This is a genomic window from Pseudomonas sp. 13B_3.2_Bac1 (assembly GCF_025466205.1).
GTDB classification, from domain to species: Bacteria; Pseudomonadota; Gammaproteobacteria; order Pseudomonadales; family Pseudomonadaceae; genus Aquipseudomonas; species Aquipseudomonas fluorescens_H.
The window spans coordinates 1-57,671 of record NZ_JANLOG010000123.1 but is presented as its reverse complement, the minus strand read 5'-3'; the positions used below and the strand labels follow the sequence as shown (position 1 = coordinate 57,671).

Sequence of the window (57,671 nt, the reverse complement as noted above, 5' to 3'; positions counted from 1 at the left end):
CATCCACATGCTCATTGCCCTGCAATACTTTCTCGATCAGGTAGTCGTCAATAGGAGGTTCGCTCGGGCTCAGCTTTCTGCGCGACCAGGTAAAGAGCAACTTCATACCTTGCTCAAGCGAACCGCCGGCAGGACGAACTCGGATAATTCCAGCCAACCCAATGAACGGAATATCTCGAAGCGAAGTGCAATTCAGATACGTGATTTTCCCCGGATTGACATAAAGATTCTGAATGACCGGATCAGGCAAGGTCACCGGATAGATATAGACTTTAACTTCGGTAGGCGGGGATGGGTTTTCATTTTCACCGTTGGCCGGGTTGGTAATCACATAACGTGCTTTTTTCTTCCCGTTTTTGGTTTTCTCAAATACCTCTGATGGCAGTGTTAAGGGAACTTTGAAGTCAGGGGGTTCCGTTCCCTCCACTTCATACACACCCTCTGGCGCCGCAACTTTTTCGCCTTGCCACACCAGGGTGATAAGGTCGCCTGGCTTGACACCCGCCGGGAGATCCAGATCTATGGCGATATCATTGCCTTTGTCAGCTTCCACCAACTCGTTATCTTTGGTTGAGCCCTTGACGACCAGTTCGTCCAGATTAGGATTACCCACTTCCGGATCGGGTTCAGGATTGACGGGGCCGGCGATAGTCAAATCGATCGAGACTGTCGCCCCTGTTGCTTCCGGAAATTCCTTGCCATTTCGATCGATGACGTAAGTGACCCGTGCATCCCGAGGCCCGTCGCCACCGGCCGCCACATCTGCATAAGGAACATCGACGATCACTTCACTGGTGCCGTCGGTCGGTACGCCGGGTTGCTCTTTTCCATCGAACGTGACCACGGCCTTGTCATTTGGCGAGCCATTGGAAAATGTTGGAATAACCACTGCCAGAGAAGGAAAGGAGTCCTTCCGGTCGATCACACCATCATCGTTCGCCGGTGCCTCTGGTGGTTTCAAGTCGGTGGGGGTTGGTGTCAGTTGCACATCAAATGTAAACGGGTCTCCCGCCGGCCCGATATTCCCCACTCGATCGTTATACCTGCAATAAAAATCACGCTTCCCTTCACCCACACCCTTAATTGTAGCGGTAGGAATTTTTATCACGATAGGAACAGTCAAATCCTCGCCCATCATGAAGGGCTGCGTAGGAACACCTGCATAATAACCAGCGTAACTATCACCCGTCGCGGCATCATTGGGCGTATCAATACTCATGGTTACTTCAATGTTTTTGTCCAGATATTCACGCGTCAACACTCCACCAATCACTTCGGCAGGCGGCACCGGAGCCTCCCCCGGGTTATTATGATTAGGCGGCGTATTGTCGATATAAAACCGCGACACTTCAGATGAAGTATCAACACCACCGTAATTAATTACGTACGTCAAGTCAAACAGGCCAGGAGTGCCGGTGTAAAGCCCTGACAATTCCAATATAAAATCATCACTCGATGCAGGTACTTCCGTCCAATCCTCTGAAACGAGCTGCGCTCCTTTAAACAAGGCGATCCATAATTCCCCTGGCCCAGAACCTTCAGGCCTTTCCACATCGAGGACTTGTACATCGCAATTTTTCCCCTGACGATCTGATTGCAACTTCTTGATGTTTTGATCGCCTGGAAGTGCCGGTAATAAGTCTACAACCTCCGGCGCTATGCCCGCCCGAGTCTTCAGCGACTGACGCAACACATACAGTTTTCTACGGGCAGCCTCTGCCTTGGATAACACTTTCAAATTATTCATTATCTGCTCTCCTGATCAAATGGATGCGCCAGGCCATCTGTTCCCACTACGAACTTCCAGACAGATACCGGGCATGTACTGCACTTTCACGTAGCGAAAACCCGTCAGTTTTCTTTACATAAATCATTGGTGGGTGAACATATTTCACCGCTGGGCATGGTGCGATTGATGATCACGTAATCATCATCCGAATTACCTCGGCCGCCATTGCGTTTTTTCAACCGGTAATAAACCAATGCGGAACCCTCATTGACCATGGGCGCAATCAGGGTGTCGTAGTCGTCAACGACAAAGTCGATATCCTCACCCGGCTGCAGCGTCGTCAGCTCCCTGGTTATTTCTGCGTAAGTACCGTCGATCGGCTCGGTGCCGTTGAGCCCGGCACAGCCTTGCCAGACCAACGTGATGATGTCGCCGTTTTCGATGCGGGCATCAGCCGGGATTCTGACTCTGACGCCTTCCCAGAGCCTGGGTCTGGAACAACAATGAAGCGCCCCCTCTATTCCAGCATCCGGAAACAGCGGCTCTTTCAATCCTGTTATCAGAACGATGGCCACCCTGACCGGAGTCGGCAGCGACCGCTGCTGATTCACGCCATTGCTGGTGGTGTAATAAACCGGGAGTGCCGGGTTCTGCTTGTCGGTGTCGATGACGCTCCAGGGCACTGAAAGCTTGACTGTTTTGCCAGCAACATCTGAAGCCTCGACCTCATAACGGGCGACGAACCCGGGGTAACTTCCCCAGTACAGCTCAATGACCTGCCCCGCCTGTGGCGCGTCGTACAGCTTCAGACTCACCGTGGCCGGATACCCGTAGTCGGCGGTGAGCAAGGTATTGAGGGTGGCGGTTTTTTCGCCGTAAACCTCAACCTGTGCAAGGTTTGCGTTGATCAACGCCGGTGCGTTGGCATGATCCTGCCCCGCCAGCGTCAGGTTGACGGGAACGGCCGTCGGCGGAGAAGGAGGTCCATAGCTCGAACCCTGGCGAATCCGGTAATAGACTTTGGCCTGCCGTGGCCCGTCGCCCTTGTCATGCAGGTTCTTCCATGGCACTGGAGCAATCGCTGGAAAGTCCGACGGATCAATTGGAATTTCATCGACGAGGATGTCATCCCAGAAAATGGCGGCCCAGTGGCTGGCGTCTGCATAGTCGTACTCAGGGACTTCAACAACGACACCTTCACGAGCCTGTTGCCGATCAATCAGCCCTCGGTCAGACAACGGCACCTTGGGCGGCTGCAGCGCACCCGGCGCGGGCGAAAGGTCAACCTCGATCCACGAGAGAATGGAGCGGGGCCCTTCGTTACCGGCCCGGTCCCTCAAAAAGTAATAGAGGGCGCGTCGACCTGCCGCCCCGGCACGAATCTCGTCGGCGTACACGGTGATACGCAACTGTCTGGCGGCGATATCTTCCGCGCTGAATTCTTGCTCGCGTATCGCAATCTCTGAGTCAGGCGGATTCGGGTTAGCGGTCCAGTAATACCTCGCGCGATCCCCGGCCTTTACATCGTCATAGAAAGGTGCCAGAACACTGACCTCACCCTCGCGGATAAGATAGGTTTCGTTGATGACGCCGCCCAGCGCGGCCGGGAATTCCACCGGGCCCGGTGAGTTGCCGTAGTTGGGTTTGGTTTTATCGATGGTCAGGGTTTTGCGGTCACCTTCAACCGGATTGCTGCCGTACCTGGAAATCCGGATCGCCACCTCGAAAGCACCTTCATTTTGGAGCAGATAACTCGGTACTTTCAGGGTTTGCGGAAAGTCGATGGGGTCTTCGGTCGGATACCACTTAAAATCGACCATTCGAAAAGTCGCATTCTTTTCCATGAAGCCCAGCTCGACCAGATCTTCTTCGCCCGGCAAAGGAAAACCCTGTTCAAAATCCATGAACTCGACGCTCAGATCCTCATTCAGCGCCGACAATGGCAACAACCCCCAGGGGTCATCGGGATCAAGCACGGCAGGCACTGTCGGCGCATCGATCTGCATCGCCTCCACAGGTGCATTCTCGATGTGTGACCGTTCGCCAGGTTCTTTGGGCTTCGCCATTTCCGGCCTTCCTTTTCGACAGTGACGGGCAGCGCGGTTTGAGCTGCTTGAGTGATGGCTTCATTTAATGCCCGGCAAGAAGCCCTGCCTACTGTCAGAAATTACAGGTATGGCTACCGTCCATCGGAAACCACCGAGGTGCGCAGCGCAAAATTCGGTGCAGATAATGACCTCTTCGCGAGCAGTCTCGATCCCAACCTGGATAGGGATTCGGCGGCGTTGCCATGATGTGCGCGGGCGCGAGGTAGTGGTCGAGAATGCGTTCCGCGGCTTCGTGGAGTTTTCTGGAGTGGAGTGATTCGTAGGGTGATACCGGATCTGTGGCCGGCAGATTGGGTTTGGTGTCAGGCCTTGATCTCACCGTGTTCACCTTCAACGAATGATCATTGAGCATGCCGCTGATCTGTCGGTGCCGGGGGTGCAGTCGATGTTCACGTCGTGGTCGTTACCACTCGTCGCAAATACGCCCCCACCTGTAATTTCTGACAGTAGCCAACCCGCCTCACCTGAGCCTTAAATCCCTGTGCCGCCCCTATTCCAACCGGAGTTGCCAGCATGCTCATTCAACCGTCCAGAGAAATTCCCAAGGCCCTGCGTGAACCGGAGATCCCCGGCCGCACGGAACCGCAACTGCCCTCCGGCAGCAGTGACCAACGCAGATCCACTGTGGGAGCGGGCTTGCTCGCGAAGAGGCCAGATCTGCCAGCGCCTATTCCTTAGACCCAACATTATCCAGCGCCTGATTCACCGCCAACTCCCCCAGCATCACTACTTGCGCAATGCCCAGCGCGGTATTGCGGCTCGGCCCTTCCAGTGTCCCGGCGAAGTCACCGAGCATCACCGTGGCCGAAGCCAGGGATTCGCAGGCGTTGGCCAGCAGGGATTCAGTGTCGGTTTGCGGGTTGACCAGGAACATGCTGCTGGGGGTGTAAGGCGTTGCCATGATGTGCGCGGGCGCGAGGTAGTGGTCGAGGGCGCGTTCGGCGGCTTCGTGGAGTTTTCTGGAGTTGAGGGATTCGTAGGGTGACACCGGGTCTGTGGCCGGCGGATTGGGTGGGGTTTCGGACATCAGCTGGAACTCCGATCGAGGCACTTTGAATGAATGACGACCTGTAGGAGCTGCCGCAGGTTCGGGCCGCGTTCGGACGATCTTTTGATCTTGTTTTTTAAAGCAACGTCAAAAGATCGCAGCCTGCGGCAGCTCCTACAGGGGACCGGGCAGTTAGTTCGGCACGCGGCGGCCGTCCAGCACTCGGTTGACCATCAGTTCACTGAGCATGATCACCTGATGCAGCATCAGCATGGCCCGGCGCTGTGGGTTCTCGACGGTGTCGCCGATGTCGCGAGCCATGTCACTGGCGGCGGCTAATGATTCGCAGGCTTCGACGAGCAAGGTTTCTTCGTCCACGGTGGGGTCGATGAGGAAGATTCTGCTTGATTTGCCTGACGGTACTGAGGGGATGGAGATCTTCAGTGCGCCGGGGTTGAGGTAGAAGTTGATGGCGCGGTCGGTTGCCGCTTTTATCTTCTGCGGGTCGAGGGCCGGGTCGTATGGGATTGGATCGACGTCCGGGGGTTGGGTGTGGCTTTGAACATGGATGAAACTCCGTATCGAGAAATAGGAGCCATCACCCTCGCTACCAAACGATGGGTGGCGGCCATGCGCGGGTTGGTAGACCGGTCGATACGGAACCCGGCGCTCACGAGTGAGCCCCACGCATGTCCACCATATAAAGCTGAGCCGCAAAAGAGAGGCTGCATAAGGTGATGCCATACGACCGTACCGAAATGGGCTACCAAACCCGATCACTGATTTTCAGTGACAGGGAAACGATATAGCCCGGCCCATAGCCGTGTAAGCCGGCGGATTCTGGCGTACGCGTAGGTAACGGCGCAAGGCGTTGTAGCCGTTATGGCGTAACGGTTCGTGTACTTTAAACGTGGTTGCGAGGGTGCGTTTATGTGCGGAGTCTGCTCTGTTGTTTTGATGTTGTCTGGCTGGTCGCATTCGCGAGCAAGCCCGCTCCCACAGTTGGAATGAGTGCATTCAGTTGGGGATTGGTCGGCTCGTAGGCCGCCATCGCTGGCAAGCCAGCTCCCACAATTTGACCGAAAGCATTCAGCCAGGGATTGGTCGGCTCGTAGGCTGGCTCCCACAATTGGATTGGGTGCATTCAGTTAGATATTGATCGGCCGTCAGGCCGCCATCGCTGGCAAGCCAGCTCCCACCATGTGACCGAGTGCATTCAGTTAGGGATTGGTCGACTGGTAGGCCTGCTCGCGAAGGCTGGCTCACTGGCAACACCGTTCTCCAGACAGAAAAAACCCGTCGTCCCGACTGATCGGAACGGCGGGTTTTGTCGTTTCAGGCCTCGATCACACCGTGTCCACTTTCAGCGAATGATCATTGAGCATGCCGCTGATGATCGTCGCCGTGTCGTGTCCGCTGGCGATCACCCCGCCCGCCCCCGGCGTTACACCGTAGTGGCTGGCGAGGTTGACGCCGGCCAGGTCGATGGTCTGGTTCGGCGTCGCGCCGGCGATGGCACTGACATTGATGCTGGTCAGCACCGACGCGCCGCTGCCGGTGACGGTGAAGTGCAGGTAGTCGTCGAGCGATGCGGTGGTGCCGTTTTCACCTTGCAGCAGTTGCGACAGGTCGAGCTTGTCGGTGCCGGGTGTGAAGTCGGTGATGGTGTCGTGGCCACTGTTGCCCTTGAGGTACTGGAAGGTGTCGGCTCCCGGCCCGCCGGTCAGGGTGTTGTTGCCCATACCGCCGATCAGCAGGTCATCGCCACCGCCACCGTTGAGGATGTCGTTGCCCAGACCGCCGTTGATCATGTTGTTATTGTTGTCACCGGTGAGGGTGTCATTGAAGTTCGAACCGATGAGATTTTCGACGTTGGTAATGGTGTCGATGCCAGCGCCGATGGTGTTTTGCGGCACGAGCAGGCTCAGGTTGACCGTGACCCCGGCCGTCGCATGCGCATAGCTCACGGTGTCGATGCCGGTACCGCCATCGAGGATGTCGTTGCCCGGGCCGCTGTAGAGCAAGTCGTTGCCGGCGCCGCCGTGCATTTCGTTGTTGCCTGAACCGCCGCTGAGCACATCATTGCCGTCGCCACCGTTAAGGATGTTGTTGCCGGTGCCGGCCACCAGAATGTCATCCCCCGACGTACCGGTGAGCGTATGACCGTCCTGATAAGTGATGCTGACGTTGGCCGTGTCGCTGCCGCCATGGTTGTCGTTGGCGGTGTAGGTGCCGTTGAAGTCTGGCGTCACGTCGTGGGCGCCGGCGTAGTTGACCGTCATGGTCAGTTGGTAATTTTCCGCCGCCGTCGGGTTGCTGCCGCTGGTGTTGCTGATGTTGGTGACGTGAATCTGGTAGGTGCCGTCGGCGCTGGCGGTGATGGTGCCGCCATCGGCGATGCTGACGAACGCGCCGCCATTCACCGAGTACTCCATGGTGATGTGCCCGGCCGCCAGGTTGTGATCCAGGTTGAGGGTTTCGCCCTGTTTCAGTTTGACGGTGATCAGGTCTTCATCGTTGGCGTTGGCGGTGGTCACCGCGCCGAGGTAGCCGCTGACCACCAGCACTGCGGTCATCGCCGTGGCATTGGCGGTGAAGGCGCTGCGCACGTCGGCCAGGTTCTGGTTGGCGGCGGTGTTGCCGGTGCCGGCGAAGTTGATCGCGCCGGTGCCGGTGAAGTCCGCACCCTTGGCCGCCCAACCGGTGTTGAAGGTGGTTGGCGAAGCAGTCAGCGGATCGCCGTCCGGGTCGCTGTCGTTGGCCAGCAACAACTCGCCCGGCACCGTGACCGTGCTCGACAGCACGTTGGTGATGACATGGTCGTCGACCGCCACGGGTGGCAAGTTGGGGATCACTTTCACGGTCAGCGTCGAGCTGGCGAGGTCGCCGTCGTTGTCGCTGAGGGTGAAACCGATGTTCTCGGTGATCACGGTGGTCGTGGTTTTCTGTGAGATGTAGGTGTAATCGCCAGTGTCGAGGTTGATCTGCAGCGTGCCGCTGTTGTTGGTGGCGACGCTCAGGGTGTTGGTCGTGGTGTCGAAGGTGCCGTGGTTGGTGCCACCGCTCGCGACCAACGAACCTTGGCCGCCGTTGGCTTTCGGGTCATAGGTGTACGTGGTGCCATCGACCACAATGGATTTGATGAAACCTCCATCGGCGCCGAAGGTGCCCGTGTCACCCAGCAGAGAGCCGGTGACCGGCGCGCCAACCACGGTGCCCGACAACACCGAGTTGAGCTGATTGAGGTCGGTGACCACCACCGCATTGGTGTCGGTGTGGCTGATGCCGTCATAGGCCAATGGATCGAGGTTGGCGTTGCTCACGCCGCTGCCCAGGCCGATGGCGTAGTTCTTGATGTTGTTGGCATCAAGGAAGGCTTTGAGTGCGGTCTCGTCGGCGCTGCCGATTTCCTGGCCGGCGGTGGGTTTACCGTCGGAGAAGAAGTAACCGATGTTCTGCGCACCGTCCTGTTTGCCGGCGGTGTTGAACGCGGTCTGCATCGCCGCCACGGCGGCGTCGTAGTTGGTGCCGCCGCCGGCGGTGAGGCCGGCCAGCAGGGTTTTGGCGGTGGCCACATCGACCCACACCGAGGTGCGGTCAGTGGCGCTGCTGCTGAAGGTCACCAGTTGCACTTTCACATCGCCGAGGTCGTCATATTTGTCGAGCAAGGCGCTGATCGCCTGTTTGGCCAACGCCAGGCGCGACAGGCCCGGCACGCCGGACGCGTCGGCCATGCTGCCGGAAATGTCGAGGACGATGAGGATGTTGGAGTCGATCTCTACCGCCGCCACCGAGCGATCCGACGGCACCGCTTTGGGCACGTCATCGACGATGTTGACCACGATGGTGCTGGTGGTGCTGTTGCCCAAGGCATCGGTGGCTTTGTAGGTGAAACTTTCGCTGAGGGTGTTGGCCCCATCGTTGGCGCTTGGCGTGGTTTTCGGCGCCGAGGTCAGGGTGTAGGTGTAAGTGCCGTCGGCGTTGAGCTGGATCTGCCCGTACTGGCCAGTCGAACTGCCGACCAGCGTGTACGTGATCGCGCCACTGCCACCGGTGACCGCACCAACCAATGTGCCGGTGGCGGTTTCGCCGGTGCTGCTCGGATCGCTGCCGGTGACCGTGCCGGGGGCCAGGTCCTGGCCATCCTTGGTCAGGTCGAGGGCTTTTTCGTAGACCGTCACGTCCTGATCCACCGAGGCCACGAGTTTGCTGTCGGCAACGTTGATGGTGATGGTGGTGGTGCTTTCGTCACCGTCGCCATCGCGGATGGTGTAGGTGAACGTATCGGTGGCGCCCGGCGGGCTCACCGAGTTCGGGTTGCTGTGGTAAACGGCGTTGCCCGCCGCGTCCAGGGTCAGGTAGCCGTAGGTGCCATTGATGTTGCTGTTGAGGCCACCGATCGCCGAGCTCGCGGTGTTGCTGCCGGCACGCACGCCCACCACTGCCCCACCCGCCGCTGCGCCATCGGCGCCGGTGACGTCGTTACCGAGCACGCTGATGTTGACCGTGCCGCCCTCCGTCACCGAGCCGGTGTCGGCTTTGGCGGTCGGCAAGTCGTCGATGATGTTGACGTTGATCTGCCCGGACGCCGTGCTGCCGTCGCCATCGGTGGCGACCACGTTGAAATTCTCGGTGAGGCTGTTGGCGCCGTTGCCGGTCGGGTGTGCGTCGTTATGCACCAGGGTATAGCTGTAGGTCACGACACCCGTGGTCGGGTTATAGCCGGAGATGGTCAGTGTACTGCCCAGCGGCGTGGTGATCGATTGCGGGAAACCTGCGGCCACACCATTGGTGACCACGGCAATACCGCCGACAGTCAGGGTTTGCAGACCGTCGAGCGCAGTCACGGTGAAAGTGCCGCTTTGGGTCAGTGCCGTGGCGTCCGGCGCACTGCCGTTACCAAGGTTTTTTTCGTAGACAGTGAGTTCGCCGCCGTTGACGTCGAGACCGTTGAGGATCACCGGATCGTCGTTGTTGTGGATCTGCAGGACGAGGTTTGCGGTGCTGGTATCGCCGTCCGAATCGGTGATGGTGTAGGTGAAGGTTTCGGTGCCATTGCCGCCGCCGTGCAGGTTTTTGAAGTCGGCATCGGTTGGGTTGAGCGTGTAGGTGTAAGTGCCGTCTGTGTGCAGTTCCAGGGTGCCGTAGGTTCCGGTGAAAGTACCGGCAGTCACTGGGCCGGTCGGAACACGGTCAGCACCCTGCACGTCATTGGTAAGGACGTTGCCGGTCAGCGTCAGGTTGGTTTCCGAAGCAGTGCCGGTGTTGCTGTCGTTCACTGCTTTTGGCAGGTCGTCGATGATATTCACATCGAGGGTGGCGTTGGCAGTGGTGCCGTTGTCGTCGACGACGGTGACGGCGAATTGCTCGGGCAGGTTGTTCGCACCGTTGCCGGTTGGATGGGCATCGTTGTGATCCAACGTGTAGCTGTAGCTGACCACGCCGGTCGTTGCGTTGAAACCGGTGATGGTCAGTGTGCTGCCCAGTGGCGTGGTAACCGATTGCGGGAAGCCTGCGGCCACGCCGTTGGTGACCACGGCGATACCGCCGACGGTCAGCGTCGTCACGCCATCGAGTGCGGTGATGGTGAACGTGCCGCTCTGGGTCAGCGCGTTGGCATCGGGCGCGCTACCGGTGCTGAGGTTTTTTTCGTAAACCGTCAGCTCGCCGCCGTTCACATCCAGGCCGCTGATGACCACCGGATCGTCGTTGTTGTGGATCTGCAGGACGAGGTTCGCGGTGCTGGTATCGCCGTCCGAGTCAGTGATGGTGTAGGTGAAATTCTCGGTGCCATTGCCGCCGCCGTGCAGGTTTTTGAAGTCGGCGTCGGTTGGGTTGAGCGTGTAGGTATAAGTGCCGTCGGTGTGCAGTTCGAGAGTGCCGTAAGTGCCGGTGAAAGTCCCGGCAGTCACTGGGCCGGTGGGTACGCGGTCAGCGCCTTGTACATCATTGGTAAGAACGTTGCCGGTCAGGGTCAGGTTGGTTTCTGACGCAGTGTTGGCATTGCTGTCGTTGACGGCTTTGGGCACGTCGTCGATCACGTTGACGTCGAGGGTCGCGTTGGCGGTGGTGTCGTTGTCGTCGACCACGGTGACGGCGAACTGCTCGGGCAGGTTGTTCGCACCGTTGCCGGTTGGGTGCGCGTCGTTGTGGTCGAGGGTGTAGCTGTAGCTGACCACGCCGGTCGTTGCGTTGAAACCGGTGATGGTGAGCGTGCTGCCCAATGGCGTGGTGACTGATTGCGGGAAGCCTGCGGCCACGCCGTTGGTGACCACGGCGATACCACCGACGGTCAGCGTGGTGACGCCGTCCAGAGCGGTAATGGTGAAGGTGCCGCTTTGGGTCAGCGCGTTGGCGTCAGGAGCGCTGCCGGTGCTGAGGTTTTTTTCGTAAACGGTGAGTTCGCCGCCGTTTACGTCGAGGCCGGTGATAACCACGGGATCGTCGTTGTTGTGGATCTGCAGGACGAGGTTTGCGGTGCTGGTATCGCCATCGGAGTCGGTGATGGTGTAGGTGAACGTTTCAGTACCATTGCCGCCGCCGTGCAGGTTTTTGAAGTCGGCGTCGGTCGGGTTGAGCGTGTAGGTGTAGGTGCCGTCAGTGTGCAGTTCCAGGGTGCCGTAAGTGCCGTTGAAAGTCCCGGCAGTCACGGGGCCGGTGGGTACGCGGTCGGCGCCCTGCACGTCGTTAGTCAGCACATTGCCGGTCAGCGTGAGGTTGGTTTCCGAGGCGGTGCCGGTATTGCTGTCGTTCACCGCTTTCGGCAGGTCGTCGATGATGTTGACGTCGAGGGTTGCGTTGGCGGTGGTGCCGTTGTCATCGACCACGGTGACGGCGAACTGCTCGGGCAGGTTGTTCGCGCCGTTGGCGGTTGGGTGCGCGTCGTTGTGGTCGAGGGTGTAGCTGTAGCTGACAACACCGGTGGCCGCGTTGAAACCGGTGATGGTCAGCGTGCTGCCCAGCGGTGTGGTGACGGATTGCGGGAAGCCTGCGGCTACGCCATTGGTGACCACGGCAATGCCGCCGACGGTGAGCGTTGTCACGCCGTCCAAAGCGGTGATGGTGAAGGTGCCGCTTTGGGTCAGCGCGTTGGCATCAGGAGCACTACCGGTGCTTAGGTTTTTTTCGTAAACCGTCAGCTCGCCGCCGTTTACGTCGAGGCCGCTGATGACCACCGGATCGTCGTTGTTGTGGATCTGCAGGACGAGGTTTGCGGTGCTGGTATCGCCGTCGGAATCGGTGATGGTGTAGGTGAAGGTTTCGGTGCCATTGCCTCCGCCGTGCAGGTTTTTGAAGTCGGCGTCGGTGGGATTGAGCGTGTAGGTGTAGGTGCCGTCAGTGTGCAGTTCCAGGGTGCCGTAAGTGCCGTTGAAAGTACCGGCAGTCACTGGGCCGGTCGGAACACGGTCAGCACCCTGCACGTCGTTGGTCAGGACATTTCCGGTCAGGGTCAGATTGGTTTCCGAAGCGGTGCCGGTGTTGGCATCGTTCACCGCTTTGGGCACGTCGTCGATCACGTTGACGTCGAGGGTGGCGTTGGCGGTGGTGCCGTTGTCGTCCACCACCGTGACGGCGAACTGTTCCGGCAGGTTGTTTGCGCCATTGCCGGTTGGATGGGCGTCGTTGTGGTCGAGGGTGTAGCTGTAGCTGACAACACCGGTGGCCGCGTTGAAACCAGTGATGGTCAGCGTGCTGCCCAATGGCGTGGTGACCGATTGCGGGAAGCCTGCGGCCACACCGTTGGTGACCACCGCGATGCCGCCGACAGTGAGCGTTGTCACGCCGTCCAAAGCGGTGATCGTGAAGGTGCCGCTTTGGGTCAGTGCATTAGCGTCAGGAGCGCTACCGGTACTTAGGTTTTTTTCGTAAACGGTGAGTTCGCCGCCGTTCACATCCAGGCCGCTGATGACCACCGGATCGTCGTTGTTGTGGATCTGCAGGACGAGGTTCGCAGTGCTGGTATCACCGTCCGAATCGGTGATGGTGTAGGTGAACGTTTCAGTACCATTGCCGCCGCCATGCAGGTTTTTGAAATCGGCATCGGTCGGGTTCAGCGTGTAGGTGTAAGTGCCATCGGAGTGCAGTTCAAGCGAGCCGTAAGTGCCAGTGAAGGTGCCAGCAGTGACGGGGCCGGTGGGTACACGGTCAGCACCCTGCACGTCGTTGGTCAGCACGTTGCCGGTCAGGGTCAGATTGGTTTCCGAGGCAGTACCAGTGTTGCTGTCATCGACGGCTTTGGGCACGTCGTCAATGATGTTCGCGCTGATGGTGGTATTGGCGGTGCTGCCGTTGTCGTCCGTCACCGTCACGGCAAACTGTTCGGGCAACGTATTGGCGCCATTGCCGGTCGGGTGCGCGTCGTTGTGATTGAGGGTGTAGCTGTAGGTGAGAACGCCGGTCGCCGCGTTGAATCCGGTGACGGTCAGCGTGCTGCCCAAGGGCGTGGTGATCGATTGCGGGAAGCCTGCGGCCACGCCATTGGTGACCACGGCGATACCGCCCACCATCAGCGTGGTGACGCCGTCCGGCGCGGTGATGGTGAGGCTGCCGTTTTGCGTCAACGCCGCTGCATCGGGCGCACTGCCGCTGCCGAGATTGGCCTCATTCACGGTCAGCACGCCGCCATTGATACCGTTATTGATCGTCACCGGATCATCGTTGTTGTGGATCTGCAGCACCAGATTCGCGGTGCTGCTGTCACCGTCGGAATCGGTGATGGTGTAGGCGAACGTTTCAGTACCGTTGCCACCACCGTGCAGGCTTTTGAAATCGGCGTCGCTGGTGTTCAGGGTGTAGGTGTAAGTGCCATCGGCGTGCAGTACCAAAGTGCCGAAGGTTCCCGTGAAAGTACCGGGAGTGACCGGCCCGCCAGCGACGCGGTCAGCACCTTGTACGTCATTGGTCAGCACGTTGCCGGTCAGCGTCAGATTGGTTTCCGACGCGGTGCCGGTGTTGCTGTCATTCACCGCTCGGGGCACGTCGTCGATGATGTTGACGTCGAGCGAGCCAGTGGCGCTGTCGCCATTGCTGTCACCCGCCGTCACGGTGAAATGCTCGCTCAGGCTGTTGGCGCCGCCACCGGCCGGATGGGCGTCATTGCCATTGAGGGTGTAGCTGTAACTGACCACGCCGGTGCTCGCGTTGTAACCGGTGATGGTCAGGGTATTGCCCAACTGGGTGGTGATCGACTGCGGAAAACCGACGGCCACGCCACCGCTGATCACGTTGATGCCGCCGATGTTCAGGCTGCTCAGACCGTCCGGGGCGCTCACGGTAAAGCTGCCGCTTTGAATCAGCGCAACGGGGTTGGCGGCAGAGCCGTCGGGCAGATTGGCTTCGTTGACGGTCAGTTCACCGCCCGGCACCGACAGGCCACTGAGCGTCACCGGATTATTCACCGCTGGCGGCACCACTGGCGCCGGAGTGTTGTCGCCGTTGTTATCGACGATGTAGTGCCGTTCCAGGGGAAACTCGGGAATCCCGTTGAAACCGGCGGTGGGGAAACCGATTCGCGGATCGACGCGTCCGCCGACTTCCGTCAGCAACACAAAACTGTGGCCACCACCCAGTTCCCCCGGTACACCCGTTGGCGCATTCGGCCCGGCAGCAGTCGCTTCGGCGGCTTTGGTCGGGTCTTCACCGGCGGCGATGGCTTTCTGGATTTGCTCAACGTCGGTCAATTGCGCTTCGGTCGGGGTCAGCGCTTCTGGCGAATCGACATGCGGCGCCTGATTGGCCAGCAATTGCCCGGACATGACCATGCTGCTGTCGCGGCCCAGGGTCAACTCGTGGCCATTTTGCAGATGAACGGCGACGGCGCCTTCTGCCCCGGTGATCACTTGATCGCCGGCAAACAGGCGATCGCCCTCGACCAGGGCGCGACGAGTGCCGTCGGTGCCCTGCGCAAAAACCTGACCAATGACTTTAGTGACGATCCCGATGAGCGTTGCCATGTGAATTTCCTCCGCTGCCGACCACCGTCGGCACTGGTTCGCGAAGCAGCCCATGGCTCAATCGGGTTGCCGGGGTGACGCTCACACCTCGGCAGTTCGTTTCGCAGGTAGCGCAAGCAAGGAAACTTCAGTGCGATCAAGCACTTAAAACTCCTGATCAATGCAGCAAACCCACTAACGCTACGTAACGGTGGTGAATCACCCGAGTGACAAAAAAATGTCGCTCATCTGCCGCTACGCGTCCCTCCCCTTCAGCATTACTTCGCCGTATGTCGCAAAGTGAATGGAACTTTCCTCAAGCCTTTCCGTGCACCCTGATGCGCGGAAAACAAAGGCTTTCGTGCTGAACAATGTCCCGGATTTGTCGCAGCGCATAAGTTTTTTTTGGCATAACCCTTATGAAAATTTTTTCTTAGCTACGCTTCAGGATGTTCTTAGCTCTGTTGTTACAAGAGTGAAACGCTTAAACCTTAAAATATCGTCAAATATTTGGCGACAGTAACACACCATCAGGACCAGGGAGATGCACCCATGCGCGTTTTAACCCCCCTCTGCAGCGCGGTTTTGCTGGCCATGGCTTGCACTTCCCAAGCTCAGGCCATGAACCTGACCGACGCGATACAAAGCACCATCGCCACCCACCCTGAGCTCGCCTCGCGCGTGGACGCCAAACTGTCTGCCGACGAGCAGGTGAAAGTGGCCAAGGGCGGCTTTTATCCGTCCGTGGATTTGAACGCTGCTTACGGTCGCGGCTACAGCGACAACACCAATACGCGGGCCTTGACTCCCAGCGGTCACAACACCGAAATCCTCAACTACACCCAGTCCGAATTACGCTTGCGGCAGATGTTGTTCGACGGTTTCAACACCGCCAACGAGGTCGAGCGCACCAAGGGCGTGTCCAACTCGCGCGCCTATTACGCGCAAGGCACCGCCCAGGATCTGGCCCTGCGCACCATTGAGGTCTACCTCGAAGTGCTCAAGCGCCGCGAACTGGTGACCCTGGCCAAGAACAACCTGCAAGCGCACTTGCGGGTCAACGATCAGATCGGCCTGCGCACCCAGCGCGGTATCGGCAGCACCGCAGACTCCGATCAGTCGGTCGCCCGTAAAGCGTTGGCGGAGAACAACCTCGACACCGCCGAAGTCGATCTGGCCGACGCCGAATCGAACTTCTACGCCGTGGTCGGGCGCATGCCCGATGAACTGGAAACGCCACCGTCGACTCGCGGTGAAATCCCCACCAGCCTGCCGGAAGCCCAGCAGAGCATGGTCGAGAACAACCCGTATCTGAAATCCGCCCAGGCTGACGTGCAGTCGGCCGAGAGCCAGTACGAAGTCGCCAAGTCGCCGTTCTATCCACGTTTCGATGCAGAGGCGGCGGTGGGCGCGAACAACAACGTGCAAGGTGATGAAGGCCACGACAACGAATGGCGCGTGGGCGTGATCATGAACTACAACCTGTTCCGTGGCGGCAGCGACAAAGCCCGGCTGGCGTCCGATGCGCACCAGATCAATCAGGCAATGGACATTCGCAACAACGCCCTGCGGCAGTTGAACGAGAACATCCACCTGGCGTGGAACGCCATGGTCAACGCGAAGAAACAGACCCCGACCGCCCGTGAATACGCCGAGACCACCAAGCGTGTGCGCGCGGCGTATCAGGATCAGTTCGGTCTGGGCCAACGTACCCTGCTCGACTTGCTCGACAGTGAAAACGAGCTTTACAACGCCAACCGTCGCTACACCGAAATCCGCTACACCGAGGAATATTCGATGTACCGCGTACTGGCGAACATGGGCCAGTTGCTGAGCAAGCAACGGGTGGTGCTGCCGGCCGATGCGATAGCCGCAACCGATGTGAAGAATGAAGCACGCCTGCCCGAACTGAAGTAAGTCCCACGATCCATTGTGGCGAGGGAGCTTGCTCCCGCTGGGTTGCGCAGCGACCCCAAAAACGTTCAACGATGAAGATTTTGTGAGTGCTGCGCACTCAAGCGGGAGCAAGCTCCCTCGCCACAAGGTTGGACCAGTCATTACAGGGGCGATCAATATGACTAGCATGGCCGAAGGCGGTAACACCGGGATCGATCCGCGGCTGAGCTTCGATGACCCGTTACTCGACGGTCTGTTGATCCTCTGCAAACTGCATGGCGCGACGGTGAGTCGCGCCAGTCTGAGTGCCGGGCTGCCCCTGAACAAGCAACGCCTGAGCCTCGATCTGCTGCCCCGCGCAGCGGCCCGGGCCGGGTTGCAGGCGCGTCTGTTGCGCCGCGAACTGAAAGATCTTTCTGCGCTGAATCTGCCGATTCTGTTGCTGCTCAAGGATGGGCGTACCGCCGTATTGCGGCGTTTCGGCGACGACGGCAAAGCGCTGATCCTGCCCAGCGAAGCCGATGGCGGCGAGCAATGGGTCGAGCGCGAAGAACTCGCCGAACACTACAGCGGTCAGGCCTTGTTCGCCCGTCCGCGCCACGAACTCGAAGACTTGCGCTCACCGCTGGTGCCGCGGGTCCACGCCTGGTTTCGCGACACCCTCAAGCTGTCGAAATGGCTGTACAGCGATGCGATCCTCGCCAGTTTTCTGATCAACCTTTTAGGTCTGATGGTGCCGCTGTTCGTGATGCAGACCTACGACCGCGTGGTGCCGAATCAGGCCACCTCGACCCTGTGGGTGTTGGCGATCGGTTTGCTGATCGGCACCGGTTTCGAACTGGTGCTGCGGGTAGTGCGCGCGCACCTGCTGGACACCGCCGGCAAGAAAACCGATGTGATCCTTTCTGCGACGTTGTTCGAGCGCATCACCGGCATGGCGATGAAGGCGCGGCCGGCAACCATCGGCGGTTTCGCCCAGAGCATTCATGACTTTCAGGGCCTGCGCGAATTCCTCACCGCCGTGACCCTGACCAGCCTGATCGACCTGCCCTTCGTGGTGTTGATGCTGGTGGTGATCGGTCTGCTCGGTGGCTGGCTGGTGGTGATTCCGCTGCTGGCGTTTCCGATCACGATCATCTTCGCCATGGTGATTCAGGCGCGCCTGCGCGACACCGTGCAAAAGAGTCTGAGCCTGGGTGCGGAACGGCAGGCGCTGCTGATCGAAACCCTCGGTGGTCTGGAAACCCTCAAGGCCTGCGGCGCCGAAAGCGAGCGCCAGCACAAATGGGAAAGCACCCACGGCGCCCTCACCCGCCTCGACAGCCACGCACGCAACCTCTCGGCATTGGCCACCAACGGCACGCTGTTCATCCAGCAGTTCTCGGGGATGGCGACGATTGTTGCCGGGGTCTACAGCATCATCGCCGGCAACCTCAGCGTCGGTGCGCTGGTCGCCAGCTACATGCTCGGCAGCCGCGTACTCGCGCCATTGGGGCAGATCGCCGGGCTGATCACCCGCTACCAGCAAGCGCAACTGACCATGAAAAGCACCGACGCGCTGATGGGCCTGCCGCAGGAGCGCGACGGCAAGCAGCGGCCACTGGAACGCACGCAGCTGCAAGGTGCGCTGGACGTCAGCGGCGTGACCTTTCACTACAACGGCCAGAACGCACCGGCGCTGAGCAACGTCAGCTTCAGCATGAAACCCGGTGAGCGGATCGGCATCATCGGCCGCAGCGGCTCGGGCAAAAGCACTCTGGCGCGGCTGGTGATGGGTTTCTATGAACCCGAGGAAGGCCAGTTGCTGCTCGACGGCCTCGACCTGCGGCAACTGGATGTCGCCGACCTGCGCCAGCAGATCGGTTATGTCGCCCACGACCTGCCGCTTTTGGCCGGCAGCCTGCGCGACAACCTGACCCTCGGCGCCCGCTACATCAGCGATTCACGCATGCTCGAAGTCGCCGAGCTGACCGGCGTCACCGAACTGGCCCGCCAGCATCCACAAGGGTTCGACCGGCCAGTGGGCGAGCGCGGCCAGCTACTTTCCGGCGGCCAGCGTCAGGCGGTTTTACTCGCTCGGGCATTGCTGCTCGACCCACCGATCATGCTGCTCGACGAACCCACCAGCGCCATGGACAACAGCAGCGAAGACCTGCTGCGCCAGAAGCTCCACGGCTGGGTGCAAGGCAAGACGCTGCTGCTGGTCACCCACCGCACCTCGATGCTGAGTCTGGTGGACCGGTTGCTGGTACTGGACAACGGCCGGGTCGTCGCTGACGGCCCGAAAGAAGCGGTCATCGATGCACTGCGCAAGGGCCGCGTCGGCTCGGCGGCGGTTTAGTCGATGCAACACAAACCTGTGGCCACCTACTGTCTGTGGCGAGGGAGCTTGCTCCCGCTTGGGTGCGCAGCGCCCACAAGATTTTTGGGGCTGCTGCGCAACCCAGCGGGAGCAAGCTCCCTCGCCATAGGTTCGTGTTGGCTTGGTTTCTCTTGATTGAGGGGTATCGCCGCATGTCAGCTTCATCTTCGAAAGAGCGCGGCTACTTCAACAGTTTCGGCAAAAGCGCCGAAGCCGAGTTCATGCCGGAAACCGCTGGCGCGGCGCTGCAGGATTCGCCGCGCTGGTCGCGGATCACCGTGTGGCTGGCGGCGGCGCTGCTGATCAGTGCGCTGGTCTGGGCCAAGTTCGCCGTGCTTGAAGAAGTGACCATGGGCGAAGGCAAGGCGATTCCGTCAAGCAAGGTCCAGGTGATCCAGAACCTGGAGGGCGGGATCGTCACCGAGATTTTTGTTCGTGAAGGGCAGATGGTGAACAAGGGCGACAAGCTGTTGCGCCTGGATGACACGCGTTTCCTGTCGAACAAAGGTGAGAGCGAGGCCGACCGTTACGCGCTGACCGCGCAAGTCGAACGCCTCTCCGCCGAAGCCGAGGGCCGTCCGTTCAAACTGTCTGACGAGGTGATTGCCAAGGCGCCGCAAGTCGCCGAAGACGAGCGCGCGCTGTACGACCAGCGCCAACGCCGCCTGGCCAGTGAGCAACGCACCCTCACCGAACAGCTGCGGCAGAAGACCCAGGAACTGGCGGAGTTTCGTTCCAAGCAAGGTCAATACAGTTCCAGCCTGGCGCTATTGCAGCAAGAGATGAACATGTCGGCGCCGCTGGTCGGCACTGGCGCCGTATCGCCGGTGGAAATCCTGCGGCTCAAGCGCAGCGCGGTGGAGATTCGCGGTTCGCTGAATGCGACGACCCTGGCGATTCCACGGGCGGAATCGGCAATCAACGAGATCAAGAGCAAGATCGACGAATCGGAACAGACTTTCCGTTCCGACGCCGCCAAGGACCTCAATCAGAAACGCACCGACCTGTCGAAAATCACCGCGTCGAGCATCGCCATTGACGACCGCGTCAGCCGCACCACCGTGACTTCGCCAGTACACGGGGTGATCAAGCAACTCAAGGTCAACACCATCGGCGGCGTGGTGCAACCGGGCAGCGACATGGTGGAAATCGTGCCGCTGGAGGACAACCTGCTGATCGAAGCCAAGGTGCGTCCGCAAGACGTCGCGTTCCTGCACCCGGGCCAGAAGGCCATGGTCAAGTTCAGCGCTTACGACTACACGATCTACGGCGGGCTGAGCGCGAAACTCGAACTGATCGGCGCCGACACCATCACCGATGACAAGGGCAACAGCTTCTACCTGATTCAGGTGCGCACCGATAAAAACCATTTGGGCGGCGATGTGAAACCGCTGCTGATCATCCCGGGGATGGTGGCGACGGTGGACATTATTACCGGGGAGAAAAGTGTGCTGGATTACCTGCTTAAACCGGTGCTGAAGGCACGGACCGAGGCGATGCGTGAGCGGTAGGCATTGTTGAGATTTGCGGTGATTGATCCAACGCCTTCGCGAGCAAGCCCGCTCCCACAGTTGGGATGCATTCCCCTGTGGGAGCGGGCTTGCTCGCGAAGAGGCCCGCACCAACACCCATTATTTTGAATGATTACGCTGAAAAACTTCCTCCCCCATCGCCGCAATCTGCCCCTCGATCAACGCCTCGAACGGTTTGAGCAACGGCGCAAACGTGGTCGGCGCTTCAAGGGTTTCCAGCGCCTGCACAATCGCCTCGATCGTCGACAACGCCCCCGGCCCCGGTGCCTTGCGCAACCGATAGCGCGACACCCCGCCCGCGGCCAGCGTCACCCGTGGCAACGCCGCCAGCAGCGGGTTGAGATGGAGCATCTTGCGCGCCTTGCGCCAGGTGCCGTCCGGCACCACCAACAGCAGCGGTTGGTCAGACTCGCGATAAGCCTGCAACGGCTGCGCATCGTCGGCGGGAAACAGCAACCGCGCCTGATACCCCGGCCGGTTGAGCAGAGCGGGTAAATCCTCGAACACCTCACCGACAATCAGCTCGGCATTGGTCAAACCCAACGCCGCCAATCGCGCGGTGTTGAGCGCGTGATTGACCTCGCTCGGATGCTGCAACAGCAACACTCGGGTGCGGCTATCGAGGCTCGGGATCAGCGGGCACAGGCAATGGGTTTGTGGGCGCAGGCAGCGCGGGCATTGGGGTCTGGACATCGTTCTTAAGCCTGATTGAGCTGTGCTTTGAGCAAATCACGGAAGGTCTGGATCAGCGGTTCGCGGCTGCGGCCACGGCGCATGATCATCGAGAACGGCGCCTGATAACCGAAAGTCGCCGGCAGCAAAACGCGCAAGTCGCCCTTGTCAGCCCAGGCCTGGGCGTAGTGCTCCGGCAAGTAACCGATGTAGGCACCAGAGAGCACCAGAATCAGCTGCGCTTCCATACTTTCCACAGTCGCCGCGCTGTGCTTGAAACCATGACGCGCCAGCTCCGCCTGACTCCAGTAACCACGCCCGACCATGCGCTGCTGAGTGATGACCTGCTCGGGAATCCGCCGCTCGTTGAACAGCGGATGCCGGCTGCTGCAATACAGCCAGTGCTGTTCGCGGTACAGCGGCATGTACACCAGACCGCTCATGCGCGTGGAGAAGGCACCGATGGCCAGATCGAGGCGATTGTCCTGCACACCGAGTTGCAGTTCGTAGGGGCTCATCACCGACAGGTGCAAATGCACCGCCGGGTGTTCCTGGCTGTAGGCGCCGATGGCTTCGGCGAACGGCAAGGCCTTGTCGCTGACCGTGGAATCGATCACCCCGAGATTCAGCGTGCCACGCAGTTCGCCCTTGAGCGCGGCGGCGTATTGCTCGAAGCCTTCGAGCTCGGCCAGCAGGCGCAGGGTTTCCTGATGGAACAGCTCACCCTTGCTGGTCAGGCTGAACCCACCCCGCCCGCGATGGCACAGCACCAGACCGAGCGCGGCTTCGAGCTGGCTCATGTAGGTGCTGATCGCCGAGGTCGACAGGTTGAGTTCCTGCTGCGCATTGGCAAAGCCCTGATGCCGGACCACGCTGACGAAGATGCGCAATAGTTTCAGGTCGGGTAAAGCGTTGGCCATGTCTACTCCATCACAAGAAGCATTCGGTGCGTCCGAAGAGACACAGTCCCTGTGGGAGCGGGCTTGCTCGCGAAGGCGTCGTATCAGTTGGCATCCATGTTGCTGACACACCGCATTCGCGAGCAAGCCCGCTCCCACACAGGCGTCATGTTCACCCCGGCGAACAGCGACGAGTCTATCTCCAGCCTCAGCATTAGTTTAGAAAAATCTGAACTAAGTTTTTGCCCGTAGCGATTCTTCCCCCGCACTACATTTCGCAGAATCGGCCCCACAGCGGCGTCCGAACCTGTGTTCAACGGTGCGCCGACATAAATAAAACAAAGACGATGAGGCCCTACCCGTGGACAAGATTCTTCACCAACCACTGGGCGGCAACGAAATGCCGCGCTTCGGCGGCATCGCCACCATGCTCCGACTCCCCCATGTACCGACCGCTGCCGGCCTGGACGCTGCCTTCGTTGGCGTGCCCCTGGATATCGGTACTTCGCTGCGCCCCGGCACCCGCTTCGGGCCGCGCGACATCCGCACCGAATCGGTGATGATCCGCCCGTACAACATGGCCACCGGCGCCGCGCCGTTCGACTCGCTGTCGGTCGCCGACATCGGTGACGTGGCGATCAACACCTTCAACCTGCTCGACGCCGTACGCATCATCGAAGAAGCCTACGACAACATCCTCGAGCACAACGTGATCCCGATGACCCTGGGTGGCGACCACACCATCACCCTGCCGATCCTGCGGGCGATTCACAAAAAGCACGGCAAGGTCGGTCTGGTGCACATCGATGCCCACGCTGACGTCAACGATCACATGTTCGGCGAGAAAATCGCCCACGGCACAACCTTCCGTCGCGCCGTCGAAGAAGGTCTGCTGGACTGCGACCGCGTGGTGCAGATTGGTCTGCGCGCACAGGGTTACACCGCTGACGACTTCAACTGGAGCCGCGATCAGGGTTTCCGCGTGGTGCAGGCCGAAGAGTGCTGGCACAAGTCGCTGGCACCGCTGATGGCTGAAGTGCGCGAGAAAGTCGGTGGCGGTCCGGTGTACCTGAGCTTCGACATCGACGGCATCGACCCAGCCTGGGCGCCTGGCACCGGCACCCCGGAAATCGGGGGTCTGACGACCATTCAGGCGATTGAAATCGTTCGCGGCTGTCAGGGCCTCGACCTGATCGGCTGCGATCTGGTAGAAGTCTCGCCCGCTTACGACACCACCGGCAACACCTCGCTGCTGGCCGCCAACCTGCTGTACGAAATGCTCTGCGTACTGCCTGGCGTGGTCCACCGCTGAGGGTTCGGCCATGAACGAACGTGATCAGGTGTTGAAAGCGGCTGCCGATCTGGTGTCCGCCTTCGCTCGTAACGATCGCGAAGCTTATTTCGGCGCGTTCAGCGCCGATGCAAGTTTCGTGTTTTACACCCTCGAACAGCCGCTGCTGTCGCGCGATGCCTATCAGGCGTTGTGGGACAGCTGGCGCGCCGAGGATGGCTTCGAAGTGTTGTCGTGCACTTCGAGCAACGCTTTCGTCAGCCTGCAAGGTGACGTGGCGGTGTTTGTCCATGACGTGGCCACCGAGCTGCGCATGCAAGGGGAGCAACATTTCAGCCAGGAGCGCGAGACGATTGTTTTCAAGAAACAAGCGTCGAGCCTAGAACAACAAGGCCATTGGCTGGCCTGCCATGAACATTTGTCCGCAATGCCGGAAGGGCTGCCACCCCCTTAGCCAAAACAGGTGACGCTCACGCACGATGAGCGCGCCTTTATGATCGGAGCTGATCATGAATAACAACAACAAAGCCAACGACCAAAGCCTTACGCAAATTGAAACCCACGGGGTCGAACAGATCCCGGACCACGAACGTACCGCAGGCCCGACGGACTTGTTCCGGATGATCTTCGGTGGTTCGAACACCTTTGCCACCGCCGTGCTCGGCAGTTTCCCGGTGCTGTTCGGTCTGTCGTTTCAGGCCGGCGTCTGGGCCATTGTGGCGGGCGTGCTGCTCGGCTCGCTGATCCTCGCACCGATGGGCCTGTTCGGCCCGATCAACGGCACCAACAATGCCGTGTCCTCCGGGGCGCACTTCGGCGTGCACGGGCGGATCGTCGGTTCGTTCCTGTCGCTGTTGACCGCTATCGCGTTTTTCTCGCTCTCGGTGTGGAGTTCGGGGGATGCGTTGATCGGTGGGGCGAAACGCCTGATCGGTCTGCCGGAAACCGACCTGACCCTGGGCCTGGCCTACGGTCTGTTCGCGATTCTGGTGCTGACCGTGTGCATCTACGGCTTCCGCTTTCTGCTGTGGGTAAACAAGATCGCGGTGTGGAGCGCCAGCCTGTTGTTCCTGCTGGGCATCTTCGCCTTCGCCGGTCCTTTCGATGTGAACTACGCCGGCACGGTGAACCTCGGGCAACCGGGCTTCTGGGCGGCGTTCATCGGCGCAGCGCTGGTCGCGATGAGCAACCCGATTTCCTTCGGTGCGTTCCTCGGCGACTGGTCGCGCTACATCCCGCGTGACACCTCCAAGCAGCGGATCATGGCCGCTGTGGTGCTGTCGCAGATCGCCACGTTCATCCCGTTCCTGTTCGGCCTGAGCACCGCGACCATCGTCGCGATCAAGGCGCCGGACTACATCGCAGCGAACAACTATGTGGGTGGTCTGTTGGCGGTATCGCCGAGCTGGTTCTTCCTGCCGGTGTGCCTGATTGCGGTGATCGGCGGCATGTCCACCGGCACCACCTCGCTGTATGGCACCGGGCTGGACATGTCCAGCGTATTCCCGCGGGTGCTGTCACGAGTGAAAGCGACGCTGCTGATCGGCGTGCTGTCGATTGCCTTCATCTTCATCGGCCGCTTTGCCGCGAACCTGGTGCAGAGCGTGTCGACCTTCGCCGTGCTGATCATCACCTGCACTACCCCGTGGATGGTGATCATGATCATCGGCCTGCTGGTGCGTCGCGGCTTCTACTGCCCGGATGACCTGCAAGTGTTCACTCGCGGCGAGCAAGGCGGACGCTACTGGTTCAACCACGGCTGGAACTGGCGTGGTCTGGGCGCGTGGATCCCGAGCGCGGCGGTCGGCCTGTGCTTCGTCAACCTGCCGGGGCAGTTCGTCGGCCCGCTGGGCGAGATGGCTGGCGGCATCGACATCAGCCTGCCGGTGACCCTGGGGCTGGCTTCGGTGGTGTACCTGACGCTGCTGAGCCTGTTCCCGGAACCGCGCGAAGTGTTCGGGCCCACGGATGCCCGCAGCCAAGGCGTAGCAAAACCTGAACTGCGTCAGGCCGCCTGACGCAAATCCCCTGTGGGAGCGGGCTTGCTCGCGAAAGCGTCGGCACATTCAACAGTGATGTGACTGACAGATCGCATTCGCGAGCAAGCCCGCTCCCACAAGGGCAAATCGAATTCAGCCTCACCATAAAAAAGACAATCGGAGACACGCCATCATGGCTTTGGATTTATTCGTCGTCCTCATCTACGCCGCCGGCATGCTTTTGCTCGGCTACTACGGCATGCGCAAGGCCAAGACCAACGAGGATTTTCTGGTCGCCGGGCGTAACCTGGGCCCAAGCCTGTACATGGGCACCATGGCCGCGACCGTGCTCGGTGGTGCGTCCACTGTCGGCACCGTGCGTCTGGGCTACGTGCATGGCATCTCCGGTTTCTGGCTATGCGCCGCGCTGGGTTGCGGCATCGTCGCGCTGAACCTGTTCCTCGCCAAACCGCTGCTGAAACTGAAGATCTACACCGTTACCCAGGTTCTGGAAAAACGCTACAACCCGATGGCCCGCTCGGCGAGCGCGGTGATCATGCTGGCCTACGCGCTGATGATCGGCGTGACCTCGATCCTGGCGATCGGCACCGTGCTGCAAGTGCTGTTCGGCCTACCATTCTGGATCTCGGTACTGCTCGGCGGTGGCGTGGTGGTGATCTACTCGGCGATCGGCGGCATGTGGTCGCTGACCCTGACCGATATCGTCCAGTTCATCATCAAGACCGTGGGCCTGATGTTCATCCTGTTGCCGATCTGCCTGTACCGCGTCGGCGGCTGGGACGAACTGGTGCTGAAGCTGCCGGCAGCGGCGTTCAACTTCACCACCATCGGCTGGGACACGATCATCACCTACTTCATGATCTACTTCTTCGGCATCCTGATCGGTCAGGACATCTGGCAACGGGTGTTCACCGTCAAGACCGCCAAAGTCGCCCAGTACGCCGGCAGCATCGCCGGTATCTACTGCATCCTCTACGGTTTGGCTTGCGCGCTGATCGGCATGGCCGCTCACGTACTGATCCCGGATCTGGACAACGTCAACAACGCCTTCGCCGCCATCGTCAAACTGTCGCTGCCGGACGGCATCCGTGGTCTGGTGATCGCTGCGGCACTGGCCGCCATGATGTCTACCGCCAGTGCCGGCCTGCTGGCTGCGGCCACCACCCTGACTGAAGACCTGCTGCCGAAACTGCGTGGCGGTAAACAGTCGAGCCTGGCGATCAACCGCCTGTTCACCCTGCTCACCGGTGTCGTGGTGCTCGGCATCGCGCTGGTAGTGAATGACGTGATCAGCGCCCTGACTCTTGCTTACAACCTGTTGGTCGGCGGCATGCTGATTCCGCTGATCGGTGCGATCTTCTGGAAACGCGCGACCACCGCCGGCGCCATCGCCAGCATGGGCCTGGGTTTCGCCACCGCGCTGCTGTTCATGTTCAAGGACGGTCTGGATGCCAACACGCCGATCTACTACAGCCTTGCGGTAGGTCTGGTGAGTTTTGTGGTGGTCAGCCTGGTCTCCCCTCGCCCGGCGACCGTGGCGAGTGCGATCTAAGCTCTGATGTAACGACTTGATGCTTTCTTCGACGGGTGTGGCGTCGGTTGCCACACCCGTTTTTTTACGTCTGGAGAAAATGGCTTATGAAGATCGTTTCGCGCGATCAGTGGTTTGAAGTTTTGAGCTTGAGCGATGGCATCCGGCTGATTCATGAACCGTATATTCGACCGTTCTACCGCTGCAACCTGTGGCATGTTCAGGGCCGCGACAAGGACTTGTTGCTGGATAGCGGTTCGGGATTGGTCAGCCTGCGCGAGCAACTGCCGTGGCTCACCGAACGGCCGCTGGTGGCCGTCGCCAGCCACTGCCACTTCGACCACATCGCCGGGCATCACGAATTCGCCGAACGTCTGGTGCATCGCGCCGAGGCCGACATTCTTGCCGCGCCGAACGGCGAGAATGACCTCAGCCGGGCCTTCGTCGGTGACGACATGTTCGAGGCGCATCCGGACTGTCCGCTGTGCTACGCCGAATACCGGGTCAAGGCTGCGCCAGCCACCGGGTTTGTCGAGGATGGCGACGTGCTGGATCTGGGCAACCGCACGCTGCAAGTGCTGCACACGCCGGGGCATTCGCCGGGTGGGATCAGCCTGTATGAGGCGGCCACCGAAACCTTATTCAGCGGCGACATCATCTACGACGGGCCGTTGATCGAAGACGCCTACCACTCCAATCTGCAGGATTACGCCACCAGCCTGCGGCGCTTGCAGGCGCTGCCGATCCGCACGGTGCATGGCGGGCATTTCGGCAGTTTTTCCGGGGGGCATTTGCGTTCGATGATTGACGAATGGTTACGTCGACACGCTTGAGGCCTGCTGTAATCAGTCAACACAACAACGAAACTGTCTGCCATGAGAAGAACTGCCGTGCGTGCTGCCGTGCACCGATACATTAAGCGCCTGCTGGACTCCCGCGAATTCAACGACGACACCCGCCTGGTGCAATTAGGGCTGGAGAAGGCAGATATCGAGGATCTGATATTTCATCTGGAAGATGAGTTCGGACTGACGGCGTTCACCGCCGAAGAGGATCACATGCTCAAGACCGCGAAAACCGCGAATGACCTGAGTCGATTTTTGCTAGAGATTGGAAGGCATTGAGAGGGTTTGCCAAATACAACCATCAGGGTGAGCTGAAACCCTGTGGCGAGGGAGCTTGCTCCCGCTGGGCTGCGAAGCAGCCCCAAAACCATTCAGCCCGGTTGTGCCAGACGGACCTTGTTCAGTGACCTTACGACTGCTGCGCAGCCGAGCGGGAGCAAGCTCCCTCGCCACAACAAGCGTCACTCACATGGAGCCGTACTTACCGCCGGCGAGGCTGACGCCGGCGCTGTTCGTCATCGGTGCGGATCGGAACGGGTTGCAGAGGCGGTTCGATCAAGCCGAGGGCAACACCCAAATCGTGCAGCCAGTTCTGAATTTTCTCTTTCATCGTCATGCCCCCTTCAGGGTAGTGCTGAGCGGCCGGAATTCTGAGGCCGCTTCGCACTGATAATAGTCCTAAGTCCTACGCAATGCTCGGCCAAATCCGCAATGATCTGTTACTGAATTGAACAGAATTACCATCGATTGGTTCACGCCGTCTGCCGGGTTTCACTGGATGCCACGGGATAGAGCGCTTGCTGCTGTTCAATCCAGGCATTGAGGTTGGCCCCGACCATGCCCTTGCGCCACATGAGCCATGTTGTCGCACTGGCAAACGGCTCGGCCAACGGGTGCACCGCGACACTTTCGCGCCCGGGCAGACTGGCCAGCATCGACTCCGACATCAGCGCCACGCCGCTGCCGGCAATCACACAAGCAAGCATGCCCTGATAGGACTCGATCTCCATCGCCCGGCCCATCGCCGCCTGATAGTGGACAAACCACGCCTCCAGTCGGGCGCGGTAAGCGCAGCCATGGCGGAAGGTGAACACCGCCCTGCCCTCGACCTCTTTGGCGCTGCGGATCGGCGGGTGATCGGCTTCGCTGATCAGCACCAGACGCTCGTCGCACAGCGGTACGCCGTCGATCCCCGCCAGTTGTGGCGGGCCGTCCACCAAAGCCGCATCGAGACGCCCGGAGACCAGGCCTTCAAGCAACTCACCGCTGGGCCCCGACTGCACTTGCAGATTCACCGCCGGGTATTGCTTGTGATAGCGCGCGAGCAACGCCGGCAAATGGATTGCCGCGGTGCTGTAAAGCGTACCGAGAACAAAATCCCCCGCCGGTTGCCCGCCCATCACCGCCGCACTGGCCTGATCGCGCAGCGCGAACAGTTTGCCGGTGTAGTCCAGCAGGACTTTTCCCGCAGGCGATAACTGCAAACGCTGACGCTCGCGGACGAACAGTTCGACACCCAATTGCTCTTCCAGCTGTTTGAGCCGGGTCGACAGGTTGGACGGCACCCGGTGCAGACGCTCGGCGGCGCGGGTGATCGAACCTTCCTCGGCCACTGCCTGAAAGATCCGCAATTGGCTGAATTCCACAACCATTCTCCATTACAGAACAAGTTACTCACTATTATTCAATTTTAAAGAAAGTCAATCGGTTCTAGCCTGACGGTCATTGCTCCTCCAAAGGAATCCCGACCATGTCGCCACTGATTCGCTTATCCGCCTGTTTCGTCGCCCTGATGATGGCCATGGGCATCGGGCGTTTCGCCCTCACCCCGCAACTGCCGCACCTGCTCAGCGAAGGCCAGGTCGACCTGACGGCCGCCGGTCTGATTGCCGCGGCCAACTACCTCGGCTATCTGCTGGGTGCGGTGGATGCGATGTTCGCCCATCGTCCGCAGCAAGTGCAGCGCCGGTTGCATGGCGGGTTGTGGCTGTGCGTGCTGCTGACCCTGGCGTCGTTCTGGGCCAACGGCTTCTGGGCGCATTTACTGCTGCGCTTTGGCACCGGGGTGGCGAGTGCCTGGGTGCTGGTGATGATCACGGCGCTGAGTCAACCACTGGCAGCGGCGGCAGGCCGGCCACGGCTCGGTGCACTGGTGTTCGCCGGTCCGGGGCTGGGGATTTTTCTCACAGGGTTGCTGGCGCTGTTCTCACATCTGCTGAACCAGACGTCTGCCACGTTGTGGCTGATCTATGCCGCCGTGGCGCTGGTGATGTTGTTGGGGATCGTGCGGTTCCTGCCACAACCGGGCGTGCACACACCGGTCGCCACCCTCAACGTCAGCCATGCGAATCGCGGCATCCCGCGACTGGCTGTGGTGTATGCGCTGTACGGCGTGGGTTACATCATTCCGGCGACGTTCCTCTCGCAGATGGCCAACGCGCAGTTTCATGGACAATGGCAGGCCGATCTGTTCTGGCCATGCTTCGGGCTCGGCGCCGCCATCGGCGTGTTGCTGGTGAGCCTGCGTCGCCACGACCCGAACACCACACGGCACTGGCTGACCGCCACCCTGTGGTTGCAGGCGCTCGGGGTCTTCGCCTGTCTGTTGGGCAGCGGTTATGGCCTGGCGCTGGGGGTGATGTTGTGCGGCATGCCGTTCCTGGCCTGCATGCAACTGGTGATGCAGCGCTCGCGGGAACTGGCGCCCCACACCACCCAGCGCAACGCCGGGCTGCTGACCGCGTGCTTCGCCGTCGGCCAGCTCAGCGGCCCGTTGCTCGCGGCGCTGAGCAGCCATTTCAGCGGCGGTCTGCAACCGGCGCTGATCATTGCCGGCAGCGGTCTGCTGATTGCCGGCGGGCTGGCGCTGCAATCGGTCAGTGCTGGCCGAGGGCTTTGCGCAAACGCCGACGCACCCACTGCTCAGCGCTGACAAAGGTGATGCCGAGCAACACCAGCACCGCGCCGATGACGAAGTTAATGCTCAATTCTTCGCCAAGCAGCACCACGCCAAAGGTGACGCCGAACAGCGGTGTCATGAACGAAAACACCGCCAGATTGGCCGCCAGATAGCGGCGCAGCAGCCAAAACCAGGTCAGGTAACTGAGGAACGACACCACCAGACCCTGGAACAACACGCTGGCCACCGCCACGGTGGTCAGGCTGACGTGAGTGATCTGGCCGCTGAACAGCGCGATCAACAGCAGGCCGACGAAGCCGACGATCAATTGATAAAACAAGGTCAAGGTCACCGGCGCTTCCGATAGCCGCGAAGCGCGCACTACCACAGTGGTCGCGCCCCAGCAGGCACCGGCAATGACCCCGAACGCATCGCCCAGCAGCATGCGCCGGTCGAGGTTGTCCCACGACACGCCACCCGCGAAAGCAATCGCGATACCGATGAAAGCGAGCAGAATCCCCAGCCATTGCAGCGGTCGCAGACGCTCGCTGGCCAACAGGAAATGCACACCCAATGCAGTGAAAATCGGTGCGGTGTAGAGGAACACCGACATGTGCGCGGCAGTGGTCAACTGCAGGCCTTCGGCGATGAAGAAGAACTCCAGACCGAACAACGCACCGGCCAGCAGTCCGCCGCGCCAGGTGTTGCCGACCTGATCCCAGCCTCCCTTCCAGCACAGCAGCAAACCCACCAGCAACGCGGAAATCCCCGAACGCCCGGCCGCCTGCATCACCGGCGCGATGTGCGGCGCGGCCCACTTGATCATCACTTGCTGCACGCCCCAGATCAGGCACAGGCCGATCATCACCTGCAGGGCAAAACCGTCGGCATTGCGCCGCTCGACACTCACCGCAACACCTCGAACACACACAACATGGCAGCCATCCGCTGGTCAAAAATCTGTGTCGGGGATTATCAATCACTCGGGCAGAAAAAGCCGTCTGAAAAAGACTTTGTCTGCGTCAGTAACGTCAGCGGTGAATGGCCGTCGGCTGCGCCGCCATTCGCGAGCAAGCCCGCTCCCACAGTAGAACGCATTCCCCAGTGGGAGCGGGCTTGCTCGCGAAGGCGTCGGGTCCGACAACCAAGATTACGCAATTGACTTCACAAATCGCTTCGCAGCCAGGAAACCGACCGTGCAGGCCACAGCCGTCGCAAACGCCCCCCACGCCCAATCCATCAAACTCACCTGTACCGACCACCCGCGCAGCGTCGCCCAGTTGGTCAAGTCATAAGTGCCGTACGCCACCAGTCCCAACAACGCGCCCATGCGTGCCGCGCGTTGCCAGCTCAGCGCCGGCAACACCACAAACTGCACACAACCGAAAACATACAGGCAATAAAAAACCGCTGCCGGTAACAGCAGCGGTTTTTCGAGCATCAGAGAACCGAGCAGCTCGCGGTAGGTTGGCGCCATCAATACGCCGAGCCAGATGCCATCGAGCAACAGAAACGCCACCAGTGTGGCGCCATAGGCAATCAACGCTTTTTTCATTTAACCGACCTCAAGTGAGCCCATGCAACATGGGCTACGCGAGGCTCAGGTTAGTTCAATGCGATCGGCGTGAATGACGATCTTGCCTTCCTTGTACAGCGAACCGATGGCTTTCTTGAAGTTGCCCTTGCTGACCCCGAACATGCTGCTGATCAGCGCCGGATCGCTCTTGTCGCTGATGGCCAGCGTGCCGTTGCTTTCGCGCAACTTGGCGAGGATCTTCGAACTCAGGCTGCTGGCCGCTTCCTGGCCCACCGGTTGCAGGCTGAGGCTGATCTTGCCGTCGGCGCGCACTTCCTTGATGTAACCCTTCTCGCGCATGCCGGACCGCATGAACTTGAAGATTTCATTCTTGTGAATCAAGCCCCAGTGCTTGTTGTTGATGATCGCCTTGAAGCCCATGTCGGTGGCTTCAGCCACCAGCAGATCAACTTCCTGCCCGGCGCTGTAGTTGGCCGGGGTCTTGTCGAGGTAGCGATCCAGACGTGCGGTCGCGGTGATGCGGCGAGTGTGTTTGTCGAGGTAGACGTGCACCACGCAATATTCACCAGCGGTCATCTGCCGCTTCTCTTCGGAATACGGCAGCAACAGGTCCTTCGGCAGACCCCAATCGAGGAACACGCCGATGCTGTTGATTTCAACAACTTTCAGACTGGCAAATTCGCCGACCTGAACTTTTGGTTTTTCAGTGGTAGCGATAAGTTTGTCATCGCTGTCCAGATAAATAAAAACGTTGAGCCAGTCTTCATCTTCGCTGGGAATATCTTTAGGGATATAACGGTTAGGCAAAAGAATTTCGCCGTCGGCACCGCCATCCAGATATAAACCGAAGTTAGTGTGTTTAACCACTTGCAAACTGTTGTAACGCCCGACTAAAGCCATTTTCCAAAACCCTCATTGCGTGGCGGCATTCTACCCGGTTTTGCCGGCTTCGTTCGCTGGCTGAGCAACCCGCTCGAGAAAATCCACGGGACACCTTGATTTTCCTGGGTCTCGCACGGTCGGGCTGCCACTCGTCTGACCAGCGCAGCACCGGCCGCGCCATTTCGCGCAGGATGTTTTCACTGATGGCAAATAAATGTTCTTATTTAAAACAGTGGCTTAGGTGGATATTTCGAATAATTAATCGAGAATAATCCACCCACGCGCTCAGTTATTCCCGGGGATATTTATCAAGCAATTGTCAAGTTATTCCTGTACGATGCCTGGCCGAGTTACTTTTCTACAGGTTAATGGCCGCCATGCGTGTAAAAGCATCCACCAGCAAAGCAAAGCCAGCTCCAGCCGTTGAAACCAGCGAATCGATCAACGATCAAATCGCAGCGTTCCTCAAGTCCGGCGGCGAAATCCAGCAAATTGCCAAAGGCGTCAGCGGCCAGACGTTCGGTCCGTCCAAGCAGATCAGCCTGGGCAAGAAGTAACACCCGGTAATACACCCGTCCTGAGGCGCTTTGAGTTTCGAAGCGTCTGGACTGGCACCCGCGCAATACCCTCCATTCTGTTTAACCAATCTTTTGAAAATCGACGAACGGCCATCATCGCCGAGCATTCGCCGGTATCCTTGCACGCGTCTGGATCAAGCGTTTCAGCAGGCTCAATGCCTTGCCCTCGCTGTTCATGGAGTGACGCATGCTCAAACCCACTTCCTGTTTACTGCTGGTAGGCCTGCTGGTCTGCTCGACTGCGCACGCGCAGATTTTCCAGCGCGAGCTCGGCGACTTCGACCTCAAACTCGGCACCACGCCCAGCCGCAGCATGGCCCAAGGCCTGGTCAAGCCGGCGGCAGTCGGCTCCTTCCACGGCGGCCTCGACCTCAGCCACGACAGCGGCCTGTATGTCGGCCAGTACGCACCGAGCATGGGCCTCACACCGGGCAAGAACCTCGAAATCGACTCCTACGTCGGCTTCAAACAACCTTTCGATCAGACCCTCGGCTATGAAGTCGGGATGATCCACTACAGTTATCCCAAAGTAGACACCCTCGACAGCCAGGAGCTGTTCGGCGGCCTGACCCTGCTCGGCAGCCGCTTCGGCGTCGCCGTGAGCAACGACCCGGACAAACAGAACAACACGCTGTTCGCCGACCTCGGCGGCAATCAGCCGTTCGGCATCGGGATCAGCATGAAATACACCACCCACCAACTGAACACGCCCGTGTCGGTGGACGGTGGTTATGTCAGCAGTTTTACCGATTGGTCGGTGAAATTTTCCCGGCCGTTCATGGGCGTCGATCTCGACCTGATCTACAGCAACTCCAACCTCAGTGGCAGCGATTGCTCGGCTTATTCCGGGCAAAATAGCGAGTGCGACGGGCTGGTCACACTCAAGGCCGAACGCGCGTTCTATTGATCGGCTGAACTGCCGGCAGCCTCCCGCGTTCACATAAGAATCAGACGCCAGGCTCTCGCAAGGACTCGCTCATGTCTCGCTGGTTCAAACACCTCGCCACCCTGCTGATCTTCACCCTCGCCCTCGGCGCCTGCAGTCGCGTCGGTCTGGCCTACCGCAATCTCGACGTGATCATTCCATGGACGCTTGGCGACTATCTGGACATGACCAGCGAGCAAAAAGACTGGTTCAACGATCGCCTCAAGGAGCACCTGAACTGGCACTGCACCACGCAATTGCCGGGCTACCTCGACTGGCTGGATCGCTTGCAAGCGATGGTCGAAACCAATCAGGTGACAGACGCGGCACTGCAAGCGCGAACCGTAGAAGCGAAAAAAGCCATCGCCGAAACCGCACGCCAGATCACCCCATCAGCCATCGAACTGCTGCAAGGGCTGGACGATAAACAGGTCGCGGAAATGAACGACGCGTTCGCCAAGGACCTGCGCAAGCGTGAAAAGGAATACGTCAAACCACCGCTAGCGCAACAGATTGCCGAACGAGCTGCGCGCATGGACAAGCGTCTCACCGATTGGCTTGGTCCGTTGAGCGTCACTCAGGAACAACGGGTGATGGCCTGGTCAACCGCGCTAGGCGAGCAGAACACCCAATGGATCGCCAACCGCGCGCACTGGCAACAACAGTTCAGCGCGGCCGTTGCGCAGCGTAAAAGTCCGGAATTCCCACAACAGATCGAGACACTTCTAGTCAATCGCGAGCGCTTATGGACAGCGGATTACCAGAAAGCCTACGCCAACACCGAAGCACAGGCGCGCTCGCTGGCGGTTGATTTGATGGCGCAGAGCACGCCGCAGCAGCGTCAGCGGTTGCTCAAGAAAATCGAAGGAGTGCGTAAAGACTTCAATGACCTGAAGTGCCTGAAGGCTGCACAGAAACCTTAATAGGATGCCAATCCAATGTGGGAGCGGGCTTGCTCGCGAATGCGGTGGATCATTCACAATCTATGTGTCTGATACAGCGCATTCGCGAGCAAGCCCGCTCCCACAAAAGACTATCAGGCAATCTGCGCCTTGGAAGCCACCTCATCAAACGTCGCCTCATCCAGCGCATCTTCCTGCTCGTCCAGCACCTGCCGCGGATGATCATTGCCGGGAATGCTGCTGTCGATCAGGCTCAGCAGGCTTGATCCGCGTGGCGTCAGAATGAAATTGCTGCCGGTACTGCCCATATGATCCGGACGCGGTTCGATAAATCCACGATCGAGCAACAAGCCTTCATATTCGCAGGCCACCGTTTTCAAGTGATCCAGATTCTCGATCGGCTCGCCTGCACTGGCTTTCTGCGCCGCATAGTCCTCGGCATATTTTCGCGGCGCGAAACTTTCGCCTGCACTGTTCTGCACTTCATGCAGCAAGCGTTCAATCAAATCCCAGTTATAAGTCGTCATCCTGATTCAACCTCCGGTGCGCGTGATTTGGGGCGCTGTCATAGGTTGTGACCGGTGCCTGTCGCCGCCGTTCAGCCGCATTTCACGCCGCGACCGACCGGCGGTCTGTCGAATTGATCGTGTGTTAAACGACTAGTCTGACAAAGACGGTTTCAACCCCCGCAGGAGAAATCATCATGAACGTTGAGAATCATCCGGTGGTATCGCGAGAAGAATGGCTCGCTGCGCGCAAACAGCATCTGGCCGACGAAAAGGCCTTCACCAAGGAACGCGATCGCCTCAGCGCCAAACGCCGCGCGTTGCCCTGGGTCAAAGTCGACAAGGACTACCGATTTCACGGCTCACACGGCGAGCTGAAACTGGCCGACCTGTTCGGCAATCGCAGCCAGTTGATCGTTTACCACTTCATGTTTGCCAAGGACTGGGAGGAAGGCTGTCAGGGTTGCTCGTTCCTGTCCGACCACATCGACGGCGCCAATCTGCACCTGGCCCACCACGACATCGCCATGGTCGCGGTCTCCCACGCCCCGTTTGAGCAGTTTCAGGCCTTCAAGCTGCGCATGGGCTGGAAATTCGACTGGGTCTCGTCAGACGGTTCCGATTTCAACTACGACTTTGGCGTGTGTGCCCGCGCTGAAGATGTCGCTGCAGGAAAGGCTACGTACAACTACGAAAAGACTGACAGTGCCGAGGAAGAAATGCCCGGCCTGAGCGTGTTTTATCGTGATGCAAAGGGCGACATTTTCCACACCTACTCAACCTATGCCCGTGGGCTGGACATGCTGGTCGGTGCCTACAACTACCTCGACCTCACACCCAAGGGCAGGAATGAGGACGAGATCATGGAGTGGGTGCGGCATCATGATCGGTATGAAAATGAAAAAGCCTCGAGTTGCTGCCACCAGAGATAATCAGCAAATCAAAGGAAAGGCAGCGGCCGGCAATACCGCCCGCTGCATCCTGGATGCCTGGAATACGCATCACCGTCTAATAGTTGAATTTTGTTTTGACCTGTTCGCCTTCGCGATAAGACAGGACAAATGACTTCCATGGCTCGCCGCGAGTGACCGCATTCTCGTGTAATTTTTCTACAAGCGCATAGATTTTCGAGTTATTGAAATCAGTTTCAGCGTCCCAAGTTTCTGAGCCATTTTTTTCTACAGCGAGGTCGGCCTCCATATAGTTCCCCCCCCACTCAACGCTGTATCGAAAGGCGTCATAACCGTGAACAATTCCGTTCTCTACCAGCTCGAAAATTGATTTAACGAGTTCGAAGTCTTCTGTAATCACTCTATTACCTCCGGAATTTGATGAGGTTCATTTTTAAATGTCACGGTTTTGGGTTTACCGTCAATAACGTACGTCAATACTAACGAATCAGGTCGCACTGAACCGGGATCTGCACGCTCAAACCTGACCGTAGTAGGCCCTACCGTTCGGGCAGGATCATCTAGGGCTTCCTTCACTCTATTCTCATAGAACACTTTGTAGGCTGAATTGTTGAAATTCTTGTCCTGGCGTCAAAGGGCGTCAAAGGGGACAGATTTATTTTTTGGTAAGATATTTGATCTTCTACCTGCCAAAATAAATCTGTTAGCTTACCCCGAGCAATAACATTCAGGAGATGGCCTTCTTCATTTCCAACTGTCATGATGCCTAATGGCCTAAGGGACAGACCAAGTTTATTTAAACGTGGCCTGTCCCATTATCCTCTCTGAGAAAAAAGATTGCAGAAGCTTATTCAGCTCATTATAAACCTACACTTATTCAATCATCTTCTTATACACCACAAGATCGTGATCTCTAACGGCGTATATTGACTCATATTGAAAGGACAGCAGAAAGCGGTTATTTATGCCCCCTACCAACGCCACCATGAACTCATCCAATTCTTTTGCACTTTCTGCCAATGTGCTTATCGGGCAATGCACAACCAACCTTGCGCCTATTTTCCAACCCAAGGGATTTGCTTGATCTGTACCTATATCCTCCAGAGTGGCATGCTGGGTGTATACAAAAAAAGCATTTGATTCTGGAAAATTCCCGGAAAACTCAGAATCCTCAACGTCGACTGACGCCCCCAGCAATCCCAGGACATCTACCAGTTGCTCTACACGGGGGTAACCCTCAAATTCGAACACCATCATTATGCTCATGGTTTGTGCACCTCAATTACTCTGAACTGGCCATCTTTCAACAAATAAAGTTTTTTAAGATCTTTCACTGGATACTCCGCTATATTTTTTTGTATGTCATCGAAACCTAACGGCGAATCTGCCAGATTCAGAACAACAGTTTTAGCCTGCTTAATAACTTTATCATTAATCGTCTTCCATACCGAAAGGAGGCTGCCAGTCTGAGGCGATGCCACATCGGCTACTTCTCCATTGATTTTAAGATCTGGATTCGCCTTATTCTTTGCAACATTAGGCAGTTGTTCCACATCATACCCTGCTTTTGCCAGAGCCTTTGCAGCCTCGTTCTGCCTTTTAATGGACCTTACCATTTCGATAGAAGCATTCTTCGGTGGTAGTTCGGCATCCCCCAAAAGAGATCCGATTTTAGGTAATGTCGAGAGGCCTGCCTCGCTGTCAGTCAACCCACCCGTCGCAGGAGGCTTGGAGTCAAGCACAGGCACATCCGTATCACGTACGACAGTCTGCAACTTATTGATCTGGTTTTTGACGAGGTCGAGATCAAACGACGCGCCTATTTTCTTGACGGTATTGACCGAGACATCAATACCCATCCGCGAAAGGGTCAACGCGCTATTTGCAGAACTGCTCCCACCGCCCGCCAGCAACTGAACAACGAGCGCCACGGCTTGCCCCATTTGCCGGCCGAGGTTTTCCGCGTTGGCATCGCCGCCTTCGGCGAGCGCCTGCCCAATCTGATCAATCTGGGATTTGAAAGCAGCGCCAACTGCTTTACCCAGCAGCGCCTGAGCCTCATCAGAGCCAGCGAACTCCACGACGGCGTCCCAACTCTGCATAGGATCCCTCAACAGCATGACGGCGCTATCCAAAGTCCCAAGGCCCGCACCCGCCATCCCATCGGTAAAACCTTTGAGGGCTCCGGAGCCGGTCAGCAAATCCTGCCGCGTAGACTGGCTCTGCCACTTCACCGCGATCGCTATTTTTTTCAGGATATTGGGTTCGGCATCAATTTCTTTCATGGCCTGGACGTATTGCTGCGTCGCCAACCAGTTGTTGTCGATATTCGCCGTAGCTGCGTTGTTCGCTGTGGCGGCGCCATTCGGATTGCTCATGGCCGCAATGCCGGTCACCAGGCTGGTGATGATGTTGCGTTTGGCTTCGCGCTCTATCGCCGTTTCATTTGGATCAGTGTCTGCGAACAGTCCCGCCAGCACGCTCGCTGCTGAACCGCCCAAAGCACCTGCCGAACAGGACTGGTTGCTGGCCGCCGCACCGGCGCAGCCGAGAATCGCATGCAACGCGGTGTGTGTAGGGCTGCCTTCCTTCAGCCCCTTTTTCACCCAGTCACCGATATACGATGAGCCTTGCTGCTGTACGTAATTGACCACCATGTTCTGGGCAAACTGCGCACTGCTACCGCTTACGTTACCGCTGACGCCTGCGACGAGGGCTGTAGCGATTTGGCGGTAAGTACCCCCGGCCCCCCAGTTATCGCCAATCTCCTTGATCTGCTGTTTGAGCTGTAGGTAGTTTTCGTGGTGAGCCAGTTGAGCTTTCTCGGAAAGTTTCGGATCAGAGGAGGCCGCCAACTCCAGATCAGCCTGCTTCTTCTTGCTATCCATCTCCCGCGCGCGGTCTTCAACGAACTGAGAAACGTTCTGCACAAACTTGCCAACGATCTCGAAGTTCGCACCGATTTCTTCTGCATTGAAGATAGGCTTCAGCTTATTGCTGCCATCGCGATCACTTGAAACATTCGTGTTTATCGCTGCGATGGTTTGCTCAGCGGTTTTTCCAGTCAGCTCCTGCTGTTTTGCGCCGTTGGTAATCGTCACCGCAGCACCGCTTATCCCACTGTGCGTGATACTGCTGGAGCTATCACTGGCGAACAGGACGACAGGCGTGGTGGCGCTCACGCCATTCTTACTGGCGACAACCGGCCCGCCCCGGCTAGCGGTGGCGCTGGCATTACCGTTTTTGTCACGTCCGATATCGCCGCCATAACCACCACTGAGATTGATGCTACTGGCGTCGTACTCGGCCTTGTTCTTGATATCGGAACTCGTCAGCGTGCCAGTGCTCAGGGTGTTTTTGCCGTCGTCGACCGCCTTGTCGGTGCTGGCGATTACCGCGCCGACCAGATCGGTATTGCCCTTGACCTCAACCTGGAAGCCACCGTCACCGGCCTTGATGCCTGACTGTTCCGAAACGCTGGCGTAATCGCTTTGCATGTGCTGCGCAGCAATGCCGCCGCTGACACTGCTGGTGCCATAGCAGAATGGTGGAACGCAAACACTCAGCCCGACGTTTGCACTCATCTGCTTGGAGGTATAGGTGCTGGTGTCCTGCTGACTCTCGACATTGAGGTCACCGCCGACTTTCACCTTGACTGTCTCACCGGTGGCAACGGCCCCTTTGATGTTGGTGTCGCCACCGCTTTCCAGGTTGAGCGTATGACCAGACTTGATCGAGGTATTGGTGTGAGTAACGTCATCGCCATCGCTGCTGCCGCGCCCGACGTTGGCAGCGAGTTCGAAGGTAATGCCGTTACTTTCGCCGAAGCCAAAACCGATGCCCGCGCTCCAGCCATTGTTGCTGTTGGCACTTTGTTGATGTGCGGTGTTTTGCGCGGACAACAGATTGATTTCACCGTCGGCTTTCAGGCTGACATCGCCGCCGCCTTCGATTCGGCTGCCCACGACATTGATGTCACTGTCAGCACCGGCTCCCGTTGCAACGATGTTGACGTTGCCACCTGCGACAACATCGCTGGCAACCACATTGCGGCCACTCTGGCTGCTGTTCATCTTGCTCTGGCTGTTGCTCAGATTGACGCTGACTTTCACGCCACCCAGAGGATTCTGCGTCATCACCTGGCCGGCATCCAGCGCCTGATTGGCACTCATGGCGGCGTTCACTGCTGCCAGTGCGACCATTCGATCATCGCTGGTTTTCTGCGCTGCTTCGCCCATTTGCTGAATGCCACGCAGGGCATCTACCAGAGGAATGCTGACGGTGCCGCCGATTGCCGTGCGGCTGGTGCTCGCAGTTTTGTTGGTGTTGAGAGTGTCGAATCCTGCCTCGATATCAACGTGCTTGGCTTTGATGTTGATATCGCCCTGAGGGGCGACCAACTGGCTCGCGCTCTGGGTGTAATGATCCCCGGCGGTCAGGGAAATATTGCCGCCAAGGGAGGCAATTTGACTGCCCGACTGACGCGTCGAGGTGTTTTGCTCCGATTCTTTCGTTTTGACGACCCCGGTCGCGGGTTGCCACCAGCTACCAATCTGCCCGGTTTTCGTACTGCCGGACTTCGAGCTTGAGGACGAAGTGTTCTGTGCACTGGTAATTTCGAGATTGCGACCGGCATCTATGCCAATGTTCTTATCGGCCACGAGCGTACTGCCCTCGACAACCGAATCGCGACCACTCTTGATCTGGATGCTGCCAGCACTTATATCGCTACCAATATTCTGCGTTGACGTCTGTTGAGCTTGCTGGGTTTTGCGAGTTGACGAAAGCTCGCCCGAAAGGGAAAACCCTGTCTTACTGGAGCTCTTAGACTGACTGGAAGTTTGTGTCTCTTGAGCGGCGCCAATCAGAACATCATTGGCCGCTGTCAGCTTCACCTCGTTTTCCGCACGCAGGGCAGCCGCTTGCAAAGTGATGTTGTTATCCGATTTGAGCTCGATATCCTTTGCACTGAGTTCGGTGCTGTTCAGTCGTGTCTGCGTCAGCTCACTGCTGCTCGATTTGCTTTTGCTCCAGCCTTTCTTGGATGAAGCGTTGGCCTGGCTATAAGAGTCTTCAGCAGCCAACAAGTTGATGTCGCGACCCGCGGTAGCAAGCAAAGTCCCATCGCTGTTGAGCTTCGCTCCGGTCAGATTAATGTCCTGACCTGCCGACACCACCAGCTTGGTACCCGCCTCGACTGTCGAGCTGACGGACAAGACCGTCTCGCTTTCACTCATCGTCGACTTCTTCTTGCCGAAGGAGCCCTTTTTGGTTTTCGAGTAGTAGTCGTAATCAACGTCTTCTGCCGTCTCAATATTGACGTCATCACCAGCGAACAAGTACGCCTCGTTGCTGGCGCTGATGCGACTGGCAATCAGATTGAGGTCTTTGCCAGCGTTGACAGCAATGTCACGCCCCGAGTTGATGACACTTGATTGCTGGGAAACATTGAGGGACTCCACCTGCGTGCGCTTGCTGCGCGCCACGTAATCACTTTCATTTGCCGCGGATGCGATCTGTACATCATTGCCGGCGTTTAAGCTCAGATCCCGCTTGGCATCCAGCCGACTGGCCACAACTGTCACATCCCGATCGGCACTGATCGACAGATCGCGCCCTGATGTCACTTCAGCCCCATGCTGGGTAATCGTCTGATTGAGGTAGCTGCTGCCCCGCGCATTGGTGCTGCGATCCTGAACCGAGGTGATGTTCACATCGCGATCGGCATCGAGCGTCATGTCCTGACCACTCTGGAGTACGCCACCAATGTTATTGATGTCACGACCAGCGCTGATCGTCAGGTCGTTGGCGGCTTCGATCCGTGCGGCGTTATCCAGATAGTCACGGTGGTACACACTGCCACCTCGGTTGACATCAACACTTGTTACATCGCGCTGGTTGATTACGTCCCCATGGGTGGCCGTGAGACTGACATCCTTACCGGAAATGATGCCTCCTGACTTATTAATGATGTCGTTACCGGCTTTGAGCCTCAAACGCTCTCCGGCTTCGATCAGTCCACTGTTGACAAGGTTGTTGTCGGCTTCTGCCCACAAGTTATTTGAAGCGCGCAACGTACCCGCGTTCGTAAGATCGCCACCGGCAATCAACGTCACATCGTTACCCTGGATCAGCGCCCCGTTAGGCGCCAGACGGTTGTTGGCCTGAGCCAGGTACAACACCGGCACCAGCACTTTCTCACCGTTCACTTCGTGCTCTTCGAGCCAGACGATGTCGTGAGTCAATGCCGCCACTTGCTGCGCGGTCAAGGTAACGCCCATCGACAGGTTGAGTTGGTCCTTGCTGGCGATAGCGTTGTTCATCAGGTACTTGAACATCCCTTCGTCAGAGGTCTGTCCGTCGATGAAGCGCTGGCCGGTGCGGGCCACCACGGCCTGCTGCACCATGCGTTGTTCAAACAGACCGTCACCGAGTCGCTTGGCGCTGGTGTCCGGGTCATAACCGAGCTTGCCCAGCAGATAGTCCGAACTCATGAACTGCTTGAGGTCGGTCAGCGCCGGGTTGGTTTCGATCAGATATTTGTGCGGGTTGGAGCGCACGCTGGTATCGGGTAGGGCCTGCACGCGTGGAACGTCGAAAGAAACGTTGCCACGAGCGGGCATCAGCACGCCGACCGGTCCGTCACCGGCGGCGGCATTGACGTTGATGACAGCCGTCTTGTCATTGAGATTCAGCGAAGGACGGCTGGCCAATGCCAGCTCACGGTTCTTCACCGAGACTGGATCGTTTTTATCGAACTGGAGGTCTGTTGCATGCCTGACCGGCATACCGCCCGCATGTGTCGAGGGTGCGGCGGTGATGGAGCCGATCGTCCAGTCTTTGCCGGCTACGAGCGTTTGCTCGCTGCCGTCCTTGCGGCTGAGGCGGAACAGACCGTTGTCGCCGGTCGGCAGGGTGAAGCCCGGCAAGGCCAGTGGGTTGACCTGTTGTTGCGCAAGATCCGGTGGCAACTGGGAATTGATGCGGATGACCGTCGGGATCACCCCGCCACCCAGTTGAGTGGAGCCCAGGCGAGACGCCCCGCCCGCCGACGCGTTGCCGTTGCGAACGACGCCGTTGTCGAGTTTGTTGGTTGCGTTGATGTAGACGGTGCCGCCTGCTTGAACGACCGCATTGGCATTGGCTGTCGGGCTGCTTTCAATAGTGGTGACTTTGGAGAACGCTGCGTTCTTGACCGCAGCCGGCGCCTCCGTGCGCACGCCGCTGTCGTAGCTCGGTGCAGGGAAAGGCAATTTCCCGTCGTAGTCTAGAAGGATCGACCCAAACAGGAAGAAGTTGGCGGCCTCGCTACCGGTATGACGCCCGCCGACCGTAGTCAACGTTTCGACGTTGTTCATGTCCCAAGTGTGGAGGTTCGGGATCATTTTGATTTTGCCGTCCGAGACCCCCATTTTTCCTGAGTCATAGTCCGGATCATTGGCAGCGTTATAGGCGAGTACGTCCCTCCAGAAAAACACGTCATGCCGACCTGGCGCGGCGAACCAGCGACTGACGGTGTAGTCCCCGACAGTCGCTCCCTGGTTCGTGAAGTTCTGCACGTTGATTGTCATGTCACGCCCGGCGCTTACGACAGAGGCGTTATTGATGAACTCCCGACCATTCCCAGTAAGGTTTCGCCCGGCCGTCAGCGTGCCGGAAGCCGAATCCTGAACAATGGTTGAGTGGTATTTTTCAATCCACACCATGTGGCTCGGCAGGCGAGTCTCGTAAAAAATGTTGGAGAACGAAGTACAGGTTTCGCACCGAACACCAATCGCCCCGGAGATCAGCCCGCCCCCGGCAGCCACTTCAAACACATCCTTGCGGTTCTCGATGTGATCCGCCGCCAGGCTCAGGTCACCGGTGCTCTCGATCGTTCCGGAAATGTTGTTGATCGAGGAACTCCAGCCATTGCTGTCGTCCCGGGCGATGCTGATGTTGCCGATGCCATAGATGTCGGCATAACGGTTGGTCAACGTCCCGACCCGCAGCGCCATGTCATCGCCACTGAAGATCAGCCCGTTCTGGTTCAGCAGCGAATTGCTGTTGATCCGCAGCTTTCCACCGCCACCAAGAGTGCCGTTGTTGACCAGAGAATCGGCATTGACAGTCAGGCGATCGGCAGACGTGATGCGCCCGAGGTTGGTCAGGCTGCCGCGACTGGTGATCGTGGACTCAGAGGCGCCGGTGATGCTGGCAGCGGCAGCCACATCAATCTGCGATGCAGTGAGCCCCATCGTTCCGACGCTGCTGATCCGCCCATTGCCGCCATACCGGCCACCCAACTGGATATCCATGCCGCCATCACTGGCAATCACCCCGTCGTTGTACCAGTTCACCCCGCGCCCGGTGAGCTGGTTTGAGGCCAGCACCTGGCCGCTGGCCGTTTGCGTGAAGTTGTTGACGTTGAGCGTCAGGCGCCCGGCCTGGATCACGCTGCTGTTGGTCCAGCTGTCGGCGTTGAGGGTCAGGCCGCCACGGGTGACCAGTGAGCCGCCGGCGTTCATGACGTTGGCGGTGGAAATATCGAACTCACCCACACCGACATGGGTCACTGAGCCGCCAGCGTTGAGGAAGCCCGGCGCTGCCAGGGTGAAATCGGTGTTGGCGGTTTCCACCAGACCGTTGCGGTTATCGAACTGGCTGCCGATCTGGAAATCGGTTTTACCGTTGATGCCCAGTGCACGCAGTTTGCCGCCCTGGTTGTCGAGGTTGGTGGCGCGCACGGCCAGGGTGTTGGCACTTTCGACAAGGCCGCCACGGTTGGTCAGGTTGCCGTTGACGCCCAGCTCGATGCCATTGCCACTGATCTGCCCGGCGTTGTTGTTGAGCGAACCGGCGCTGACTTTGACCATGCCTCGGGCATAGATGCCGCCACTGCTGTTGTCGAGTGCATTACCACCGGCATCGAGCAGAATGTCGCCGCTGTTGGCGGCGATGCGCCCGCCGTCGCTGTAGATACCACCGAGTGCACGCAAGTCGAGGCGGCTGCCTTCGATCTTGCCGCCCTGGCCGTTGCGCAACACGCCGGTCAGGCGGGTCTGCAGCAAACCCTTGAGGCTCGACAGCACACCGCCACGGCTGTCGAGGCTGGCGGCGGTGAGGGTCAGGTCGCCGTTCTGGGCGATGATCTTGCCGCCTTGGTTGTCGATGGCGCCGCTGCCCGCATTCACGGTCAGTGCTGTCATGCTTTGCACAGCGCCCTTGGCGTTGTTCAGCGCCGCAGCGGTGAGGTTCACCCCGGCATCTCGGCTGGAGATCAGGCCATCGGTGTCGTTGTGCAGAGTGCCGCCAGCGGTGAGATCCAGTTGGCCGTTGGCCGACACGGTGCCGCTTTGGCTGTTGTTCAGATCACCGCTGGTGAGCAGGCTCAGCAAGGTCTGGCTGATCAATTGTCCGCCGCGGTTGTCGACACTGGCGGAACGCTTGAGCAGCAGTGGGCCGTTGCTACCCAGCGCACCATTGACGTTGGTCAGGGCACCGAGCAGGTCGAGGCTGACGCTGTCATCGCCAACGAGGCTGCCATTGCTGTTGTTCAGGTGCGTGCCGGTGAAGGTCAGGGCTTTTTTCGCAGTGATTCTGCCGCCGCTGTTGTCCAGCGATGCGGCGCGGACGTCCAGCGCGTCACCGCTCTCGATCAAGCCGCCGGAAGCATTGCTGAGCGTGCCGCCAGTCAGGGCCAGCGTCTGTTTGCCGCCACTGCTGACCGTGCCGTTGCTGTTATCGAGGCTGGCCGCTTTGATACTCACTTCGCCCTTCGCGCCCACGCCACCTTTGCTGTGGTTGGTGAGCGCACCACTGAGGTCGATGCTGGTGTTGCCGAGCAGGCTGGAGACACTGCCTTCCTGACTGTTGTCGAGGGTGCCGCCGGTGACACTCACGCCGTTCCAGCCAGAGACCAGACCGCCCTGATTGTTCAGCTCGGCAGCGGTCAGGGTCAGTTGATCGTTGCTGATCAAGTTGCCGCCACGGTTGTCCAGGCTGTTACCTTTCAAATTGAAGCTGTTGACGCTGGAAATCTCGCCCTTCTGGTTATTCAGGTTGCGCAGCGTCTCAATGCTCAACACGCCTTTGCTGTTGATCACGCCGTTCTGGTTATTGAGATCACGCAGGTGGGCGATGCTCAGCAAACCCTTGCTGCTGATCAGGCCGTCCTGGTTATTCAGATCCTGGGCGGTGGCGCCCAGATCGATCGTGACGCCCGCAACACCCACCAGCGTGCCGCCCTGATTATTCAGGCCGGTGCTGTTGAGGGTCAGTTGTTTCGCGGCCTTGATGCTGCCCTTGTTCTGGTTGTTCAGCAGGCCATCGACCTTGACGTCGATATCGCTGTCACTGAGCAAAACACCTTCGCCACTGTTGTCCAGACTCGCCGCGCGAACCTGCAGCGCCGCCGCCGCGATCTTCCCTTTGATCGAGGTCAGCGCGTTGTCGATCTGCAGGGTGAGTTTCTGATTGCTCAGCAGTTGGCCGCCGCTGTTATCCAATGACTTGGCGAGCAGTTCGAAAGCCTGCTCGCTGGAAATCTCGCCGCCACGGTTGTTCACGTCGGCCAGATTCTTCAACAGCAACTGACCCGGTGCACTGATGACGCCGCTCTGGTTGTTCAACGCGCCGCCGTTCAGATCGACGCTGACATCAGCATTGCTGCTGAACAGCTTGCCACTCTGCTGATCCAGACCACGAACATTGGCCACCAGCGAATTGGCCGCGCCGAGACTGCCGGCGGTGTTGGTCACCTGGCCGGCCGTGATGTGCAGTTGATCGGCGGAGTAAATGCTGGCCTGACTGTTGTTGAGGTCGCCGGTGGTAATGCTCAGTTTGCCTTTGCCACTGATCGCGCCTTGTTGCTGGTTATCCAGCGTGCTGCTGTTGAGCGTCAGGTCGGTATCGGTCAGCAGTTTGCCGCCCTGATTACTGACGGCGCCACGAGTGTCGATGGTCAGCGCTTCAGCGCTGGAGACCGTGCCGGCCTTGTTGTCGAGGCTGTCGGCGTTGATCGCCAGAGCCCCTTCACCGACGACATTGCCTTGCGCGTTGTTCAGACCCGCAGAGAGGTTGATTGCGATATCTTTCTGGCTGGTCAGACGTCCGCTGTTTTCCAGGGTCTTGCCCGTCAGGGTCAGGCCGCTGTCACCGGACAGCAGCCCCTTGTTGCGGTTGATGACTTCATTCACAGTCAGCGCCAGATTGCCGCCGGCGAGCATGTAGCCGCTGTCACTGTTGTCGAGCCAGGCGCCGATCAGGCTCACATCGGCCTTGCTCGACAGTTCGCCGCTGCGGTTGTCGACACGGTCAACGGTGAGGTTCAGCGCTTTTGTCGCGCCCACCAGACCTTCCTGGCGATTATCCAGAGACGCCGCTTTGAGCGTCAGGCCGTTGTCGGCAATGACCACGCCGTCCTGGTTATCGAACAGACCGGTGACGCTCAAATCAACGTCGCCGCGACCACGGATTTCGCCATGGGTATTGTCCAGGCTGGCGCTGCGCGCTTCGATGCCTGCTGAGGCGATCACGCCTTTGATGTTGCTCAGGGCACGTTCAACAATCAGCGTGAGCTTTTCGTTGCTCAGCAGTTTGCCGCCATCGTTGTTCAGGCTTTGCGCGTTGACGCTCCAGGCTTTCGCGCCGGAAATCTCACCAGCGCTGTTGTTCACCTCATTGAGGTTCTTGAACAGCAATTGACCCGGCGCATGAATGTTACCGCGCTGGTTGTCGAGCAGACCGTTGTGCATGTCCACGGTCAGATCGGCGTTGCTGAACAGCTCGCCGCCGTCCTGCTCCAGCGAAGTGACCGATATGTCCAGGTTCTGCTGACTGCCGATGGTCCCGCCCGAGTTATCCAGGTGGGTGGCGGTGAGCAATAGCGTGCCATCGGTGGCGAGACTGCCGCCGCGCAGGTTCTTGAATTCGCCAGTGGTCAGCGTCGAATCGGCCTTGGCGCTGATGATGCCGGTGTCGCTGTTGTCGAGGCTGCCACTGGTAAATGTCAGGCCCTTTTGCGAGGCGAGCAAACCGCCCTGGTTCAATACAGCGCCGCCGCTGGTGAGCGCCATCGATTCGATACTCGACAGTTTGCCCAGACGATTGTCGAGACTGCCGAGGTTGAGGGTCATCTGCCCTTCACTGCTGATCAGGCCTTGCTGGTTATCCACGGCCTCGCCGAAGGTCAGCCCCAGTGTTTTCTGGCTGACGATCCGCCCGGCGACGTTGCTCAAACCGATGCCGCTCAGCGTGCTCGCGCCCTTGCTGAAAATCAGACCGTTAGTGCCGTTGATGATCTGCGCGACTTTCGCCTCCAGCGTGGTGTCGGACAACACCTTGCCGCCCTCGCTGTTGTCCAGGCGCGAACCGTTGATGTGCAGGTCCTGCTGGCTGGAGAGCGAGCCACCGCGGTTGTCGATCTGGTCGACGTTGACCGTCAGGGTCTTGAGCGACCCGACGAGACCGTCCTGATGGTTCTGCAGCGTCTTGCCAGTCAGCAACAGGTTGCCTTCGGCGACCAATTCACCGCCCTGCTGGTTCAGGCTGTCGATACTGGCGTCGATATCGCCCTTGCCGGAAATCCGCCCACCATCGTTGGTGACATTTTTGGCCTTGAGGCCCAGCAGGCCGGTCGAAGTGAGCAAGCCACCATTGCGGTTGTCCAGCGTGTTGCCTTCGAACGTCAGTGTTGCCTTGCTTTCAACGCGGCCCTTGTCGCGGTTGTCCAGTTCACTGATCAGCAGTTTCGCCGCCTGATCAGCGCGAATCGTGCCGCCGCGGTTGTCCGTATTGGCGCTGGTGAGCGTCAGGGTGTTGAGGCTGGAAATCTTGCCGGCGCGGTTATCCAGCCGCGTGGCCTGTACGTCCGTGGCAGCGTTGGCCTGGATCAGGCCTTTGTTCTGATTGTCCAGGCGATCACTGATGCGCGTGGTCAGTGTGCCTTCACTGATCAACTGGCCTTGCTGACTGTTGTCGAGTTGTTGCGCGCGCAGGGTCAGCGATTGTTTGGCGCCGATCCGGCCGCCGTTGCTGTTGTTGATCGCACTGAGGGCGGTGATGTCGAGCAACTGCCCGGCGGTCATCACGCCGGCAACGTTATCCAGCGAAGTGACCGTCAGTACCGCGTCGGTCTGGCCGGCAAGTTCACCATTGCGGTTGATCAGTTGGCCGATATTGCCGGTCAGTCTGGCCTGGCTGTTGATCACGCCTTTGTTGTTCAGCACTTGAGCGGCATTGAGGTTCAGCGTAGCGCTGCTCTGCACGCGACCACCGTTGCGGTTGTCCAGTGTCCCCGCGGTGATCGCTGTGGTTTGCCCACTGAGTGTGCCGCTCTGGTTGTTCAGGGTTTGCGTGGTGTTGACTGTCAGATTGCGACTGGCTACCAGGCTCTTGCCGCTGTTGTCGAGGTTCTGCGCATTCAGGCTCAGATCACCGTTGGCGTTGCGGCTGCCGTCAGCGTTGACCCCGGCCTCAATGACGCCGGCGTTGGTCAACTGACCACCGGCACTGAGGGCGATGCTGTCACGGGCGGCGAGGGTCTGGTGGTTGGTCAGATTGCCTTGGGTCTGCACGTTCAATGCCGTGCCGGCATACACCGGCCCACGCGCATCGAGACTGGCCGCCTTGACGTTGACCGCGCCGGTCGCCGAAGTATCGGCCAGGCTCAATTGACCGTTGGCATCAAGCTGAATATCACCACCGCTGGCGATCAGTTTGCCGTCGAGTTTCACCCCGACCCCGGCCTCGGTGCCCACCAGTTTGATCGCCCCGGCGTACATGCCGCCCAGCGCCGAGGAGTCGATCGCCAGCTGCGGTTTTGCGCTGCCATCATCGGCGCGGGCGGTGGCGTTTAGGGTCTGTGCGTTGACGTCGTTGCGCCCGGCCACGATGGTCAGGTTCTGCGCCTGGAGTTCAGCATTGATCTTCGCGCTGCGGGTGATGATTTCGAAGCGGTCGACGTTGTTGGCGTTGAGGCCGGCGCCTTCGATGGCGACGCTGCCCTGATCAACCTGAAAACGATCCAGCCGGCCCGCGCCATCCAGCACCGGCTTACCGGTAGTCAGCGTCACGCGCGGTGCGTTGATGAAGCCGCAACCATTACAGGTGATGCCATACGGGTTGGCGACGATCACCCGCGCTGACTGCCCCGCCACTTCGGTGTAACCGCGCAACTGGCTCGGGTTACCGCTGATGACTTCGTTGAGAATGGCTTGCGCCGAGCCGCTGTTTTTCAGGTTCGGGTTGCCGATGATATGGCCGCCCAATTGCGTGTTCGACGTCTGGCTCGAGCCGTTATTGAGGATGACACCCTGCGCGCCGACGTTGTAATCGTGAAACTGGTTATGCGACAGCCCGCTGCCGTTGGGCGTGGCGATGTTGATGATCGGCACGCCATTGCCGGCACGATCCAGCGAGGTGTTCGGGTTGGCCACGACAATGCCGTCGGCCTGCGCCCACATCGGTTGCCAGAACATGACGTTCGCCAATAGAAACGCCAGCCCGCGCTTGGGCATGCCCCAGAAATGCTCACGGGTTTTCACGGCAGCAGAAGGCTGACGAGCGAGGAAGGCGTATTGGCGAACGTCCATGTTTGAGCTCTCGTTGCGACAGGCGAATGAGGTCTGGGTAATCAACAGGCAAAGCGATCCCTGCCCGGCAAAACACGGCGCCAGGTGAGAGAACAAGCAAAAAGGGGATAAATGCGCGCTTTGGTCAGAACGTCCAAAGCGTGGCAGAAACGATCGCAGAACTGCTTGCGAAGAGTTTGTTCGATCCCTCGAAATCACCGATTGATATCAATGTGATGGCGCGATGGTAGATTGCCATCATTCTGGCGTCAATAAGTCGTACCGCGTCTTTTTTCGCAACGGCTCTAGCCCGCGGCTTTTCCTCAAGAAGGCTACTTTTCAGGGGGGATCGCGACCGTTCGGTCACTTCAAATGGGCTGGCAAAAACACTGTCACTGAACTTTTCACCGCCCAAACCCCTCCACCGATTAACCCGCCTTACCCGGAACGGAGGCCCGCCCCCCATGAAAACCCTTCTCAAGTTAACCATCGCCGCCACCCTCGCCTGCGCCCTGCCCGTCTGCGCGTGCACGCCGGAAGAAGCCACCGCCAAGCGCGAACAACTGGCCAAGGAAGTCGCCAAGCTCACCGAGCAGAACCCCACCAAGGCCAAGGAGATCAATGCCGAGTTGCAGAAAATGGACTTGGGCACGGCCAGTGCGGATTTGCCGGACAAATGCCAGTTGATTGATCAGCGCTTGAAAGAGCTGGATTCGGCTGAGAAAAAAACCGAGAGCTAAAGCAAGAGCAAAAGATCGCAGCCTTCGGCAGCTCCTACACCGAACCCTGTAGGAGCTGCCGCAGGCTGCGATCTTTTGCTCTTTAAAATGCATTTGTGCATTTATTTTCTTGCACAAACGCATATTCAGACTATGGTTACATCGAGCAAGGAGATCGGCACCGTTCATCGCAGATGAAAACCGTTAACCACCGATCGCTCGGCAATACCGCAACACAATCACAAGCTGGACGCTTGTTTTCATTCATGGAGGACTGAAAAAATGTTAACCACTCAAGCAACATCGTTCACCGGCGAGAGCCTGCCAAGGTGCCTTATCGGCCACCTGCTCGACCCGCAACTGGTCGAGGTTGAAGCCACTGCGCAAACTGCGGCACTGGCCGCCGCCAACCTCAACTTCACCATGCAGAAACAGACGCAGACCAACTGGTGCTGGGCCGCCGTTTCCGCCTCGGTCGGCAACTACTACGGCACCGGGAACTGGACACAGTGCGGGGTCGCGAGCACCCAACTGGATCGCAACTGCTGCAACCAGCCAGGTCCGTGCAACGTCTACGGCTATCTGGATTCGGCCCTGCAAACCACCCGCAGCTACAACGGGATGAATCAGGGTTCGCTGCAGATGTCGGCCATTCAGAACCAGATCAACATGGGGCGCCCGGTGGGCCTGCGTTGCGCCTGGTACGGGGGCGGCGCGCACTTCCTGGCGATCTACGGCACCAACGGCAACTACGTGCTGGTCGCCGACTCGATCTACGGTTACTCGACTCGCGCGCTGAACGCGTTCCCCGGTTCGTACAACGGCGGCGGCAACTGGACTCACACTTACTTCACCGCGAAAAACTAGGAGGGCGACATCATGCAACTGACTTATCCAAAGGCGCCTTCCAACGGCGTACAGACTTTGCGTCCGGTGCTGCAAGCCGCGCTGCAAAACCAGGGCTTCGGTATCAACCGCCAGTTCGCCAATGCGACACCGGCCAAAGTCAGCCTCAGCGAAGCCTATCGCGGCTACTCGCTGACGCTGGACGATCTGAGCCAGGGCAAGGGTCTGAAAGACGCACGCATCGGTGACTGGCATTACCTGGTATTTGCCGACGGCGTGAGCATCGCCGATGCGCAACTGGCCGAGGTGCGTGGCCATGTCGAGTTCGCTTCGCTGAACCACGGCACCCGGGCCGCCGACACCGTGGGCGCGCTGAAACTGGCGGAACAGGCGCCGCAATTGCAGGGCAAAACCGTTGAACTACGGGTGCTGTTTGTCTCTGCGCTGCACGTCGTGGCGATCTGGCTGCACGCTGACGGTGAGGATGTACTGATCCCGATCGAGCCGACGCCGAAAGAGCTGGGCGACTCGCGGTTGTACAGCGAAGCCGCGCTGCTCGGCTTGCTTAAACCGGCGGCAGATCGCGCCAAACAGCGCTTTGACGCGGACACCAGCGGACTGTTGGGGAACTGATAAACCCTGCGCATAAAAAAACCCGGACACTGTCCGGGTTTTTTATTGCCTGCGAAAACGCCTTACTCAGCCGCTGGCTCAGCCGGCTTGCGACGCTTGAGCGGGGCCATGCCGTCGCTGCTCACCAGCGAATCCGGCTTCGGACGGTTGGCGCTCTTGCGCTTGGTCGGGGTCTTGGCGGCGGTTTTCTTCTTGTCGCCCTTGGCGTCGGTCTTTTTCTTCTTCACGCCGACGGCTTTGCCCGAGGCCTTGACCTTTTTCGGTCCGCCGTAGGTGCCTTTGACTTCCTTGATGGTACGGCGCTCGAAGCTCTGCTTCAGGTAGCGCTCGATGCTCGACATCAGATTCCAGTCGCCGTGGCAGATCAGCGAGATCGCCAGACCGTCGTTACCGGCGCGGCCGGTACGACCGATGCGGTGCACATATTCGTCGCCGCTGCGTGGCATGTCGAAGTTGATCACCAGATCCAGGCCATCAACGTCCAGACCACGGGCCGCGACGTCGGTCGCTACCAGGATCTTCACACCGCCCTGCTTCAGACGATCGATCGCCAGTTTGCGATCCTTCTGGTCTTTCTCGCCGTGCAGCACGAACGCCTTGTATTCCTGAGCCACGAGGCGACCGTAGATGCGGTCAGCCATGGCACGGGTGTTGGTGAAGACGATGGCTTTCTGGTAGGTCTCGTTGGCCAGCAGCCAGTTCACGATCTGTTCTTTGTGCTGGTTGTGGTCGGCGGTGATGATCTGCTGACGGGTGGTCGAGTTCAGTTGGCTGACCGCGTTGAGCTGCAAGTGCTCAGGGTTGTTCAGCACCTTGGCGACCATTTCACGCAGACCTGAACCGCCGGTGGTGGCGGAGAACAGCATGGTCTGCTGACGGTTCGGGCATTCGTCGACCAGACGCTGCACGTCTTCGGCGAAACCCATGTCGAGCATGCGGTCGGCTTCGTCGAGCACCAACACTTCGACTTCCTTGAGGTCGAGGTTGCCGGCGTTGAGTTGCTCGATCATCCGGCCCGGGGTACCGATCAGGATGTCCGGCACCTTGCGCAGCATCGCCGCTTGCACCTTGAAGTCTTCACCGCCGGTGATCAGGCCGGACTTGATGAAGGTGAACTGCGAGAAGCGTTCAACTTCTTTCAGGGTCTGCTGGGCCAGCTCGCGGGTCGGCAGCAGGATCAGGGTCTTGATGCTGACGCGGATCTTGGCCGGGCCGATCAGGCGGTTGAGGATCGGCAGGACAAAAGCGGCGGTCTTGCCGCTACCGGTTTGCGCCGTCACCCGCAGGTCACGCCCCTGGAGCGCCAGCGGAATGGCCGCTGCTTGCACAGGCGTTGGCTCGACAAATTTCAGCTCGGCCACGGCTTTGAGCAGGCGTTCGTGCAGGGCGAATTGGGAAAACACGGGTGCTACCTCGAAGATATGCAAAAAAACAGCTGCATAGGTTACCGGTTTCGAGCGCTCAGGCCGAGTTTCTTTATACAAACGGGCGTAATCAGTGGCTTTTTTGTTGCTCGATTTGTCTCCAACGGTAATACACAGCGTCTTAAATGCTCTAATCGCCCATCGCGTCTTACAGAAGAATCGTTGCTCACATGGATTTCAAACAGCTCTGGCTCAACGCCCAAGACCTCTGGGGTGCCCTCGAACAGCACCCGTTCCTGCAATCCGGCCTGGCGCTGATGCTGCTCTTGGTGATCGCGCTGGTCCTCGGACGAGTGGCGCGCTATCTGATCCTGCACGCCAGCCGCATGCTCGGGCGCCAACCGGCGTTGCACTGGATCAACGACTTTCGCCACAACAAGGTGTTTCAGCGCCTGGCGCAGATGACGCCGTCGCTGGTGATCCAGTTCGGCCTGCATCTGGTGCCGGAACTGAGCAAAACCGCGATGACCTTCCTCGGCAACGTGGCGCTGTCCTTCACCATCCTGTTCCTGCTGCTGTCGGTCAGCGCCCTGCTCAATGCGCTGCTGGACATCTACGCACGCACCGAACACGCGCGCACCCGCTCGATCAAGGGCTATGTGCAACTGGCGAAAATGGTGCTGTACGTGTTCGGTGCGATCATCATCGTCGCCACGCTGATCGACCGTTCGCCGCTGTTGCTGCTCTCCGGTCTGGGTGCGATGTCGGCGGTGATTCTGTTGGTCTACAAGGACACCCTGCTGTCGTTCGTCGCCAGCGTGCAACTGACCAGCAACGACATGCTGCGCGTCGGCGACTGGATCGAAATGCCGCAAGTCGGCGCCGATGGCGACGTGGTCGATATCACCTTGCACACGGTCAAGGTGCAGAACTTCGACAAGACCATCGTCTCGATTCCGACCTGGCGCCTGATGTCCGAATCGTTCCGCAACTGGCGCGGCATGCAGCAGTCCGGTGGGCGACGGATCAAACGCAGCCTGTTCATCGACGCCAGCGGCGTGCGCTTCATCCGTGACGATGAAGAAGAAAAGCTCTCGCAGGTGCACCTGCTGACCGGTTACATGGCCCGCAAGAAAGCCGAGCTCAAGGCGTGGAACGAGGCGCAGGGCAATGTGGCGGCGATGTCGGCCAACCGCCGGCGCATGACCAACATCGGCACCTTCCGCGCTTACGCATTGGCCTATCTGAAGAGCCACCCGGAAATCCAGCCGAACATGACCTGCATGGTCCGCCAGATGCAGACCACCGCGCAGGGCATTCCGCTGGAAATCTACTGCTTCACCACCACCACGGTGTGGGCCGATTACGAGCGGATTCAGGGGGATATTTTCGATTATCTGCTGGCGGTGCTGCCGGAGTTCGGGTTGAGCCTGTATCAGCAGCCGAGTGGCGGGGATTTGCGGACGGGGTTGTTGCCGGCGGTGTTGGGTGCGGCGAGCATTCCAGAACCGCAAAAACACCTCCTGTAACGCCACCGATAAAACTGTGGGAGCGGGCTTGCTCGCGAAGGCGTCAGGTCAGTCAACATAATCGTTGAATGACGCACCGCTTTCGCGAGCAAGCCCGCTCCCACAGGGGTTATGCGGTGGCTTGGGAATTGCGGATGCCCAACCGGCTGATCCACACTGCCGCCAGAATCACGCTGCCGCCCAGCAACAACCTTCCCAGTTCCTCATGCTGATTCCAGATCAGCAGATTCAGCAGCAAGCCCACCGGCACATGCAGGTTGTTCATCACCGCCAGTGTGCCGCCGTTGACCATGCACGCGCCCTTGTTCCACCAGTACATCCCCAGAGCCGTCGAGACCAGGCCGAGGAACAGCAACACGCCCCATTGCAGCGGCGCTTCGGGCAGGAAGTTGGCTTTGCCGAACAGCAGAAACGCCGGCAACACCACCGCCAGCGCGCCGAGGTAGAAGAAGCCGAAACGTCGGTAGTGCGGCAGATCGCTCGGGTGTTTCGCCACCAGATGCTTGTACAGCACCTGCCCGGCGGCGTAGGTGAAGTTGGCCAGTTGCAGCAGCAGGAAACCCATGAAAAAGTCCGGGTTGATGCTGTCGAAACGAATCACCGCCGCACCGCCCACCGCCACCAGCGCGGCGACCAGCGCCCAAGGGTTGAAGCGCCGGTTCAACGCATCTTCGATCAACGTCACGTGCAGTGGCGTGAGGATGGTGAACAGCAACACTTCCGGCACCGTCAGCACGCGGAAGCTCAGGTACAGGCAGACGTAGGTGATGCCGAACTGCAACGCGCCGATCAGCAGCATGCCGCGCATGAACGCCGGTTCCACGGAGCGCCAGCGGGTCAGCGGAATGAACACCAGCCCGGCCAGCACCACGCGCACCAGCACCGCAAAGTAGCTGTCGACGTGCCCCGCCAGGTACTCGCCGATCAGACTGAAGGAAAACGCCTGGATCAGCGTGACAAAAAGTAGATAGCCCATGGTCGCCTCTGTTTCGAATGGCGGCGACGATAGCGGTTTTTACGCCAGACCGCGAACCTCAGGCAACACTGAACCCTGTGGGTGCGGGGGGGGGGGGGGGGGGGCGGGCGCGGGGGGGGGGGGGGCG

General features: G+C 59.2%; 35 protein-coding genes and 2 pseudogenes (1 of these 37 running past the window's edge). 18 read left to right on the top strand and 19 right to left on the bottom strand.

The window, feature by feature from the left end:
- From NTD85_RS20810 to NTD85_RS20790, 6 genes and pseudogenes are all read right to left on the bottom strand, one after another.
- Positions 1 to 1,747 carry the 5' portion of a hypothetical protein gene (locus tag NTD85_RS20810; protein ID WP_262143095.1) on the bottom strand. It extends 173 nt beyond the left edge of the window, so only the first 1,747 of its 1,920 coding nucleotides appear in the window; its start codon is at positions 1,745 to 1,747; its stop codon lies beyond the left edge, outside the window.
- A gap of 104 nt (positions 1,748 to 1,851) precedes the next feature.
- On the bottom strand, positions 1,852 to 3,795 hold the full coding sequence (locus tag NTD85_RS20805) for a hypothetical protein (RefSeq protein ID WP_262143094.1): 1,944 nt from the start codon (positions 3,793 to 3,795) through the stop codon (positions 1,852 to 1,854).
- Between the two features lie 199 nt (positions 3,796 to 3,994).
- A pseudogene (locus tag NTD85_RS27795) lies at positions 3,995 to 4,189 on the bottom strand (hypothetical protein); the annotation flags it as partial.
- Between the two features lie 315 nt (positions 4,190 to 4,504).
- Entirely contained in the window at positions 4,505 to 4,864 is a 360-nt protein-coding gene (locus NTD85_RS20800) for a DUF6124 family protein (RefSeq protein ID WP_262143093.1), read from the bottom strand.
- Between the two features lie 153 nt (positions 4,865 to 5,017).
- Positions 5,018 to 5,391, bottom strand: a pseudogene (locus NTD85_RS20795) (DUF6124 family protein).
- A 780-nt stretch (positions 5,392 to 6,171) separates the two neighbouring features.
- Positions 6,172 to 14,778, bottom strand: coding sequence for a retention module-containing protein (locus tag NTD85_RS20790; protein ID WP_262143092.1), 8,607 nt, complete (start codon positions 14,776 to 14,778; stop codon positions 6,172 to 6,174).
- A gap of 531 nt (positions 14,779 to 15,309) precedes the next feature.
- On the opposite strand from NTD85_RS20790, the gene NTD85_RS20785 reads away from it, so the two are divergent.
- From NTD85_RS20785 to NTD85_RS20775, 3 genes are all read left to right on the top strand, one after another.
- Positions 15,310 to 16,674 (top strand): TolC family outer membrane protein, encoded by a 1,365-nt coding sequence (locus NTD85_RS20785; RefSeq protein WP_003222721.1) that lies wholly within the window; start codon positions 15,310 to 15,312, stop codon positions 16,672 to 16,674.
- Positions 16,675 to 16,831: 157 nt separating this feature from the next.
- Positions 16,832 to 18,994: a type I secretion system permease/ATPase gene (locus NTD85_RS20780; RefSeq protein WP_262143091.1), complete on the top strand. Its 2,163-nt coding sequence runs from the start codon at positions 16,832 to 16,834 to the stop codon at positions 18,992 to 18,994.
- A 173-nt stretch (positions 18,995 to 19,167) separates the two neighbouring features.
- Entirely contained in the window at positions 19,168 to 20,526 is a 1,359-nt protein-coding gene (locus NTD85_RS20775) for an HlyD family type I secretion periplasmic adaptor subunit (protein WP_003222719.1), read from the top strand.
- A gap of 120 nt (positions 20,527 to 20,646) precedes the next feature.
- On the opposite strand, the gene NTD85_RS20770 is transcribed toward NTD85_RS20775, so the two are convergent.
- Both NTD85_RS20770 and NTD85_RS20765 read right to left on the bottom strand, forming a co-directional pair.
- Positions 20,647 to 21,240, bottom strand: coding sequence for a tRNA-uridine aminocarboxypropyltransferase (locus tag NTD85_RS20770; protein ID WP_103486552.1), 594 nt, complete (start codon positions 21,238 to 21,240; stop codon positions 20,647 to 20,649).
- Positions 21,241 to 21,245: 5 nt separating this feature from the next.
- Positions 21,246 to 22,139 (bottom strand): LysR family transcriptional regulator, encoded by an 894-nt coding sequence (locus NTD85_RS20765; RefSeq protein WP_007956593.1) that lies wholly within the window; start codon positions 22,137 to 22,139, stop codon positions 21,246 to 21,248.
- A gap of 340 nt (positions 22,140 to 22,479) precedes the next feature.
- Between NTD85_RS20765 and speB the strand changes: the two genes are divergently transcribed.
- The 6 genes from speB to NTD85_RS20735 all read left to right on the top strand — a co-directional run bounded on the left by speB (position 22,480) and on the right by NTD85_RS20735 (position 28,064).
- Entirely contained in the window at positions 22,480 to 23,430 is a 951-nt protein-coding gene (gene speB / locus NTD85_RS20760; RefSeq protein WP_003222717.1) for an agmatinase, read from the top strand.
- 10 nt (positions 23,431 to 23,440) lie between these two features.
- Complete coding sequence (locus NTD85_RS20755) at positions 23,441 to 23,863, top strand: YybH family protein (protein WP_003222716.1); 423 nt, start codon at positions 23,441 to 23,443, stop codon at positions 23,861 to 23,863.
- Between the two features lie 55 nt (positions 23,864 to 23,918).
- Positions 23,919 to 25,427 (top strand): purine-cytosine permease family protein, encoded by a 1,509-nt coding sequence (locus NTD85_RS20750; protein WP_262143090.1) that lies wholly within the window; start codon positions 23,919 to 23,921, stop codon positions 25,425 to 25,427.
- A gap of 154 nt (positions 25,428 to 25,581) precedes the next feature.
- Positions 25,582 to 26,961 carry a sodium:solute symporter gene (locus tag NTD85_RS20745; RefSeq protein WP_003222714.1) on the top strand — a complete coding sequence of 460 codons (1,380 nt, stop codon included), beginning with the start codon at positions 25,582 to 25,584 and terminating at the stop codon, positions 26,959 to 26,961.
- An 86-nt stretch (positions 26,962 to 27,047) separates the two neighbouring features.
- Positions 27,048 to 27,773, top strand: a complete 726-nt coding sequence (locus tag NTD85_RS20740; protein WP_262143089.1) for an MBL fold metallo-hydrolase — start codon at positions 27,048 to 27,050, stop codon at positions 27,771 to 27,773.
- Positions 27,774 to 27,815: 42 nt separating this feature from the next.
- Positions 27,816 to 28,064, top strand: coding sequence for an acyl carrier protein (locus NTD85_RS20735; protein ID WP_262143088.1), 249 nt, complete (start codon positions 27,816 to 27,818; stop codon positions 28,062 to 28,064).
- 202 nt (positions 28,065 to 28,266) lie between these two features.
- Here the strand turns inward: NTD85_RS20735 and NTD85_RS20730 are convergent, their stop codons facing one another.
- Both NTD85_RS20730 and ptrR read right to left on the bottom strand, forming a co-directional pair.
- On the bottom strand, positions 28,267 to 28,395 hold the full coding sequence (locus NTD85_RS20730; protein ID WP_003184145.1) for a PA1414 family protein: 129 nt from the start codon (positions 28,393 to 28,395) through the stop codon (positions 28,267 to 28,269).
- 142 nt (positions 28,396 to 28,537) lie between these two features.
- Positions 28,538 to 29,431, bottom strand: coding sequence for a putrescine utilization regulator PtrR (gene ptrR / locus NTD85_RS20725; protein ID WP_027614570.1), 894 nt, complete (start codon positions 29,429 to 29,431; stop codon positions 28,538 to 28,540).
- 104 nt (positions 29,432 to 29,535) lie between these two features.
- On the opposite strand from ptrR, the gene NTD85_RS20720 reads away from it, so the two are divergent.
- On the top strand, positions 29,536 to 30,717 hold the full coding sequence (locus NTD85_RS20720) for an MFS transporter (RefSeq protein ID WP_262143087.1): 1,182 nt from the start codon (positions 29,536 to 29,538) through the stop codon (positions 30,715 to 30,717).
- On the opposite strand, the gene NTD85_RS20715 is transcribed toward NTD85_RS20720, so the two are convergent.
- The 3 genes from NTD85_RS20715 to NTD85_RS20705 all read right to left on the bottom strand — a co-directional run bounded on the left by NTD85_RS20715 (position 30,662) and on the right by NTD85_RS20705 (position 33,121).
- Positions 30,662 to 31,594 carry a DMT family transporter gene (locus NTD85_RS20715; protein WP_262143086.1) on the bottom strand — a complete coding sequence of 311 codons (933 nt, stop codon included), beginning with the start codon at positions 31,592 to 31,594 and terminating at the stop codon, positions 30,662 to 30,664. The genes NTD85_RS20720 and NTD85_RS20715 overlap by 56 nt on opposite strands.
- Positions 31,595 to 31,834: 240 nt before the next feature.
- Positions 31,835 to 32,239, bottom strand: a complete 405-nt coding sequence (locus tag NTD85_RS20710) for a DUF2177 family protein (RefSeq protein ID WP_262143085.1) — start codon at positions 32,237 to 32,239, stop codon at positions 31,835 to 31,837.
- 45 nt (positions 32,240 to 32,284) lie between these two features.
- Positions 32,285 to 33,121 carry a S1 RNA-binding domain-containing protein gene (locus NTD85_RS20705; protein ID WP_003222709.1) on the bottom strand — a complete coding sequence of 279 codons (837 nt, stop codon included), beginning with the start codon at positions 33,119 to 33,121 and terminating at the stop codon, positions 32,285 to 32,287.
- A 350-nt stretch (positions 33,122 to 33,471) separates the two neighbouring features.
- On the opposite strand from NTD85_RS20705, the gene NTD85_RS20700 reads away from it, so the two are divergent.
- The 3 genes from NTD85_RS20700 to NTD85_RS20690 all read left to right on the top strand — a co-directional run bounded on the left by NTD85_RS20700 (position 33,472) and on the right by NTD85_RS20690 (position 35,529).
- Complete coding sequence (locus tag NTD85_RS20700) at positions 33,472 to 33,660, top strand: hypothetical protein (protein WP_016985943.1); 189 nt, start codon at positions 33,472 to 33,474, stop codon at positions 33,658 to 33,660.
- Between the two features lie 208 nt (positions 33,661 to 33,868).
- Positions 33,869 to 34,588 (top strand): TorF family putative porin, encoded by a 720-nt coding sequence (locus tag NTD85_RS20695; RefSeq protein WP_003222704.1) that lies wholly within the window; start codon positions 33,869 to 33,871, stop codon positions 34,586 to 34,588.
- Positions 34,589 to 34,659: 71 nt separating this feature from the next.
- The gene (locus tag NTD85_RS20690) at positions 34,660 to 35,529 is read left to right on the top strand and encodes a DUF6279 family lipoprotein (protein ID WP_003222702.1); all 870 of its coding nucleotides are present in this window, start codon (positions 34,660 to 34,662) and stop codon (positions 35,527 to 35,529) included.
- A gap of 113 nt (positions 35,530 to 35,642) precedes the next feature.
- Here NTD85_RS20690 and NTD85_RS20685 read toward each other — a convergent pair whose 3' ends face one another.
- Positions 35,643 to 36,035 carry a transcriptional regulator gene (locus NTD85_RS20685; RefSeq protein WP_096797478.1) on the bottom strand — a complete coding sequence of 131 codons (393 nt, stop codon included), beginning with the start codon at positions 36,033 to 36,035 and terminating at the stop codon, positions 35,643 to 35,645.
- Between the two features lie 176 nt (positions 36,036 to 36,211).
- Here NTD85_RS20685 and NTD85_RS20680 point away from each other — a divergent pair, with 176 nt between their 5' ends.
- Positions 36,212 to 36,946 (top strand): DUF899 domain-containing protein, encoded by a 735-nt coding sequence (locus NTD85_RS20680; protein ID WP_262143084.1) that lies wholly within the window; start codon positions 36,212 to 36,214, stop codon positions 36,944 to 36,946.
- Between the two features lie 76 nt (positions 36,947 to 37,022).
- Here the strand turns inward: NTD85_RS20680 and NTD85_RS20675 are convergent, their stop codons facing one another.
- The 3 genes from NTD85_RS20675 to NTD85_RS20665 all read right to left on the bottom strand — a co-directional run bounded on the left by NTD85_RS20675 (position 37,023) and on the right by NTD85_RS20665 (position 51,498).
- The gene (locus NTD85_RS20675; protein WP_262143083.1) at positions 37,023 to 37,325 is read right to left on the bottom strand and encodes a hypothetical protein; all 303 of its coding nucleotides are present in this window, start codon (positions 37,323 to 37,325) and stop codon (positions 37,023 to 37,025) included.
- Positions 37,326 to 37,798: 473 nt separating this feature from the next.
- Complete coding sequence (locus NTD85_RS20670; protein WP_262143082.1) at positions 37,799 to 38,191, bottom strand: hypothetical protein; 393 nt, start codon at positions 38,189 to 38,191, stop codon at positions 37,799 to 37,801.
- Positions 38,188 to 51,498: a hemagglutinin repeat-containing protein gene (locus tag NTD85_RS20665; protein ID WP_262143081.1), complete on the bottom strand. Its 13,311-nt coding sequence runs from the start codon at positions 51,496 to 51,498 to the stop codon at positions 38,188 to 38,190. Before NTD85_RS20665 ends, NTD85_RS20670 begins: the two co-directional genes overlap by 4 nt.
- 443 nt (positions 51,499 to 51,941) lie before the next feature.
- On the opposite strand from NTD85_RS20665, the gene NTD85_RS20660 reads away from it, so the two are divergent.
- The 3 genes from NTD85_RS20660 (at position 51,942) to NTD85_RS20650 (ending at position 53,675) form a co-directional block, all read left to right on the top strand.
- Positions 51,942 to 52,217 (top strand): hypothetical protein, encoded by a 276-nt coding sequence (locus NTD85_RS20660; RefSeq protein WP_262143080.1) that lies wholly within the window; start codon positions 51,942 to 51,944, stop codon positions 52,215 to 52,217.
- A gap of 261 nt (positions 52,218 to 52,478) precedes the next feature.
- Positions 52,479 to 53,063, top strand: a complete 585-nt coding sequence (locus NTD85_RS20655) for a papain-like cysteine protease family protein (RefSeq protein ID WP_262143079.1) — start codon at positions 52,479 to 52,481, stop codon at positions 53,061 to 53,063.
- Positions 53,064 to 53,075: 12 nt separating this feature from the next.
- Positions 53,076 to 53,675 (top strand): hypothetical protein, encoded by a 600-nt coding sequence (locus NTD85_RS20650; protein ID WP_262143078.1) that lies wholly within the window; start codon positions 53,076 to 53,078, stop codon positions 53,673 to 53,675.
- A gap of 62 nt (positions 53,676 to 53,737) precedes the next feature.
- Here NTD85_RS20650 and NTD85_RS20645 read toward each other — a convergent pair whose 3' ends face one another.
- Positions 53,738 to 55,078: a DEAD/DEAH box helicase gene (locus NTD85_RS20645; protein ID WP_103484444.1), complete on the bottom strand. Its 1,341-nt coding sequence runs from the start codon at positions 55,076 to 55,078 to the stop codon at positions 53,738 to 53,740.
- Positions 55,079 to 55,269: 191 nt separating this feature from the next.
- Here NTD85_RS20645 and NTD85_RS20640 point away from each other — a divergent pair, with 191 nt between their 5' ends.
- Complete coding sequence (locus NTD85_RS20640) at positions 55,270 to 56,568, top strand: mechanosensitive ion channel family protein (RefSeq protein ID WP_262143077.1); 1,299 nt, start codon at positions 55,270 to 55,272, stop codon at positions 56,566 to 56,568.
- Positions 56,569 to 56,677: 109 nt separating this feature from the next.
- Here NTD85_RS20640 and NTD85_RS20635 read toward each other — a convergent pair whose 3' ends face one another.
- Positions 56,678 to 57,544 carry a carboxylate/amino acid/amine transporter gene (locus tag NTD85_RS20635; RefSeq protein WP_103484443.1) on the bottom strand — a complete coding sequence of 289 codons (867 nt, stop codon included), beginning with the start codon at positions 57,542 to 57,544 and terminating at the stop codon, positions 56,678 to 56,680.
- Positions 57,545 to 57,671: the final 127 nt, after the last annotated feature.

Excerpts from the sequence above, each read along its gene's own strand:
- NTD85_RS20800 (WP_262143093.1), bottom strand. The coding sequence starts at position 4,864 with ATGTCCGAAACCCCACCCAATCCGCCGGCCACAGACCCGGTGTCACCC.
- NTD85_RS20730 (WP_003184145.1), bottom strand. The coding sequence starts at position 28,395 with ATGAAAGAGAAAATTCAGAACTGGCTGCACGATTTGGGTGTTGCCCTC.
- NTD85_RS20770 (WP_103486552.1), bottom strand. The coding sequence starts at position 21,240 with ATGTCCAGACCCCAATGCCCGCGCTGCCTGCGCCCACAAACCCATTGC.
- NTD85_RS20755 (WP_003222716.1), top strand. The coding sequence starts at position 23,441 with ATGAACGAACGTGATCAGGTGTTGAAAGCGGCTGCCGATCTGGTGTCC.
- NTD85_RS20690 (WP_003222702.1), top strand. The coding sequence starts at position 34,660 with ATGTCTCGCTGGTTCAAACACCTCGCCACCCTGCTGATCTTCACCCTC.
- NTD85_RS20655 (WP_262143079.1), top strand. The coding sequence starts at position 52,479 with ATGTTAACCACTCAAGCAACATCGTTCACCGGCGAGAGCCTGCCAAGG.
- NTD85_RS20785 (WP_003222721.1), top strand. The coding sequence starts at position 15,310 with ATGCGCGTTTTAACCCCCCTCTGCAGCGCGGTTTTGCTGGCCATGGCT.
- NTD85_RS20665 (WP_262143081.1), bottom strand. The coding sequence starts at position 51,498 with ATGGACGTTCGCCAATACGCCTTCCTCGCTCGTCAGCCTTCTGCTGCC.
- NTD85_RS20735 (WP_262143088.1), top strand. The coding sequence starts at position 27,816 with ATGAGAAGAACTGCCGTGCGTGCTGCCGTGCACCGATACATTAAGCGC.
- NTD85_RS20680 (WP_262143084.1), top strand. The coding sequence starts at position 36,212 with ATGAACGTTGAGAATCATCCGGTGGTATCGCGAGAAGAATGGCTCGCT.
- NTD85_RS20700 (WP_016985943.1), top strand. The coding sequence starts at position 33,472 with ATGGCCGCCATGCGTGTAAAAGCATCCACCAGCAAAGCAAAGCCAGCT.
- NTD85_RS20740 (WP_262143089.1), top strand. The coding sequence starts at position 27,048 with ATGAAGATCGTTTCGCGCGATCAGTGGTTTGAAGTTTTGAGCTTGAGC.
- NTD85_RS20640 (WP_262143077.1), top strand. The coding sequence starts at position 55,270 with ATGGATTTCAAACAGCTCTGGCTCAACGCCCAAGACCTCTGGGGTGCC.
- NTD85_RS20775 (WP_003222719.1), top strand. The coding sequence starts at position 19,168 with ATGTCAGCTTCATCTTCGAAAGAGCGCGGCTACTTCAACAGTTTCGGC.
- NTD85_RS20720 (WP_262143087.1), top strand. The coding sequence starts at position 29,536 with ATGTCGCCACTGATTCGCTTATCCGCCTGTTTCGTCGCCCTGATGATG.
- NTD85_RS20750 (WP_262143090.1), top strand. The coding sequence starts at position 23,919 with ATGAATAACAACAACAAAGCCAACGACCAAAGCCTTACGCAAATTGAA.
- NTD85_RS20805 (WP_262143094.1), bottom strand. The coding sequence starts at position 3,795 with ATGGCGAAGCCCAAAGAACCTGGCGAACGGTCACACATCGAGAATGCA.
- NTD85_RS20705 (WP_003222709.1), bottom strand. The coding sequence starts at position 33,121 with ATGGCTTTAGTCGGGCGTTACAACAGTTTGCAAGTGGTTAAACACACT.
- NTD85_RS20695 (WP_003222704.1), top strand. The coding sequence starts at position 33,869 with ATGCTCAAACCCACTTCCTGTTTACTGCTGGTAGGCCTGCTGGTCTGC.
- NTD85_RS20790 (WP_262143092.1), bottom strand. The coding sequence starts at position 14,778 with ATGGCAACGCTCATCGGGATCGTCACTAAAGTCATTGGTCAGGTTTTT.
- NTD85_RS20650 (WP_262143078.1), top strand. The coding sequence starts at position 53,076 with ATGCAACTGACTTATCCAAAGGCGCCTTCCAACGGCGTACAGACTTTG.
- NTD85_RS20685 (WP_096797478.1), bottom strand. The coding sequence starts at position 36,035 with ATGACGACTTATAACTGGGATTTGATTGAACGCTTGCTGCATGAAGTG.
- NTD85_RS20660 (WP_262143080.1), top strand. The coding sequence starts at position 51,942 with ATGAAAACCCTTCTCAAGTTAACCATCGCCGCCACCCTCGCCTGCGCC.
- NTD85_RS20745 (WP_003222714.1), top strand. The coding sequence starts at position 25,582 with ATGGCTTTGGATTTATTCGTCGTCCTCATCTACGCCGCCGGCATGCTT.
- NTD85_RS20710 (WP_262143085.1), bottom strand. The coding sequence starts at position 32,239 with ATGAAAAAAGCGTTGATTGCCTATGGCGCCACACTGGTGGCGTTTCTG.
- NTD85_RS20635 (WP_103484443.1), bottom strand. The coding sequence starts at position 57,544 with ATGGGCTATCTACTTTTTGTCACGCTGATCCAGGCGTTTTCCTTCAGT.
- NTD85_RS20780 (WP_262143091.1), top strand. The coding sequence starts at position 16,832 with ATGACTAGCATGGCCGAAGGCGGTAACACCGGGATCGATCCGCGGCTG.
- NTD85_RS20765 (WP_007956593.1), bottom strand. The coding sequence starts at position 22,139 with ATGGCCAACGCTTTACCCGACCTGAAACTATTGCGCATCTTCGTCAGC.
- NTD85_RS20670 (WP_262143082.1), bottom strand. The coding sequence starts at position 38,191 with ATGAGCATAATGATGGTGTTCGAATTTGAGGGTTACCCCCGTGTAGAG.